The 45,149-nt window shown below is 35.6% G+C and carries 29 protein-coding genes and 2 pseudogenes (1 of these 31 only partly in view); 26 read left to right on the top strand and 5 right to left on the bottom strand.

What is annotated here, in order from left to right; genetic code table 11:
- Positions 1-104: 104 nt before the first annotated feature.
- The 11 genes and pseudogenes from RB160_RS15685 to RB160_RS15635 all read left to right on the top strand — a co-directional run bounded on the left by RB160_RS15685 (position 105) and on the right by RB160_RS15635 (position 12,517).
- Positions 105-1,455: pseudogene (locus tag RB160_RS15685) on the top strand (IS1182 family transposase).
- Between the two features lie 650 nt (positions 1,456-2,105).
- Positions 2,106-2,366 (top strand): annotated as a pseudogene (locus tag RB160_RS15680) (DUF2277 domain-containing protein).
- 358 nt (positions 2,367-2,724) lie between these two features.
- The gene (locus tag RB160_RS15675) at positions 2,725-3,225 is read left to right on the top strand and encodes a MerR family transcriptional regulator (RefSeq protein WP_316571364.1); all 501 of its coding nucleotides are present in this window, start codon (positions 2,725-2,727) and stop codon (positions 3,223-3,225) included.
- Positions 3,226-3,240: 15 nt separating this feature from the next.
- Positions 3,241-3,699 carry an SRPBCC family protein gene (locus RB160_RS15670; RefSeq protein ID WP_316571363.1) on the top strand — a complete coding sequence of 153 codons (459 nt, stop codon included), beginning with the start codon at positions 3,241-3,243 and terminating at the stop codon, positions 3,697-3,699.
- Positions 3,699-5,294, top strand: coding sequence for an MFS transporter (locus RB160_RS15665; RefSeq protein ID WP_316571362.1), 1,596 nt, complete (start codon positions 3,699-3,701; stop codon positions 5,292-5,294). The genes RB160_RS15670 and RB160_RS15665 overlap by 1 nt, the downstream gene beginning before the upstream one ends.
- A gap of 1,410 nt (positions 5,295-6,704) precedes the next feature.
- Positions 6,705-7,517 (top strand): DnaJ domain-containing protein, encoded by an 813-nt coding sequence (locus RB160_RS15660; RefSeq protein ID WP_316571361.1) that lies wholly within the window; start codon positions 6,705-6,707, stop codon positions 7,515-7,517.
- A gap of 387 nt (positions 7,518-7,904) precedes the next feature.
- Positions 7,905-9,005 carry a DNA polymerase III subunit gamma/tau gene (locus tag RB160_RS15655; RefSeq protein ID WP_316571360.1) on the top strand — a complete coding sequence of 367 codons (1,101 nt, stop codon included), beginning with the start codon at positions 7,905-7,907 and terminating at the stop codon, positions 9,003-9,005.
- A 953-nt stretch (positions 9,006-9,958) separates the two neighbouring features.
- Positions 9,959-10,177, top strand: coding sequence for a hypothetical protein (locus RB160_RS15650; protein WP_316571359.1), 219 nt, complete (start codon positions 9,959-9,961; stop codon positions 10,175-10,177).
- 409 nt (positions 10,178-10,586) lie between these two features.
- Entirely contained in the window at positions 10,587-11,552 is a 966-nt protein-coding gene (locus tag RB160_RS15645) for a GIY-YIG nuclease family protein (RefSeq protein ID WP_316571358.1), read from the top strand.
- Between the two features lie 345 nt (positions 11,553-11,897).
- The gene (locus RB160_RS15640; protein ID WP_316571357.1) at positions 11,898-12,137 is read left to right on the top strand and encodes a helix-turn-helix domain-containing protein; all 240 of its coding nucleotides are present in this window, start codon (positions 11,898-11,900) and stop codon (positions 12,135-12,137) included.
- Positions 12,119-12,517 (top strand): hypothetical protein, encoded by a 399-nt coding sequence (locus RB160_RS15635; RefSeq protein ID WP_316571356.1) that lies wholly within the window; start codon positions 12,119-12,121, stop codon positions 12,515-12,517. The genes RB160_RS15640 and RB160_RS15635 overlap by 19 nt, the downstream gene beginning before the upstream one ends.
- Before the next feature lie 18 nt (positions 12,518-12,535).
- Here RB160_RS15635 and RB160_RS15630 read toward each other — a convergent pair whose 3' ends face one another.
- Together RB160_RS15630 and RB160_RS15625 are read right to left on the bottom strand one after the other, a co-directional pair.
- Entirely contained in the window at positions 12,536-12,826 is a 291-nt protein-coding gene (locus RB160_RS15630; RefSeq protein WP_316571355.1) for a helix-turn-helix domain-containing protein, read from the bottom strand.
- Between the two features lie 17 nt (positions 12,827-12,843).
- Positions 12,844-14,940, bottom strand: a complete 2,097-nt coding sequence (locus RB160_RS15625; RefSeq protein WP_316571354.1) for a hypothetical protein — start codon at positions 14,938-14,940, stop codon at positions 12,844-12,846.
- Between the two features lie 1,906 nt (positions 14,941-16,846).
- On the opposite strand from RB160_RS15625, the gene RB160_RS15620 reads away from it, so the two are divergent.
- The gene (locus RB160_RS15620; protein WP_316571353.1) at positions 16,847-17,065 is read left to right on the top strand and encodes a hypothetical protein; all 219 of its coding nucleotides are present in this window, start codon (positions 16,847-16,849) and stop codon (positions 17,063-17,065) included.
- Positions 17,066-17,272: 207 nt separating this feature from the next.
- Here the strand turns inward: RB160_RS15620 and RB160_RS15615 are convergent, their stop codons facing one another.
- Positions 17,273-18,358: an amidase domain-containing protein gene (locus tag RB160_RS15615; protein WP_316571352.1), complete on the bottom strand. Its 1,086-nt coding sequence runs from the start codon at positions 18,356-18,358 to the stop codon at positions 17,273-17,275.
- A 148-nt stretch (positions 18,359-18,506) separates the two neighbouring features.
- Here RB160_RS15615 and RB160_RS15610 point away from each other — a divergent pair, with 148 nt between their 5' ends.
- The 3 genes from RB160_RS15610 (at position 18,507) to RB160_RS15600 (ending at position 21,754) form a co-directional block, all read left to right on the top strand.
- Positions 18,507-18,890: a hypothetical protein gene (locus RB160_RS15610; protein ID WP_316571351.1), complete on the top strand. Its 384-nt coding sequence runs from the start codon at positions 18,507-18,509 to the stop codon at positions 18,888-18,890.
- 672 nt (positions 18,891-19,562) lie between these two features.
- Positions 19,563-20,750, top strand: coding sequence for a hypothetical protein (locus RB160_RS15605; RefSeq protein WP_316571350.1), 1,188 nt, complete (start codon positions 19,563-19,565; stop codon positions 20,748-20,750).
- 665 nt (positions 20,751-21,415) lie between these two features.
- Entirely contained in the window at positions 21,416-21,754 is a 339-nt protein-coding gene (locus RB160_RS15600; protein WP_316571349.1) for a hypothetical protein, read from the top strand.
- A 24-nt stretch (positions 21,755-21,778) separates the two neighbouring features.
- Here the strand turns inward: RB160_RS15600 and RB160_RS15595 are convergent, their stop codons facing one another.
- Positions 21,779-22,147, bottom strand: a complete 369-nt coding sequence (locus RB160_RS15595) for a hypothetical protein (RefSeq protein WP_316571348.1) — start codon at positions 22,145-22,147, stop codon at positions 21,779-21,781.
- 900 nt (positions 22,148-23,047) lie between these two features.
- Between RB160_RS15595 and RB160_RS15590 the strand changes: the two genes are divergently transcribed.
- The 8 genes from RB160_RS15590 (at position 23,048) to RB160_RS15555 (ending at position 36,123) form a co-directional block, all read left to right on the top strand.
- Entirely contained in the window at positions 23,048-23,389 is a 342-nt protein-coding gene (locus tag RB160_RS15590) for a YolD-like family protein (RefSeq protein ID WP_316571347.1), read from the top strand.
- A 62-nt stretch (positions 23,390-23,451) separates the two neighbouring features.
- Positions 23,452-23,898 carry a hypothetical protein gene (locus RB160_RS15585; RefSeq protein ID WP_316571346.1) on the top strand — a complete coding sequence of 149 codons (447 nt, stop codon included), beginning with the start codon at positions 23,452-23,454 and terminating at the stop codon, positions 23,896-23,898.
- Between the two features lie 203 nt (positions 23,899-24,101).
- Positions 24,102-24,959: a ComEC/Rec2 family competence protein gene (locus tag RB160_RS15580; RefSeq protein WP_316571345.1), complete on the top strand. Its 858-nt coding sequence runs from the start codon at positions 24,102-24,104 to the stop codon at positions 24,957-24,959.
- A gap of 4 nt (positions 24,960-24,963) precedes the next feature.
- Positions 24,964-25,176, top strand: coding sequence for a DUF3006 domain-containing protein (locus RB160_RS15575; protein ID WP_316571344.1), 213 nt, complete (start codon positions 24,964-24,966; stop codon positions 25,174-25,176).
- Between the two features lie 676 nt (positions 25,177-25,852).
- Positions 25,853-29,377, top strand: a complete 3,525-nt coding sequence (locus RB160_RS15570) for a helicase-related protein (RefSeq protein WP_316571343.1) — start codon at positions 25,853-25,855, stop codon at positions 29,375-29,377.
- Positions 29,377-32,082 (top strand): DUF1156 domain-containing protein, encoded by a 2,706-nt coding sequence (locus tag RB160_RS15565; protein WP_316571342.1) that lies wholly within the window; start codon positions 29,377-29,379, stop codon positions 32,080-32,082. The genes RB160_RS15570 and RB160_RS15565 overlap by 1 nt, the downstream gene beginning before the upstream one ends.
- A gap of 15 nt (positions 32,083-32,097) precedes the next feature.
- A complete protein-coding gene (locus RB160_RS15560; RefSeq protein WP_316571341.1) occupies positions 32,098-35,490 on the top strand; it encodes a DUF499 domain-containing protein in 3,393 nt (1,130 codons plus the stop codon).
- 267 nt (positions 35,491-35,757) lie between these two features.
- On the top strand, positions 35,758-36,123 hold the full coding sequence (locus tag RB160_RS15555) for a hypothetical protein (RefSeq protein WP_316571340.1): 366 nt from the start codon (positions 35,758-35,760) through the stop codon (positions 36,121-36,123).
- 76 nt (positions 36,124-36,199) lie between these two features.
- Here the strand turns inward: RB160_RS15555 and RB160_RS15550 are convergent, their stop codons facing one another.
- Positions 36,200-36,421 (bottom strand): hypothetical protein, encoded by a 222-nt coding sequence (locus tag RB160_RS15550; RefSeq protein WP_316571339.1) that lies wholly within the window; start codon positions 36,419-36,421, stop codon positions 36,200-36,202.
- A 1,673-nt stretch (positions 36,422-38,094) separates the two neighbouring features.
- Between RB160_RS15550 and RB160_RS15545 the strand changes: the two genes are divergently transcribed.
- The 3 genes from RB160_RS15545 to RB160_RS15535 all read left to right on the top strand — a co-directional run.
- Positions 38,095-41,238, top strand: coding sequence for an anti-phage protein (locus RB160_RS15545; RefSeq protein ID WP_316571338.1), 3,144 nt, complete (start codon positions 38,095-38,097; stop codon positions 41,236-41,238).
- 516 nt (positions 41,239-41,754) lie between these two features.
- Positions 41,755-44,592, top strand: a complete 2,838-nt coding sequence (locus tag RB160_RS15540; RefSeq protein WP_316571337.1) for an AAA family ATPase — start codon at positions 41,755-41,757, stop codon at positions 44,590-44,592.
- Positions 44,589-45,149, top strand: the beginning of a protein-coding gene (locus tag RB160_RS15535) for an HNH endonuclease family protein (protein WP_316571336.1). The gene runs 600 nt beyond the window's last position; the window shows 561 of its 1,161 coding nt (coding positions 1-561); the start codon lies at positions 44,589-44,591; its stop codon lies off the right edge, out of view. Before RB160_RS15540 ends, RB160_RS15535 begins: the two co-directional genes overlap by 4 nt.

Genomic DNA, 45,149 nt, shown 5'->3' with positions numbered 1-45,149 from the left:
CCAGGGTCTCGACTATCCCGCTACTCCCGCAGGAGTCGCCACCCTACGTTCCAATCAACTAAAATTTCCTTAATATAAGAACACTATGTATGAGGTGACCTGTCATGATGACTAAAAATCAAGCCAATGAACGTGAACAACTGGAAATGCTAACCATCGATCAATTGGTTCCTGAAAATCATTTAGTACGCAAATTGGAATCGGCCATTGATTTTTCATTCATCTATCCTATGGTAGAGCACTTGTATTCTGGAGTTGGTCGGCCCAGTATTGATCCAGTCGTTCTCTTTAAAATAACTTTTATACAATACATATTTGGCATACGTTCCATGCGCCAAACCATTAAAGAGATTGAGACCAACATGGCATACCGGTGGTTTTTTAGGGTTTGGTTTCTACACAGAAGTCCCGCACTTCTCTACCTTCGGTAAAAATTACGAGCGCCGCTTTTATGATTCCGATGTGTTTGAACGGATCTTCTATCGGATCTTGAAGGAGATTATGGATAGGGGGTTGTTGTCTCCTGAACATGTATTTGTGGATTCCACACATGTAAAAGCGAGTGCCAATAAACGCAAGTACGACAAAAAACTCGTTCGAAAGGAAACCCGCGCCTATGAAGAAAAGCTTCAATTGGAGCTTAATTTAGATCGGGAGAAACACGGGAAAAAGCCATTTCCTCCCGAGAAATTTGAAAAAGAGGAATGGAAGGAAATCAAGGAAAGTACGACAGACCCTGAAAGTGGCTATTATGTAAAGGATGAGCGAACGAAACAATTTGCCTATTCGTTTCATGCCGCCACGGATGAAAAAGGATTTGTGTTGGGGACCATCGTCACTCCGGGCAACATACATGACAGCCATATCTTACAGCCACTTGTCGAGAAGATAATTGAAAAGGTGAAGAAGCCACTTGCTGTCGCAGCCGATGCAGCCTATAAAACGCCCGCGATCACGAATTTTCTATTGGAAAATCAGATGTTGCCTGCCCTTCCTTACACCCGTCCAAAAACGAAAGATGGGTTCTTCCGAAAGCATGACTATGTTTATGATGAGTATTACAATTGCTATCTCTGCCCGCAAGGGCAGGAATTAAAGTACACGACAACAACGAAGGAAGGGTATCGCCAGTATAAGTCAAACCCAGCGATTTGTGCTTCCTGCCCATTCCTATCAAAGTGTACAGAAAGTAAAAACCATCAAAAGCTCATTCAGCGTCATATTTGGGAGCCGTACTTGGAAGAGGCAGAACATTTGCGACACACGGATGAGATAAAACAGATATACGCCAAACGGAAAGAAACGATTGAACGGGTCTTTGCAGACGCGAAAGAAAAGCATGGTATGCGGTGGACAACCTTACGAGGCCTTAAAAAATTGTCCATGCAGGCGATGCTTACTTTTGCTGCAATGAATTTGAAGAAACTGGCCAATTGGACATGGCAAGTTGCATAAGAATACTCGAAGAGTAAGATCCTGGGGATAATTATCCTCGCATAACCTTAAAAATTTCCACGAAAATGACAAAAGGCCGGGAGAGGGTGCCCTCTCCCGGCCTTTTGTCGACAATCTGAGAATATTATAGGTATAATATTCATTGCTGTTATAATTATCGCTTTTTATTTAGGAGTGTTATGCAGTATCCTATTTTTCCTTAGTCTTGTTTCCTTCTTGGAAATTAAAATTGTTAGTTGGACATCCGTATTAGTCTTTTCCTTTTGCATAATGATTTGGTCAGTTCCCTTCGAAATTATTAGTTTTTTAATGGATATTCGCATAAAAAACAAACCTATAAAGAAAGTGGTATGGTCGGCAACCATAATATTAAACTTTATAGCTTTTATTATTTTTGTTAGTTGGTTAAATTCACATTTACAAGGGATTTATTTATCTGATATTGGATTAATTTTCTATATCATCATAATAGCACTCCTAGTTTCAATTATTATCAAAGGTGGTAATCGTCTAAAAGATTCTGACCACAAGCAAAACATTTAATGTTACAGCTAACAAGTGCTTGAAAAAATAGGGATTAAGCACCTTATCTAAAATGCCTTATTGTACAATCGGGGTAGTTTAGTGAAAGTACAACCAACTAGTCCAACATCAGTACATTATTTAATTTCGACCCACCAGCTACCGAAGAAGAGATTCATGCAGCATCTCTTTAGTACGTCAGAAAGATAACGGGTTATAACAAGCCCTCAAAGGCGAATGAGGAAGCTTTTATTCGTGCAGTCAATGAGATTGCAATGGTTTCTAGAGAACTATTGAACATACTGGTAACGAGTACCGAGCCACGGAATCGTGAGGTCGAAGCTGAGCGTGCTCGTACTAGAGCAGCTAAAAGGTATGGAACAAATTAGAGGACTAAAGAATAGAAAAAAAGTGAAAGCTTTTTTGGATTTTTCATTATTCCACAATTGGCTTAAGTTGAATAAGGACAGGTTCATAGACAATGGAAACTCGCCAAAATATGGCGGGTTTTTGCTTTTTTATATGCCAATATCGATGTGCAGTCGAAAATAAATACTCAGCAGCTGTATGTGATAATCTTAAGAAAAATAAGGGTGTTCTATGGGGGATGGGACTCCGATAAGATTTAGGATCCCTTCTATACTTTTTATCTCTTTAAAATAAAATTTATATATTAACTTGACCATTACGTCACGTAATGGTTTATATTAAAGCCACCGGTAATTAATAGTCGCGCGAAATGAGGGGATGATCATTGCAGGTAAGAAATATTGGAAAGTTGGGGAACTTGCCAAATTAACAGGGTTAACCGTTCGAACATTGCGGTATTATGATCAAATAGGCTTGTATTCTCCATCTGGATATTCTAATACAGGATACAGGTTGTATAACGAATCTGACCTTACGCGTCTACAACAAATACTCGCATTAAAGGAACTAGGTTTATCACTCGATGAAGTTAAATCGATTATAGCTGATAACAATTACAATCCATTCGAAATTGTATCGCTTCAAATCGATCGACTTAGAGAACATATCAGAATTCAACAGAAGCTTTTAAAAGAATTACAAAATGTATCGAGTCTGATGGAAATGGAAGAGCCGTTGTCGGTTGAGAATTTCACAAAATTATTAAGCATGATGAAAAAGAGCCATGAAAAGTTTTTTACTGAACGACGATCAAGTATGGATCACCACTTCGACAAGCTTGGCGACTTTCTCGACAAGCATTCAATTGAACCAACCTAAAGGGAGGAATAAAGAATGAACAAACGCTTTGCAACACACGACACTTTTGTCATTGAAAAGACCTATAATGCTCTACCTGAACGAGTGTTCGCCGCCTGGGCCGATCCCTTAGCCAAGGCAAAGTGGTTTCCGAAGGCTGACGAATTCGACTTTCGAGTTGGCGGACGTGAGTACAATCAAGGTGGTCCCAAAGGGGGACCAGTCTTTACCTTTGATGCTTGCTTTCAGGAGATTGTTCCGGATCAGCGTATTGTCTATTCCTATACGATGGATCTTGATGAAACACGTATATCGGTATCCGTGACCACGGTAGAGTTCAAGCATGCAGAAGCTGGCACTCAGCTCATCTATACCGAGCAAGGAGTCTTCCTCGACGGCCATGATACGACAGCCCAGCGTGAACACGGCACCAATATCATGCTAGACAAACTGGGCGAGTATCTACAGAAAGAGTCAACAGTGGAGAAAAATTGATGACGAATACTATGACCGGGTCTAACCAGCAGGTGGGCATACGAGAGTGGATCGGGCTAGCGGTATTGGTTCTGGCATCCCTGCTTGTTGCAATTGATCTCTTCGTGTTGGTTTTGGCGCTACCATATTTGAGTGCAGACCTGGGTGCCAGTAGTGTTGAACAGTTGTGGATTATGGACATATACGTGTTCATGGTAGCCGGGTTTTTGATTACGATGGGAACTCTGGGGGATCGTATCGGTCGTCGTAAACTACTTTTAATCGGTGCGGCAACATTCGGAATTAGTTCACTGGTAGCCGCATTCTCCACAAGTCCTGAAATGTTGATTGGAGCCCGTGCTTTGCTAGGGGTTGCCGGAGCTACTCTGGCCCCCTCCACCTTGTCATTGATCAGTAACATGTTTGTCAATCCCAATCAACGTGGTGTAGCCATCAGTATTTGGATGGTCGGTGCCATGGTTGGAGCTGCCATCGGTCCATTAGTTGGTGGAGTAATGCTGGAAAATTTCTGGTGGGGATCAGTATTCTTACTGGGTATACCGGCGATGGTGCTGTTACTTCTACTTGGGCCGTTCCTATTACCAGAGTATCGTGACACTAATGCCGGCCGTATCGACCTAGCAAGTGTGTTCCTGTCTCTGGCTGCTATCCTTCCAATCATATATGGAATTAAAGAACTGTCAAAGGACGGCTTGCAAATGTTGAATATCGTAGCGATTATATTCGGCTTAATTGTTAGTGTGATATTCATACGACGACAGCGAGCACTGAATGATCCATTGTTGGACTTGCGCCTGTTTTCCAGCCGTGCGATAAGTACTGCTTTAGGAGGCCAGTTGTTCGTTCCCATGCTGATGGGTGTGATTATGTTGCTGGTCACTCAATATCTCCAGCTGGTTGAGGGACTGACACCATTGAGAACAGCCATCTGGATGCTGCCCACAGTAGCAGCACAAATTATTAGTTTCATGATGTCCCCACTCCTAGCACGTCGAATACGACCTGCTTACTTAATTGGGGCAGGATTAGCGGTCTCGGTGACGGGTCTCTTTTTACTTACCCAGGTTAATGAAGCCTCAGGGTTTGCAATATTAGTGACAGGTTATGCTCTTACCAACTTCGGGGGTGGACCAATAATGACCCTGTCTACTAATATGATAATTGGTTCAGCTCCACCTGAGAAAGCAGGATTAGCAGGTGGGATGTCTCAGACAAGCGCCGAATTTGGTTTCGCACTCGGACTTGCTGTACTGGGAAGCGTCGGAACAGCTGTGTACCGTAACCAGATTGCTGACTACATTCCAGTTGATACTCCACCTATGGCGGCCGGGGCTGCTCGTGACACCCTGGTAGGCGCTACGGAAGCAGCCCAAAAACTCTCTGATCCACTGGGTACGGAACTTCTCGCCATCGCTAGGGAAGCTTTCACCAGTGGGATGAATACAGTCGCGGCAGTAAGTGCAATCATGTTGATTGGTGTTGCAATTTTCACTGTGTCACAATTGCGGCATATTCCACCCAGTGGAGCAACTCAGCTGGAACAGGACGATAGGATTTCAGCAACCGTACCCAGAACCGAACATGAACTAAGCTAGTTATTACTTCGGTTTCGGCTTTCTTATGTGCACAAGGGGAGTTTCGCAAAATCCCTCATTAACGACTGCCTTAGCCGTCTTAAACTTGCTTCTGATTCCAAAAAGATTGGTGCATGGGACCAGAACCTTATGAGTCAATGGCATCCTCGCTATGTACCAGGAGTAAAGGGAGAATCCTTAAGTTTTCCCTAACGGTTCGGTTCAAAGGTGCAAAACTTAAAATAACACATTAATTGGAGGTCGAATTCGCGTAGGAATAAGATCTCCTTTTTTTTATTAATATATTAATGATTTTTATTGAATTAACAAGCCAATTAGCACCATAAATAACATCTAAATTAGCAAGAGCCTGCTAGACAAAAGACACATACTAAATACTGTGCTAAAAAAGGTTCTAAAAATAAGTCGGTTGCTGGAGTTAAACTCTGAGCGGCTACTGCGATCTCTTTTCTTTTTGTGCTAACGGTGCAGTTTAGTGCAAGAAGAATCAAATAGAAAAGCGATTTCAAAATGAGATATTTAATGTTCCAAAGGGGGCAATGCTTTGAATAAATTTCGCAAAACAATAGGGGTTTTATTTTTCATTATAAACTTCTGCTTTATATGGGTTTCTACTAAAATCGCTGAAATTATTGTTGCACTAAGTAGGCTTGACGAGAGTAAAGGGTACATTATAACCGAAGCTGAGGAATTTATGCTTTTTCTTGTTATCAGTATCCCAATGTTCTTGATACAATTTCTTTTCTTACTATTTATTTTAATTTATTTTAAAAAAAGGCTATACAAAAAATCATCAATCATACTGAACTTAGTAGCACATTTTCTTCTTTTTTTGTGGTTTGTCTTTAACGTATATCAATTCACAATAAATGGTTATTAAACTAACGGGTGCTTTAACACAAAAAGGAATAAAACTAAACAGCCAAATATATCACCATCCATGAAAAGGGTAAATACCATCGCTTAATCACCAAGAATGAATATTTACTGTTTTTGGGGGATACTAGTTTTTAACCCAGTCAATTCAACTTTTAATTGACCATTTTGTAGCTCATATTTTTTTTAACGAATTATATGGGTCTAATTTCCTTAGCCTATTTTTCATAATTGGAGAATTTAATTTTCATGGTAGTTAAAGGCGAAATGAGCAAATACTTATAGTTAAATAAACATTTAAACAAAAAGGTGAAAAATCACCCAAAATATGCTTCCCCCTATGATACTTTCACTTTTGTACAATTATAGCGTTTTATTCCAAATGATTGAATGATTTATTCAGCTAAATATCCCTGTTACCACAATAAATCCACGTCTCAAGAAGTAGGTCATTTTCCTTTTGGAATAAAATATGGAAACTATTTGAAATCTTATTTATACTTGTTTTATACAATCTTATCTTGGAGTGTTTATATGGAAAAAATTATTGATTACTATGATGTGTTAAGGGTTTCTTATTTAGCTACTGGTGATGAAATTAAAGAAGCTTATAGGACAAAAGTAAAAGAAACTCATCCGGATAGTAAAACAGGAGATACAGAACACTTTAAGTTAGTAAAAGAAGCTTATGTAATATTATCCAATGAAGAGAAAAGAAAAAGGTATAATGATTTTCTATTTAATTACTCCAAGATTAATAGCCCGGTTAATAATTATGAAACTGTAGAAGTGCCACCAAATAAAAAGACAGTGAGTGAAGAGAGGATTCCATCAAAACAAAAGCATTTGAAAAAATGGACATTCCTTTCTCTGGGACTTAATATAGCCATGTTGGTAATCTTACTGTGGGGGTATAACCAATACACGTACACCCAAAAAATAGCTGCAGAAATTCAAACAAAATTAGATAACTCTGAGAATACTCTGATCAAAAAAGAAGATGACTTAAAAGCAGTGAATTACGAAAAAGACTTGTTGCAATCGGATTATAATGAGTACAAAGAAAAAACGGAAAAAGCATTGGCAGCAGTTCAATCAGAAAGTGAAGAACCTATTGTGGAACAATCAAAAGAAGATGGATCTAGGAATAACCCAAATGGTGCGATTACACAAGGTTCCACTAAAGAACATGTGAAAAAAGTAATGGGTACGCCATCCAGCCTTAGTAAAATGCCTTTAGGTGGTGAGACTTGGTGGTATGGCGGGACAGCATTCATAAACTTTGATGCAAACGGTCTTGTAGAAGGATGGACCGATATTAATGGCAATGTGTTGAAAGTACAATAACTAATTAAAAAAATTTTTTCTTAATGACCTTGATATTATGTATATACAGGACCGAACCATCCAGGTCCGAATAGAGAGTGATTACTCAAGTAATGTTTGTTGTATATAAAAATGTTATTGGTTTTGTGGACCAAATTGCTATGCCGGCGATTTGGTCCTTTTGTTTTGTAAGACAATTCAAACGTTATTACTTTGAAGGAATTAGGACCCTTTTTGTTGAATTTCTTATTAAACAACGGGGCAGTGTTAGTTGAAGAAAATTTTTAACTTGTTTCACAATCGGGACATTAAATGGAGTAACAGGACTTCGTATTTTTTTAAATAAATACGATATATTGGTTATGTTGTATGAATCCAAAGCAAATTTCTGTCTAAGGTAGGGTGATTATGTCTGCAATATACACTGCTTATTACGATCTAATAGGAATGGCAGGATTAATAAATTTAAAAAACAATAAAAAGTTTTCAGCAATTCCAGTTTATCCTTTACTGAGAGATATATGTTTAATGATTTACCAAATCAATAAAGAAATTTTAGGGAATTCTATTGATTTGGACCCTAATATTAAGAAAATACGTCACCGTGTAAAGTTGTATGAAAAGAAAAATAACTTTAATGTGTATCAGCGAATAATAGATCAGCATATTAATCAATTTGGAAATGACATAGATAATATAGGGTTTTATTTAGATGGAGAGCAACTAGTTGGGAGTACAATATACAGCACTTACATATTTAAAGACACACAGTTTTTAACTGAAAACCCTAGAGAAAGCGGTACAAATGTATACAATTTTGCAAAACTAGTTGGAGAGACAATTGCAATAGTGCTGGAAAAACTGATAGAAAAATCAAATCACTCTTTACCTCTTCCAGATATCCCATTATTTATATACAGCGATGATAAACCTTATATAGAGAAGGATATTCATAGCAACCAATTTTTTACTAAAGAGCCAAATCAAAATGTCCTTTTAACAAGATTAGTAATTAGTCTTCAAGAAGCCTCGACTTGTGTTTGGCTCTATAATGGAATGCCCGGTGCTAATAGTCTCCAATTTGAGAATTATATATTGTTGAGGTTATTATCAATTAAAGCCGATGAAGTTATGGATAACTTGAAAAATATGCAAAGTTTTATATCGGATATTTTTAACCAAGTGGATAAAGAATGTAATTTTAGCTTTTCAAAGTTAGTAAGCGATTTTGACAGAGAGATAAAAGATGAATGCGTGGAATTAAGAAATATGATTCATTACGATGAGGACGGAACAAATTTTCTAGACTACGTTAACAATAAACTTAGAAATGATAGTAACTATATTAACCATATTAACTATGTGATTGTTAGACACTATATGGAGCCTTTGAGCAAATTAATTTCAAATTACTTGAATATAAATGATACCAGGAGTATGAAGGATTTCGAGAAGATAGTTAGAAGATTACTCTCACTAGCTAAGAGAAAAAATTTTAAAGAACCTTAATATTCTTATGTTGAACCTACCTTAACAAATTATGAGACTGAATTATCTCAAAACGAGCAAATAAAACCTCATTCATTTTATTCCATTAAAGGGAGCGATTGTGGAATAATCGTCCCTTTTCTTATTTAACTAACGGCTGCGTTGATCAAGGAAGGATTAGCGGCCTTTTTTATTGAATTCCTTATTTGACTAACGGGGCAGCATTCCTGTAATGAATGAAAATGGAGTTTGAACAAAAAAATACCCTCTTGGTAGAATGAGAGTGTCCTGAAGCTGGCCACCGAAAAGAACGAAACCCATATACCAGGAGGCTTTAAAATGAATTATAACCAAAATAAGAAGATTGCTCAAATCACTTCTCAAACACTGATTATAGGTGTAGACATTGCGAAACATTAATGAAAGGGAAGAGTGGTACCAAAAACAAAAACCAAGTGAAGAAGAAAAAACCTTATTAAAGAAAATCAATGATTTAAGGGTTCGAACCACCAAAAAAAACCTTTACATACTGAACCAGAGCCTTACTAGACATATCTAAAGAAATTATTTCAGATGATATTATGTCGTTTATCAAAAATTTGGATAATAAAAATGTCAGTATTAAGATAGAAGAACAATGCACTCTGCTACTGTGTAGCGGGTGCATTGTTCATATCTTTTGGGCAATAGATGTGTTAATAATTGTGAATCTTTTACTTTTCTCTTGAGAAGGGTTTATAATTCAGGTGTAAAGAATATATTAAAAAAGAGCCTTCGGCTGGCACCGAAGACTCTGTACAGCAAGCTGCTGATGAGCAGCAACCAAAATGAGCGATAGAAATGACCTACCTTAACATTTGGCGTGCAGGGTAGGTCATTTCTTTTTTTTAGAAGAAATACCAAGAGCGATTACTCAACGATTAAGGTTGCAAAATGACAATGTAAGGTTGAAGGTGCTCCTGAAGCAATAAATATTGGAAGAGAAACAGGTTACATTAACAGATAAAATGAAAGAAGTTTTTCGTAACATTCCGGTGTTAAGGAGTGAAGATATACTAAGAGTGTCCGGAAGATATGTAGCTTTTTTGGAAAGGTTAGTTTTAGAATTTGAAAAAAAATTTGCAGAAGAAGGTGATTCCGGTTTTACTGAAGGATTTTCTATGTCATTTACTAACCCGGATTTATTTAAATAAGAGAGTATTGCCGGTTTTGCGATTTATGGATGGCTAACGCACAAGAATGCAAGAATGCAAGAATGCAAGAATGAATTGCTGCCGCAATCCTTTTTTCTTATTTGGGAGGTTTGAGGAATAAGAAAAATTAGGGTTGGTGTAGCTAACCATATGACTGTTTCGGCTCTGACCACGGAAAGTGTCCACCAGAAGAGGAAATCTAGACGTACTATTATTAAAAATTATCTTTGAATTTTATTAAGATTATAGACAAACCCAGTACTCCTTCTAGTTTTCGGAAACAGGAATCTTGAGATCGGTTTAAGTCCTCTTGCTTTATAGTTTTATATAAAAAAATGAGATTTTAAATGAATAAAATTTATATAAATGGTAACAATGATAGCAAATAAAGGTGGGGGTGGTGGAGGATATGAATAAACAAACTGGGTTTGTATATTTTGCAGATGCTCGTGGAGTAGTTAAAATTGGAAGTACAACTTCCAAAGCTGAGGACCGAATTTTAGAATTATCTAAGGAGTATCCTGGAACTACATTTGAGTATTATCATAAAATATTTACAAACGACTGCAAAGGTTTAGAAAAAGTATTTCACAATTTATTTAAAAGTTATAATACCACTCGAGAATTATATAAATTATCCCTTAAGGAATTAGAAATGATCAAGGAGGGTAATTTTAATGATTTACTAAAGGTATTGGTAAATAATGAAGATGAAAGAAATAAATATCACAGGTACCTAAAGGAAAATATTCTTCCTCATTATGAGGAAAAAAAGTATATAAAAAAACCTCTCAGATTAAATATTGAGATTGAGTTTCATGAAATGCTCGAACAAATTGAAGATCAAACTAAAGGAAAAAAAGTTGACATTGCCAATGATATACTAAAAAGAGGACTGTTATTTTTGAAATTTTATACAAATTTACATAATGTTCAAAGAGCCCAGTCTTTAAAAATAGAAAAAATTTTGGAAGATCATGATAACTATTTAATAATACCTACCACAGATTCAAAACAAAAAAAATCACCTATAAAGGATACCGCCGGAAAAGATACAAATATAAATCAGTTTTTATTGGAATATGCGTACTCAAAAGCTGCATTAAGTGCAAACGATAAGGGAGATTTAATCAAAGTATTATTGCATATTATTAATCGTAAATGGGCCTCAGAAAGAAATTTACAAATGGAGCTGAAAATAAAGGATAGGAGGGGATTTAGAATAATAAACTTCCTTGAAATTCTTGATATTGTAGCTCCCTTAAATAGTCACGATTACAATGAAAGTAGAGGTGGAAGAAAGGTCAATATCACTCGAGCACAAGAACTTTTTCAGTTGTTAAATAAGGATAATATTTCTTTGAGTTATAATTGAATCAAATAATATAATTCACAAAAAGTGTGTTGCCCTAAAGTGCTCCAGCGCAAATCTTAACATTTAATCCCCGGTTCTTCTAATCATTACTAGAAAAATTTGTTTCATAATGATATATAAATCAAAGGACCCGCTTCTTTACTCACTTGAGTAAAGGAGCGGGTTGTTTTATGTCACTTGTACAATTAAGGAACTTTACTAGTGATATTAAAGATAAGATCAAGTTCTAATAGTAACCCAACATGCTCTGACAGGATTATATTAGTTTTCTTGATAATGTTTATATATAGTCAAATATGTGCAAAATGTATAATGTTGGGAATTCTAGAATAAGGGGGAAAGAATATGCTTATAAATAATAAGAATAATTTACACTCCATTTTTGATGTGCCTGATGATACAGTTTTAAGAATAGAAGATATTGCACAATTGACTTCAATGCATCCTGAGAGTGTTAGGCGATGGTGCCGGGAAGGAAAACTTTCATGTTACTGTTTTGGAAAAAAATACATAATAGTGGGTGAAGATTTTAAGAGATTTATGATACAATCAAGAGTTACTCCTCGATGGGCAAGGGAAACCTAATGGTAAAGGGACAGGAATATGTTGTTTTGGCTTTTTTTAAAGAAAAAAAAATTGATTATATTTATTATGAACAAGATAAATTGATTGCATTTCCTTGTCTTAACTGTCAACAAAAATTAAATATGTGTAGTATAACCACTTTTTTTAGCTGTGCATGTGGATATGAAGGTAACCTAATCTCCTTGATAAAAAGCTCTTTTCCAAAGGATATAAGGTTATACAATCCTAAAAAAGAGAAGAAAGAAATTAATAAAATGTTAAATAAGTTAAGCATAAAGAGTTTATCCGATTGCAATAAAAAAACAATAGATAAAGCAATTATAAAAATAAACAACCTTATTGAATATTACGAAAAAAATGGCTCTCCTAATAATAAATAAAAATAGGAGAGCCATAACCTATTTGATAAGATCTTTCCTCCACCACTGATATAAAAATTCTTTAAGGTCTGCCCCTAAAATTTTATATCGACCTGTAGGTGATACTACTTTAAGTTTACCTTGCCGGCACCATCTTCGAACTGTTTCTTCATTTACCTCCAAAACCTCTGCAATTTCAATAGGAGTAAGATAAATTTCGTCGTCAACCATATCAAACGCACGAGGTATCTTTCCAGTATATTCATTCCTATGAAGTTTGAATTCTCCCCACGTATTATTTTGGTAAAACAACATTGTGTTTGCATTCATTTATATCTAACTCCTTTCTAAATGGATGATAGAAACCCCTTTTCGTTGATAAGTTTATTTCTTTCACTAATCCATTCAGTTAAACTCAGTTCTTTCGGACGGCTACGAATTTCTTTTAGTCGTTCATCAATCCATTTAAGTCGTTCTTCATGTTTTGTGACTTCATTATTAGCTGATTGAACAACAATTGACTCTGATCTATTTAAATTCAATTTTTTGTAGCCATGTTTTATCTCCCATGCGTCTAACTTCTCTATATTCCAGGGAAAACTAATTGTTTTATCAAGTACTTGATAAAACTGATCCTCTGAAATAGAAGCAGTATAGTGTTTTTCTCCAATATCTTCTCCCTCTCGATGTCTCATCTGATAATCCGCAGCAACTTTTTGTACACGGTTGGTAATACCGAAAGATGAAAGATCTACATCAAAACCATCAATTAGGTTGTTCATACTTCTTCGGGAAGCTTTTAATTCGAAATCTCTTCTTTGGTCTAAGGACAAAAAGGACAATAATGGTTTGAGTTCCTTGATAAACGTAAATCTACCATCTATTTTGTAACTTCTCTCTGGGGATGTGTAATCTGGCCGAAATAAGTACCCTTGTCCTTTTGCATTTATTGGTCCTTGTTTTTTATAAACTCTACTTAGATAGAAATTAATTTGTTTAACAGTCTCAGGACAGATAGGGGTTTTGTAAATTTTATGTGAGGGGCTTTTCCCACCTTTAGATACTGAGGCGGGTATAGCCAAGATACCCCATCCACGTTCATTCAATTTTAAATAACCGTTACCATCCAGTAAAAAATGTTCTATACGGATGTGGGGGAGTTCCTCAGGTCTAACGCCTGTTTTACAACAAAACATCCAAACAGTGGCCTCTTTTAAAGGGTCTCTAGACCTAGGATTCCTTAAAACTAAGTCTTTGACTTCAATCATTTGCTCACGAGTAAGGAAACTCTTAACACGTTTATTTATATCATCCTCCCTAATCTCATAATCGCTGGTTGGGAATTGCTTTAAAAAGTTTTTAACTCGCAGGTTAAAAGATAAAAATAGTCGATAATTTTTCTCGTCCATAACAGCTTCTTCTTCTGCCTTCTGTAACAAATAGTAATAAAAAGATCTTATCGAATGACCGTAGTTGATTAACGTAGTATCCTTTCTATGCCTATTTATGAATAAGAAGTCATCTCTATTAATGGAGAAGATATCGAATTTATCTGGATTAAAATTAGTTGGATAATCCTCAGCGTAATTGCGATTATTTTCGATAATATCTTCTTGGATTCCGCATCGACCGCAAATAATTAAGCAAAAGATGGATGATAAATGTACCATAATCTTTTTCGTGCGTTTTTGTACATTTGCCAAAATTTTTCTTGATTTATAACCATTATATTCAATAATTCCACCATTTTTAATAAAGGAAATGTATTCCATAATAATGGCTTGTTGTTTTTTGCTTAATAGATGAAACGTCGAGTAATCTTCTTTTCTATAAGAGTATTTTGCACTCAAAGCTTTTAAACCGGGTATTGCTGCTAACACTTGTTCCTCATTAAATAGGGCAGTTCCATGAAGCTGTTCAGGTTGTGGCAACAATCCTTCAGAAGAATATTTCTTTAAGGTGTTAATAGATATCAACTTACTTTCTGAAATTTCTTTAAGTGTTTTATATTTGTTCTCAGTAATTGCTTCTTTCTTAATAAAATAATGTTCCGTTGCATCTTTGTGCCTTGGATCGGGTGGGGTAGTTTTAGGAATAGATATGATATCATCAGCCCATGTACCAGATTTAATGGAGTGAATGATTTCATTGTAGGACTTATTTAATAATTTGGCGGCTGTCCTTGCATGTACGTAACGAGGGTTAGAAGCATAGGAATTATATAATTCTTTTATCTCTTTATATTTTGATTGAAGTAATGGGATAGCATCAGGATGTACAAATAATTTAGACAGACCATTATTATCAAATTCTTTAATTAGATATGGTTGTACTTCTGAAAAACTTAACAAATGAGTTATATTTCTTGAACTTAAACCTGTTACCTGAGCAATTTCCATTCCATTTAATTTTGTCTTGTTAATTTGAAAATCATTAGTTTTCATAGTTTCACCTCATTATCAATTTTGACCTATTTTTGAATATTCATACGCTGGCACATAACACACAAATTACAACAGGATATGGCTCACTTTTCCGCAGTGACTGGGTTTATTCTGTTGTGTTTTGTGTGTATTCTGCATATGCATGAATCAAAAATAAAAAAAGCACGCAAGAATCTCTAAGAGATTTTTGCGTGCTTCGCATTTTATCTTAAATAAATTATAACCAATAGTTTTAATTATTTCAATTACTTTTCTATTTTAAATTAAACCACAAAAACGATAAAACTCCACCAAAAAGAGAACTATATTCGAAAAACCTGGGTTTATGGAGGAAGTTAAACGACATTACGATCAAATAATAAATCATCTAGACGAACTCAATTCACGTGGATTGATTTCTATTTGTAACGATTCATTTAATGAATTTCGCGTTGAGTTTAGATATTAAGAAGTTAGGGGATATTCGTTAACTAGCCCCTTGTATATATAGGTTTGGGAGAGCAAGTCAAGGATATCAGTGGGTTGATGGGGTGTTAAAACAACCTGGTATTGACAATTTTACAGTAGAGCGATTGGTGATAGCGAGTCATTTATTCCCTTTGGACAAGTAGATAAAGTATATATGATCCTTACTTGAGGTAGCTGAAAAAAAGAGAATTCCGTGATAATCCAAGTGGGTCAATGGCAAGCCGGAAATTGGTTGGAGTTAAATTTTTATTCTCTATTAATTCGATAAAAAAATCTTTATATTGAAATGAGTTGGGAGTATGCTTTGGGACCGGCTCACTGAGAAAAGAATGTATTGGAGATAACAGTTCCATTTACGATCTCTCCCGTTTTTTTTCAATATAATAAAAGGTAATACTATAATGCTGGAGAACGTGTAGCATTCCGAAGAATACCCAACGTTTTTTAGGAACAGCTTAGCCTTCAAGAAGCCCTTAAATTATTTAGAGTTATAATTAGCTGAAGTAAAGCCCGACTCCCTTAAGCTATTAGAAAATGAAGAAGGAAATAAATAATGCTTAAGCTCGCTTTTTGTATTAGTGATCAAAAATATCTATTGGCAGTACTATTTTTTTTATTCATTTCTGCAGGATTAGTTGGCATCATTAAGCTATCAAGGCAGTTATATTTAACAAAAAATAAAATTAATAGGCCAAAAAATTAGAATGGCAGGCAATTTAGAACCCTATGTAGATAATGAAAATAAAAAGAATGGCTATCCTTACAATTTAGGATGAAGAAATTCATATTACTTTTGAATTTGATAAATACAATAATAATTGGTTTAGGCATCAAAGCTGGATTACTATAATGTCCGACAAAAAGAAAAACACCCCACAGGGCTTGTTGACAATCTAAGAGGAAATTGAAAACCTGTGTAGAATTTTATACTATCCAGGTTTTTTTGTTGGGGGAATTTCTTATTGCTAGACGTACACTTTACCGCAGATAAATTGCTTAGACGAACAATTTACCGCAGTAAAAGAATCTGTATATGAAAACTAGATAAACGAATGGTCTCAGATTATAATGGAAATAAAAACAAGTGTTCCATTATGGAGGAAGTATATCGGAATGAAATCGGAAAAGGAGCGGGTGAAATTCCCTCCTTAAAGACGAAGGTATGGCGATATAACATGGGGCTATTTGCCTCGAGGTAAGATATTTCAAAAATATGCGACGGAAAAAAAACTTTTGGGAGGGAAGTTAGTGAAAGATCCATTTGCTAAATTCTATAGGGAAAAGATAACCGCATTGTCCAATCCATCTTTGACGCTTATGAACTGTTAATGGAAGGAAAGTCAGTAGAGGATGTTATGAAACAGACTGAATTAGAAGAAAAAACCGTACAAAGGGCTAAAAAACTTGTAGAGTCTATTAGAAAAGGAGCGGGATTGTAATGGAAGAAGGTACTGTATTAAGGGGAGATGCACCAAAGGGTAAAGACTTACTTACTCTTCAAGAGAAAGCCCATTATTACGAAATCAAGGCAAAACTCTATAAAAGTGATCTCGATAATTCCCTAAGTGGACACGAATACAAACGCCTCTATAAGAAAGCCTCTAAGATCCTGTTAGGTGCTGTAGACCGTGAACTTGCAAGTAGAGGGTTAGCCTAATATGTAAACCAATAGAGAAAAGGTAGACCTAAGTACTCACCTTCTAAAACAGGACAGCAAGTTACTGTCTGAACTGGAAGAAGATCAGCTAAGGGATAACAAAAGTATGGACAGGAGTAACTAGAAATATACAAATATAGTTCCTGTTATATTCTCTGATATAAAAAATACCGATCTAAGCGACCGGTATTTTTAACAATATAAAAATTAGTTTTGAGCTTTATCCATTTCATATCCAACAATCTTATAACCTCTGTTTACCCAAGTTCCAACCGTTGTCAGTTCTTCCATATCATCTGTATGCTGTGTTAACCACTTGCCTGAGGCAGAAGTGCTATCATTCCTTGTGATCATAGCATTATGGTCAATATCTGCATCAGTGTCGTAGTTAGCACTAACTACATCACCAGTACGAAGATCAGAGTACGATCCAGCTACTACAGCTCGATTCTTCCAATGTTTATAGAAGCTATTCGCTCCTCCCCAAGAATAAGAAGGCCCTGCATTACTGTAGTACCATGTTTGATCATAACCTAAATGTCTCATTCCGCCAGCCATCAAGGCCTGAGAAACAAAATTAGTGCAGTCCCACCAGCATGAATAACAATTACCATTCACTCTTGAGTAATAAGGGAACTGAGCGTTATTTCGAAGAATTTCTGTATTACTAGTCCATTTTCGGGCATAATCCCTTGCTGCAATTTGATCATAACCATTTGCGAATACTTCAGCAATAGAGAATGTCGGAACCTCTGAACCTGTTTCTTCTGTGTACTGATCGATTTCAATAGGAAGTAGCTCTTCTAGTTCCCTTTCCTCGTCAATAGTTAATTGCCGTTGGTTATTTTTCTCTTTTAGTTTATTAATCTTTTCATTTTTACCGTAATTCTCATACCTATCCATAAATTTAATAAACTTAACGATTTCTTTAATTTCTTTTTCACTAAGATTATCCAAAGCAGCTGTTCCTAACATCATTACTTTGTTTTGGTATTCACGATCATCTAAGTTTACTTTTAGATCGATACCATCTTTCTCTTTATAGTACTTATTAACAATTGCAATAGCGTCTTTATGTGCTCTCAACGCATTGTTTTTAGCAGATACTTTATCAGTACCCAATGTCGGATGGAGTTTGAACTCAATATTCTGTTTAGGACTTTTTGTAGGAGACTTCTCAGATGTTGCTTCTACAATTGTAACAGACTTCTCAGATGTTGCTCCTACAATTGTAGAAGCAATTGTTAAAAATACGGTGAGTGCACAAAGACTAATTTTGCTAAAAATCTTCATTATTCTACCTCCTTTTTATTATCATAAATTATAATATCATCCATATAAGTTAAATACTACCATTTTTATTAAAAATTTTGAAAATTAGGAATATTGACTCATTTTTTGTTCCTGGAATTTGGTATCTTTAAAAAAGGAGGCGATAGATATGGGACTGGATATGGGAATTTTCATTAATCGAAAGGCATTATTAGGGGTTTTAGCAATTATAGTTTTAATCTTTGCAGCATTATATCTTCTTCAACCAAAAGAACCGTTTCCTGTAAAATCAATAAGCCCGGGCGAGGCTATAGAGAAGCTGAAAAATTCTAAAGAAGATGTGGTTTTAATAACAACAGTAAACGATAAAAATTGGTATTTAACCTTAAAGGATAATATGAAGGGTCAAGAAAAATTCATTAATAAAATGGAAAGTCAAGGATGGAAGTTTGAGATGCAGGAAGGCTCAGGTTTCTTTTTCTCCAAAGGTAATGAGGAACTAATAGCTGGCTGTAAAATTTGGAATAGTGATTATTTAGTTTGCCATGACTAATTAAAGTAAATAATTTCAGCTCTTTAAAGCCGGGTTCCTTAAATGGAAATCGGCTTTTTTACGGACTTTTACTATTCAAAAATAGATAAAATCGCTTCTAAATCTTGTACTCCCTACCTAATTTCTTGAGGAACGGAAAAGTGGAAAAGTGACCATAAGGTAAGACGAAAAAAAGAGGAAGGAGGGAGCAAGGTAGATTATATAAACCCTCTCTTTTATAATAACGAAATAACAAAATTAAAGAGGCCAGCTGCAACAAAAAATGAAATCCAAAACGGACTCGTTCAGTAAGGTCTGACAAATGTCGCAATATCAAGTTCCCAATAGATACCTTGATGCAAATGCTGATGTCTTTGTGATTGGCTATCGAAAGAAACTCCGGGATTTCGGCTGGATATTAGCGGATACAGAAAGCAGGTATTGGGGGGATGATGGAGCCGGGGGTTCCAGCAAGTGAAAAGCCAGTTGTTTATCGAAGGAAAGTAATCAAGGATACAGACAAGGTTGCGTACATTGAACCAGTTCCAGTCCGATTGTACAAGTCTACTTGAGAAGCTGCTTGCTAAACTTGTACTATTCGATTGCAAATTGCTGATAATCTATACTGTACGAATGAGATTTAACTGCCGATACACATAAAGAGAATTGATGTAAGAGGAAAAGGAGTATGACATGAAAAAACATTGGAATATCTTGTTTTTAGTAGGAATCTTACTGGGAGGATTATTAACCGGCTGCGACAAAGGGATTATTACTATTAATTTAGCTAAGGATAGTAGCCAAGAGAAAATAGAAAAACCTTCAAAAAAAGCTCTTTCTGAGGAGTCAACGGATGAAGATAAGGAATCTCAAAAAATTGCAGAATCACCGGATGAAGATAATGAAATTCAAATAAGATTTGACGAGTCTACAGAAAAGGGAGTTACAGGGAATGATAATACTACTATTCCATCAAATATTGTTAACTCAATGAAAAAGATGCACCAGGTTCTGGAGAATTCAGCTTCTATATTAAATGAAATGGCGACGAAAGACCCTACAAATGTCTTTGATAACAAGGATATCACTACCTTACGGAACAACTTTTTGGACCAGTATACAACTAGCGGGGACGATTATAAAGCTTTATCTATTTATCGTTATTATGACAAAAAAGATGCCGGGAATAAGATTAAGGATGAAATCTATACATACGGGACTATCTTTCAGGAGGCTATGTATGAGGCTAATGTTTCTTTTTATCAAATGTTGTACATGAAAGGTGATACTACAGGGTTTAAAAAACAGAAAGCCGCTTTTGAACTGAGATTTAACAAGGCTAGTGAAATTTACAATAAGATACAGTCAATTACTACATCTGGACCTGCTTCAGATTACAGTAATATTCCGTTAACTGCTGAGCTTAGCCCTGTTTTGCTATTAGATTATTTATGGGTGACCCACCAAAAAATCTGGCGAATGCATGGTGAGTATTTTGAGGACACTAACTTTTCGAAACTGCCAATAGACGATGCTCTTGAACAGATTGATCCTATCATAGGTGATTCTAAAATTGCTATGGAATATTTAAAGACTTTCAGCAGACAATACGATATGGAAAGACAGGATGATTGGAACCTGGAAGAAGCAAATGGTGTAATGGATAGTTGGTATACGTCTGTAAACTACCATCTATATGCTATCCAGATTTACAGTAATAAAAATAAATTGGAAGATTACTATGGTGGCAAAAGTTATATTCCTACGGATGATATGATTAAATACAGTATTCAATACCAAATGCAAATGCTAAATTATAAACAATTTAATTGGCAGTATACACGAGCAAGAGATTTTCTTAGGTCGGATAATAATAATTAGACCAAAGGAGGTAAGAAAAAGCATCTTTAATAAATTAAACTTTTTATTCTCAAGAGGAGACTTCTTGACCATCAAATTCCTATTATTCTCCCGAGGATCAGACTCTCAAAGATTTATTAGTGAAAATAATGCAAACAATATTGCCTGCATTGACCTTCCTAGAAAATGCACAAACCAAAGTCCTCTAGGTTGAAATACGGACCTGGTTAATGAGATTTAATATACTAAATAAAAATTGGAACGGTCATTGTTGCCTGCTAAGGCAGAATTTAATGTATATAACGGATCTGTTCTTTTCCGATCTTTAATTGAAAAAGACAAAGCAAAAATAGTCGTATTAAATGATAACACAATAGTTCTGGCTCTTTTATGGGGTTTTCTTATAATACTAAATCAATCACTTTGTATTTTTGTAATGAATATTAACTATGTGGAAGCACTACTAGCAATAGTTGAAGATTTTCCTCTTTTTCAACTATTGTTAGCGGTGCTTTTTATCTATTAAAAAATGATTGGTCACGTTTTAATCAGATTTCAATACCTATTACCGAAGTGATTTTTATGTTCTTTTGAAACATCATTCTCTAATTAGAATTTAATCTTTCCAAAGGGAGGGTATTCTTTTAATTATTATTGGAGAAGATGTGTTATTGGGAGGGATGGGTATGAAAGGAATTTATTTAATTAATCCAAAGATTTCACTAAATGGCCTTTCCATAGAAGAAAGCTTTGTATTACAGTTACATATAACCAGGGAAACCATTAGTAGACAAAAAATAAAAATAATCAAATTAAATCCTTACCAGCTGTATGAATACTATACAATTCCACATGCTCTTTTGTATGATTTAAAAGCTAAACAAGTACAATTTGACTGTCTCGTTTACCAATCACCAACAGTTGTGGAAGATTTTATGTGGTCATATCTTGAGAGATGGATACTCATTAGTAGTTATTTCAAAACTAAAATAATTTGTAGCGAAGAAAATAATATTTATTCTTAGGCCAAATATATATACTTGACATTGTTATTGTTTATTTACTTTATTTAAATACTCCTCTATAAGTTTATGAGGAATGATTTCGAGACTTTTCGAAACCCCAAGATTAAAAATAATTAAATTTAAAACTCGTTGTAACTCTTCGTCAGAATAAAGTAATCTTCCTGTTCTTGGCATCTCCCATTTTTCTGGCAGATAATATTGAACGATATCGTATACAAGTTGCTGAGACTCTAAACTTAATTCTAATTTAGGTGCTTTTTTTGTCCATTCCCAATTCTGACGATAAATTTCCCTAATTTGTTCTTCTGTATAAGGAAGGCTTTTAACGATCTCCTGTTCGTTTAATAATTTTTGGCGAAAGTATTCATCAAACTCAAGTTCTTTTTTGTTCATTTTGCTTCACCTCAGAGGGATTACTTCCTTGCAAAGTCATTTGCAAGTATATATTTCATTATTATCTTTTATCATCCTTTTTAATATCCGCGCGGTGTTACCTGTGGTTATCTAAGCGTTACCTTGACCAAGAACCCTTTTTTGAATCCATTGATAATTAAGGCTTAAATTACAGGAAGCCGTGTAAACAAATAATTCAAAATTTTATTGAACTAAAGTGTTTGATATTTTTAATGCCCCGAACGAAGATTTTTCTCCTTCGCTTTTCGTTTATAGATTTCTATTATCTCATCCATTCGGTTTAACATGTTTTCAATGTCCTTGTTTTTTATATTCTTTTTCTCGAGCACTCTTGATAGTATTGAATAACTAATCACATACATATCCCAGGGATAAAATGTAACAGACTTGCCCTCCTTACTAAATTGTATAGCTTATTGTTTTTCAGCTCATACTCCTTAAAAGCAAGATCAAGCACAGCCTTTTTATGTGCATGTTTTGTTTCATAGTGTTATGTAATCCAATTACCAATAAGCGTTATTATAGAAACACTCAGCCCTCCTAAAAATGCCAATATCGCAGTTTTCCTTTCCAAAAAAATCCCCCCTATTTTAATCGAATATTCGACAACAGAGGCGGTTTTCCTTCTTGCATATAAAAAGAGATTATGGCGAAAAGAGATACGAGATTATAATTCCTCTACCTTTCCCCGGCTACTTCTCGATTGACACATCACCTGTATTTGCATAAGAGCTAACGTTAATTCGGCCGGCAGATGTATTAATAAGAGTGTAGGACACACTTTATGAAGGGTCCTTCCAGCCAACAAGGCTTTTTTTATACATATTATAGAACATATGTTCTATAATATATAATATATTAGAAAGGCGGACTGATATTATGGGCATACGTGATCGTGGAATAATAAAGTGGCGTGCAGCAGCTTTTATGCCAGAGCAGCGCTCTTTGTTAAAGAAAGCATTGCTTGATGACAAAAAAGTTAAAAAACCAATACTTGATAAACTGCAATGGGAAGAAATCGAGCAAAATATCCTTTTAGCGATGGAATACGCAGACCCAGTAGTGATTAAAGTCTGGCAAGATGGAATCTTCATTGTGCACAAAGGGATGCTGCATCGGATGGATGATATAAACAAAGTGCTCTATCTGCAAACAGAAGTACGGCAAATGATCAAATTACCCTTCGATGAGATTGTTGAGGCTTTGAATCAAAATACATAACGTAACACAATATACAAGAATACAACTTTTTTTCTTTGATGGTTATTGTATGATGGGAATAGATGGGAAATTACATTCTATTGTTAAACCGCCAGGAAACTTCATCATTAAGGAACGTAAAAAATAATGGAGGAGCATTAGCTATGGCAAAAAACAAAGTCGAAAAGGCAAGGGAAGAAATTAAAAATCTACAGGAGTTCATTAAGCTTACAGAATCGTATCAGGCTGACACACCTGAAAGGTATATTATTAGGGAGTATGCCTACTATAGCAGCATTCCTATTGTAATTAAAAGTCTACGTGAAAAGGGTATTACCAAGGAAGGAAAGGAAATAGAAAGGAAGGATGTATTGGACGTAATAAAAGCTAAGCCTGTTGATGATTTACACCGTATAATCCAATCCTGGTACAAGCTGAAAGTGAAAGGAAATAAAGTCAAAGAGGAACCGAAGCCCCGTAGAAATCGAAAACTTGCAATGCTAAATTACCTAAAATCAATTAAACAATAACCCATAAAAGAATTGGAGAAAAACAAACGGTTATAAGAGAATGTAGCTGGCTTTTTTTCATAATAATAAACTTCATAGTGTTTGTAGCAAAGTAGTGAATTTCTAGCAAAATTCACTACTTTTTTTACCATTTAAAAATATACATGGTAATTTTATGGTATTTATGTTAAATAAATATATAGTAAAAGGAGGAAAATGATCAGATGAATAAAAAATTGGTAAAAGCTGTGGCAACGCTAGGATTTTCGTTTTCATTATTACTTGGGTCAACTCAAATTCATGCAGCTACTCCACAACCTTTAACTGTCCATTATATAGATGTTGGCCAAGGTGATTCAATATATATTAAAACTCCAGCCGGTGAAGATATTCTAATAGATGCAGGAAGGCAGGGAGATAAAGTAGTATCCTATCTAAATAAACTAAAAGTTGATGATATTGAAATCTTAATCTCAACACACCCAGATGCGGATCATACCGGTGGAATGGATGAAGTTTTAAAAGCTTTTAATGTCGAAAATGTTATTGCTCCAAAGGTATCTCATACGACACAGGTATATAAAGACTTTCTTACAGCCGTAAAAAACGAAAAATTAACGATAAAAACTGCTAAACTTGATGCGGTCATCCCGACTAAAGACAAAGTACTTAAAATGCGTCTTTTAGGGCCAGTCAAGGACTATAAGACAAGTGATCTAAACAACTGGAGCGCGGTTCTTCATATCAACTACAACAAGACAAATTTCCTTTTCACGGGGGATGCTGAAACTGCAGCGGAAAATGATATGCTTACCAAAAAGCTTATTACCAAAGTGGATGTTTTGAAGGTTGGTCACCACGGTGCCAAGGAATCAACAACTGCACCTTTCCTAAACGCTTCAAAGCCTATGTATTCTATAATCTCTGTTGGGGCAAACAACCAATACAAGCACCCAACTGCTGATGTTTTAAACCGACTAAAGGCTGCTAAGTCAACGGTATACCGAACAGATCAAAAGGGATCCATAGTGGTGACAAGCAATGGTTTAAAAATAGTAAGCATTAAAACAGAAAAGAAGTGATTGAATGAGAGGAATTATTGACAGATTTGAAGGTGAACTGGTGGTTATTGAAGTCGATGGTGATATGAGGGACTTTCCAAAAGAAATATTTCCAACAGAAGCCGAACCGGGTGATGTCGTGGAAATTGTAGATGGAAAAGTTACAATTTTAAATGCAGAGACCGATAAACTCAAAAAAGAAATTGAAGATCTTATGAGGGAAATATGGGAAGATTAAGCCTGCAGTATTGCAGGTTTTTAAATTTATTTAATACTTTGGTTAAAAAACAGATATGCAACCCTTCTCCGCCAAGAGCCTCACAATTTTAGACATTACCCTTTCCCTTTTAATTTAAAAAATAATCTATAAATTTTACCGATAATAATATTAATAATGGCTACAATTATAGAAGGGTTTACTAGGGATATGAAAATATTCGATGACTTAATTCTAATGAGTATAATAATACACAGCGGCTGCCACCTGCCTGAATAAAAGTGGTTTATTAAGTTTTTGTTCGACGACTCAAATAAGCCTTTGCATTGGATCTTTGTTTTGGCCGTAATTTCCGCAAGACTTTCTTATTGCTGAACATGGAAATATATTCGCCATGAGCGGCCTTGTTACGTAAAAAAGAATCGCCCTTAACTCCTCAATTACTTTGGGGAAGTCTTGATCCGGTGGGTGATTAAGTAAATTTGGTTAAGTACTTCAATCTACCATAGTAACTGGGACTTTTTTGTGCTTGAAATCATTATTTCAAAAACTAGGAAATAATAAATTTCTTGCTACTTTTAACTTATGATATGGTAAATACATACAGCAATGGTTTTCCTAGTATATAATTAAAAATATCCATATAGCGACAAAAGGTGATGAATTAATTCTTAATACTTTATGGGAGGAAAAAAGTATGGGAAAACTAGAAAGCATCACTCCTGGAACTTTAGTTAAAGGAATTATTGATGATACAGTTGTAACCATTTTAGATGTTAAGTGGTTTGGTAAAGACATAGTAGAAGTGTCTTATAAAGACTCTAATGGTAACACGGGAACGGAACTGTTATTTAGGAACAGAGAATCAGAAATTACTATCGTAAACAATGATCAAATATGGAGTCTAAGTGGCGATGGAACTTTGTTTAGATTAATATCAGAAGCTTACAGGATACGCTTAGCCTATTTATTTGATCCAATGCTTGCGGTACATACTTCTCTAGTTGAACCATTACCTCACCAAATTACTGCCGTGTATGAAAAAATGCTTCCTAGGCAGCCCCTTCGCTTTCTACTAGCAGATGACCCGGGTGCAGGAAAGACTATAATGGCGGGGCTTTTAATTCGAGAACTTTTTATTCGTGGAGATTTGACAAAGTGTATGGTTGTTTGTCCTGGCATATTAGCTGAGCAATGGCAAGAAGAGTTAATATCAAAATTTCATCTTCCTTTTAGATTAATTTCTCGTAACACTTTAAATGAATCTTTTAGTGGGAATCCATTTAAGGAATACCCATTTCTTATTAGTCGATTAGACTATTTAGCTCGTAATGAAGATGTAATTGAACTAGCAAAGCAAGTGGACTGGGATCTTATTATTTTTGATGAAGCACATAAAATGAGTGCCTCTTTTTTTGGAGGAGAAATGAAAGCTACTAAGAGGTATCGATTAGGCCAACAACTAGGTAACGTTACGAGAAATCTTCTATTAATGACAGCCACACCACATAATGGAAAAGAAGAGGATTTTCAGTTGTTTATGGCTCTCATTGATAGTGAACGTTTTGAAGGGAAATTTCGTAACGGAGTCCACCAAGCAGATACAAGCGATATAATGCGCCGTTTAGTTAAAGAGCAATTACTAAAGTTCGATAATACCCCTCTTTTTCCTGAAAGGATTGCCTACACAGTCACATATTTACTTTCTGAATTAGAAGAAGAATTATATGTTAAGGTAACTTCTTATGTCCGGGCAGAATGGAATCGTGCAAATGAACTTAATGAAAATGGGCGGAAAGGTACCGTAGGATTCGCGTTGACAATTTTACAGCGCAGATTAGCCTCATCTCCTGAAGCAATTTATCAATCGCTGTTAAGAAGACAAAAAAGATTGGAAAAACGTTTAAACGAAGAACGAAAGGTTAATAATTTTTATCTTAGTAGGCCTCTAATAGCTGACTTTAGTTTTACTGAAGAGCAATTAGATGAGTGGGATGAGTTTCCGAGTGAAGAATCTGAGTTAGCTGAACAGGAAATTGTAGACCAAGCTACTGCTTCTCGAACAGTTTCAGAATTGGAAGGAGAAATATCTACACTTAAAACTTTAGTAAGTCTTGCAAATAAAGTCCGACATAGTGGAGTTGATAAAAAGTGGGAGGAGCTTTCTTCCATACTCCGGGGAGAGTCATATACTAATGAAGGCGTTGGACTTTACGGTAAAAGTTTGGAACACAAGAAATTAGTCATATTTACTGAGCATCGGGACACCCTAAACTATCTAAGGGGAAAAATCACCAAACTACTTGGGAGACAGGACGCAGTAGTAACAATACACGGTGCTATGAGTCGGGAGGAGAAGAAGAAAGCTCAATTATCCTTTACCCAGGAAAAAGAAGTACAAGTTTTAATTGCAACTGACGCAGCCGGTGAAGGTATAAATCTTCAAAATGCCCACTTAATGGTAAATTACGACTTGCCGTGGAATCCCAATAGACTTGAACAAAGATTTGGAAGAATTCATAGAATTGGACAAACAGAAGTATGTCACTTATGGAATCTAGTTGCCGAAAAAACTAGAGAAGGAGACGTATTTACACGTCTTCTGTCAAAATTACAAGTGGAAAGGGAAGCATTGGGTGGATCTGTATTCGACGTACTTGGCAAGGTTTTTAGTGGTAAAAAATTAAAAGAATTATTAATGGAAGCTATTTTATATGGCGAGGATTCTGAGGTTCGTTCCCGTATGGAAAAAACCGTAGACACAGCCTTAGATCACGAACATTTAAAAAAACTTATTGAAGATAGAGCCCTTGCGACAGATACAATGGATTGGTCTAAAATTCAATCTATCCGAGAAGAGATGGAGAGAGCAGAAGCTAGAAGATTACAGCCCCACTTTGTCATGTCTTTTTTTAAAGAAACTTTGGATTTATTCGGTGGAATAATGCGTGAAAGAGAACCCGGTCGGTTTGAAATATTACGCGTGCCAAATAATATTGTACAACGTAAATCAAGAACTGGTTTAAATAACCAAATTTTATCCAAATATGAAAGGATATGTTTTGATAAAACAAAAATTCGCCATGTAGTGAAACCAATGGCAGAATTTATATGCCCAGGTCATCCACTTCTAGAGGCTATTGTTGATTTAATTTTGGAGAGATACCAGTATCTCCTTCGAGATGGAGCTATACTTGTAGATGAACAAGATGACTCTGATTGTTTACGTATGTTAGTTTACTTGCAAAATCAGATTGTCAATCAACAGAAAGATGATAAAGGAAATCGACAAGTAGTATCTCAAGAAATGCATTTTGTAGAAATTTCAGAGGATGGAATAACTAGAGATGCTGGCTATGCACCGTATTTGGATTATCGTCCTCTAAAAAATGAAGAAATTGAGAAAATCAATGTTCAAGATTTTAAGTCTTTTGTAACCCCTTCATTAAGAGAAAAAGCTCTAACGTTTGCAGTGGAAAGCATTGTGCCAACTCATTTAGCCACAATCAAAGAGCGAAAAGAAGAGTGGGTCAAAAAAACAATATCAGCGGTAAGAGAGAGGTTAATAAAAGAAATAAATTATTGGGATCAAAGATCGTTAGAACTCAGAGAAGCAGAAAAATCAGGGAAAGTAAATGCGAAATTAAATGCTGATAATGCACTAAGACGGGCAGATGAATTACAAAACAGACTTGAAAAGCGTCTTAAAGAGTTAGAACAAGAAAAAAGACTTTCAGCTCTTCCTCCTAATGTAATAGGAGGAGCGTTAATTCTTCCCATCGGTTTTATTAATAAGATGCTTGGTGTAAAATTATCTTTTGGGGATTCAGTCTCTGCAGAAAATCGTCAAAAAATTGAAAGAATTGCTATGGAGGCTGTTATTAAGAAAGAAATAGAATTAGGTAATGATCCTATAGATGTGTCAAGTAAAAAGGTTGGATATGATATAGAATCACGTATTCCCAATACAGGGAAAATACGTTTTATAGAAGTAAAGGGGAGACATAGTGAAGCGACAACAATCACCGTGACCCAAAATGAAGTAAAAACTTGCCTTAACAAGCCCGATGCTTATTTTTTGGCAATTGTCCATGTTGAAGAAAATAAAGCAAGAGAACCCCTGTATGTTAAGAATCCTTTTAAAAGAGAAGTGGATTTTGGAGTTACAAGTGTTAATTATGACATTAAAGCGTTATTGAAACTGGGAGAGAGGACTTATTAATGAAGAAGAAACTTATTGAAGTGGCATTACCTTTAGAAGAAATTAATAAATCAACCGCGGCTGAACGTAATATCCATACAGGTATGCCGGCCAACTTACATACCTGGTGGTCTAGGAAGCCTTTGGGTGCTGCAAGGGCTATACTTTTTGCCTCATTGGTAGATGACCCCTCTAATTATTTACCTGAAAATGAAGCTAATATAGAAAGATCTAGATTGTTTACGTTAATTGAAAAATTGTCTGACCCCAAAAATCTACATAATATGGAGGTTATCCAGGCAGCAAGAAATGAGATTAGGAAAAGTTCTAATGGAGATAACATTGTTTTTTATGACCCATTTAGTGGGGGAGGATCCCTTCCTCTGGAGGCCCAAAGACTTGGACTTAAAGCACATGCTTCAGATTTAAATCCTGTTTCAGTGCTTATTAGTAAGGCACTAATTGACATACCGCAGAAAGTTGTCAACAAGCAACCGGTAAATAAGTATACATCTACATTTAAAGACGAGGAATGGCGAGGATTAACAGGCTTTATTGAAGATATAAAAGCTTATGGGAAATGGATTGAAAATAAGGCGAAGGAAAAATTAAAACTACTATATCCTAATGGACCTAAAGGTGAAAAAATTGTATCGTGGATTTGGGCAAGAACCGTGAAATGCCCTAATCCTGCATGTGAGGCTACGATGCCTTTAGTGAACAAATTTTGGGTTTCCACACATAAAGGAAACGAAGCTTGGGTTGAACCAATTATTAACCAAGAAACGAGAATAGTGAGTTTTGAAATTAGAACAGGTAACGGTAATCCACCCTCTGGTACAGTGAACAAAAAAGGAGCTCAGTGTATTGTCTGTAAAGGTCATGTACCTTTTGAATATATTAGGTCTGAGGGTAGGGAAGGTAGGATGGGCACGCAACTTATGTGCTATGTTGTGGAAGGACCAAAAGGTAGGGTGTATTTGTCCCCTGACGAGATGCAAATACAAACTGCTGGAAGTGCAAAAACAAACTGGGAACCTGAAACTGAATTACCTTCTCAAGCATTAGGTTTCCGTGTCCAAAATTATGGGATAACCAAACATCGAGATTTATTTACAGCACGTCAATTAGTCTCTTTAACAACTTTTTCAGATCTTGTACGAGAAGTTAGAGAAAAAATATTAATAGATTCATCAGGAGATATTGAATACACCGATGCTATAACTGTTTTCTTATCACTTAGCTTAAATCGATTAGCTCAAACTAATAATACACTTATACGTTGGTTAGTGAGAAAAACTGGTACTTCTAAGGGAACTCCGGCTTTTGATAGACAAATAGTCTCAATGGTTTGGGAGTTTTCAGAAGGAAATGTTTTTGGAGAATCTGTAGGAAGTTGGTCTACTGCCTTAAATAATCCAATAACTGCGCTTAAATCTATACCTTGGGAAAATTGTATTGCAGGTGAGGTATGGCAGTGTGATGCAGCAAGTAATTATAAGATTGAAAAACCGGTAATCTCAACTGATCCTCCTTATTATGATAATATTGGTTACTCTGACTTATCTGATTTCTATTATATTTGGTTTAGAAAGACTTTGAAAAATATTTATCCTGAACTTTTCAATACTATTTTAGTACCGAAGAAAGATGAGTTGGTAGCTGGTTCGCATTTGTTTGGAGGCGATAAGAATGCAGCAAGCAAAAACTTTCTTGAGAGATTAAAAAGTGCTTTTCAACAAATGTGTAATAAATCTCATCAAGACTACCCTGTAACCATCTATTATGCTTTTAAACAATCGGACGAAGTTTATGAGGAAGACGAAAGTAGAACTGCTATTTCAACAGGCTGGCAAACTATGCTTGAGGCATTAATTGATGCAGGCTTTATGGTTACAGCTACTTGGCCATTAAGAACAGAACAAACTAAGCGTCTTAGGGCTCTTGGGTCTAATGCTTTAGCTTCATCAATCGTTTTTGCTTGTCGGAAAAGAGCGGAGGAAGCAGCTATAGCCACCAGGAGAGAGTTTATTATTGCATTAAAACGAGAACTAAACGTGTCTATAAAAAACCTACAAATGGTTCACACTGCACCGGTTGATTTGGCACAAGCAGCAATTGGGCCTGGAATTTCTGTGTTCTCTCAATATAAGGCTGTATTAGAGTCAAACGGCAAGCCAATGACAGTGCAAACTGCTCTTGCGTTAATAAATCAAGCTTCGGATGAAATCATCAATCTAGAGGAATCTGAATTTGATAGTCAAACAAGATGGGCAATTACATGGTACGAAGACAATGGTTACAGTGAATCGTTATTTGGAGATGCTGAAGCTTTAACAAAAGCAAAAAACACTAGTATTGGTAAATTAGAAAGACAGGGTATCATTTCAGCCAAAGCAGGAAAGGTACGACTATTAACTAGGGAAGAAATATATAATCTGGATATCCTCAAAATGGAAAATTCCATATGGCTAGTAGTGCAACGGCTTGCAGTAATCCTTTCGCGAGATGGTGAAAATGGAGCAGCTAAGGAATTAGCAAAGTATATATCCTATTCAGATGTTGCAAGGGATTTAGTTTATTTGTTATTCCGGATTGCTGAACGAAAAGGCTGGACAGAGGATGCTCTTGCGTATAACAGCCTTATTGTTGCGTGGTCACAAATGTCTAATATCGCAGAGGATATGGCTGCATTTTTTGTTAATGAGCAGCAATCTATGTTTTGATAGGGGAAATTTATTATGGCAATGAGTAATTATGAAAAAGTGGGAAAAGGATTAGAATTGCTTAAAAAGGGCCTTCTACCTTTTGTTGAACAAAGTTTAAAAAAGAAATATGAAAAAAATTGGATTCGTATTCTCAGTGATATTCCAGGGTTTATAGGAATAGATGAACGTAAAGTAGAAACTGAAGATGAAATATTGGGTAAATTAGATGTCCAAGTCTTATTAACGATTATGTGGAAATCATGGATGGATACATTTCATTCAGAATTGGGTTATTCAGGAAGAAGTTATGTAAGCGAATTAAAAGATATTGGAAGTCAGTGGGCACGTCAACAACCATTTTCAATTGATGACACTCATCGTGCTTTAGATACCATGGCAAGGCTGCTTCATTTAGTGTCATCTTCTGAAGCAATTGAAGTTGAGAGAATTTCCAAGGAAGTAATGAGAACGCGTTTTGAAACTGAAGCAAAACGAGAATTAAGGAAGACTGCCAGTGAAGTGACAAAGGTTGGTACAACATTAGGTCTTCCTCCTTGGAGAGAAGTAGTCACCCCACATCCAGACGTAGCGTCCGGTACCTACCAACAAGCAGAGTTTGCTGCCGATTTAGCCGAAGTTATAACGGGAACAGCTGATAAGGAATATCAAGATCCATTAGAATTTTTTCGTAGAACATATCTTACTGAAGGAATGCGCCATTTAATTATAAATGTCTTAAAGCGCTTAAATGGTAATGGAGGAAACCCGGTTGTTCAGCTACAAACCTCCTTTGGTGGCGGAAAAACTCATACAATGTTAGCTTTATATCACCTTATTAGTGGCAATGTACAACCATACGACGTGCCCGGTATAGATGAGGTATTACAAGAGGTGGAAATATCTAAACTCCCTAAGGCTAATAGGGCTGTTCTTGTAGGAACTCAGCTTAGTGTTGACAAGCCAAGGGTAAAACCTGATGGTACAAAAGTTAATACAATGTGGGGAGAAATGGCTTATCAGCTAGGAGGAATCGAAGGCTATAATATAGTATCAGAAGCAGATAAAAAGGGAGTTGCTCCTGGTTCAGATGATATTAAGGAAATATTTGATAGGTTTAGTCCTGCAATCGTATTGATTGACGAGTGGGTAGCCTTTGCACGGAATATTTATGGCAAATCGGATCTGCCTGCAGGTTCTTTTGATGCAAATATGACCTTTGCACAAACCTTAACTGAGGGAGTGAAACGCTCAGCTAACGGAATGGTAGTAGCTAGTATACCTGCTTCGAATATAGAAATAGGTGGAGAGGGCGGAGAGTATGCCCTAGAAAGATTACAACATACTTTTGGCAGATTAGAATCTGTATGGAAACCTGCTGGGCAAGATGAGAGTTATGAAATTGTAAGGAGACGATTATTCTCTTCTGAGATTAATCACGCGGCCCGCGATATTGTAGTTCGCTCATTCGTGGAAATGTATATGAATTATCCTAAGGATTATCCATCCGAGTGCCAAGAAGCAAGATACCGTGAACGCTTAATAAGTGCATATCCTGTCCATCCGGAATTATTTGAACGCCTATACTCTGATTGGTCTACTTTGGAGCGTTTCCAGAGGACTAGGGGTGTTTTAAGGCTTATGGCTAGCGTTATTCACGAACTATGGGAACGGGATGATAGGTCTTTATTAATAATGCCTGGAACAATCCCTTTAGATAGTGATGCTGTAAGGTACGAGATGACCCGTTATCTGCCAGAAGGGTGGGGGGCTGTTGTAGATGCCGATGTAGATGGAATAAGAGCCAGACCATTGTTATTGGATCGTGAAAACCCATCTTTTGGTCGTTATTCAGCGGCACGCCGTGTTGCAAGGACGATTTTTATTGGAAGTGCACCAACTGTCGTATCTCAAAAAAATAGAGGTCTAGAGGAGGCAAGAATACGACTTGGAGTTGTTCAACCAGGTGAATCTTCCGCAACATTTATGGATGCTCTGAGGCGACAAGTTGAACAGTTAACTTATCTTTTTGGGGATACTGTTCGTTATTGGTTCGACACTCGCCCCAGCGTTAATAGATTGGCTGCAGATCGTATTAGCAGGTTTTACGATTACGTTGACAATGAAATAGTAAGTCGATTAGGAATTATTATTAAGGAATGGGAACGTCAAAAGAAACGAAATCCCGATATTATACCAAGCTTTCAAGGCATTCACATTAATCCTGAATCACCAAGTGACGTAATAGATGACCAATCAATGAGATTGGTTATTCTGCCCCCTTCAACATTCCATCAGAATAGCAGTAATGGGGGATCCCCTGCAATTGAGAAATCTCTAGATATATTACTCAATAGGGGAAGTGGAGGTCGCCTATATCAAAATAGGTTAGTATTTCTAGCCTCTGATAAACGTAGATATGGTGAGTTGGCTGAATCAGTCCAAAATTATCTTTCGTGGAAATCCGTTAGTGCCGATCGGGAAACATTAAACTTAGACCTCTTTTCACTGCGCCAAATCGATAAACAATGCGAACATTGGAACGAAGCAATTAATCAAAGAATCGGAGAAACCTTTCAATATTTACTAATTCCGGAACAAGATAGTATTAATCCTGTTGCGATAGGGGTTATAAAGATAAGTTTAACTTATAACAATTTCATTAATCCAATTGTACGTAAGTTAGTAAATGAGGATCAACTTATAACAGAATGGGCACCTATCCTGTTAGAAAAAGTACTTAGCCAATGGTTTTGGAAAGAAGAGCGACCATATGTAAATATTAAAACATTATGGACCGATCTTACTAGGTACTGTTATTTGCCAAGATTAAGGGACGAAAGTGTTTTACTTGATACATTAAGACAAGGAATTGTTACAGAGGATTATTTTGCTATTGCTGATGGAATCGGGCCAGATGGTCGGTATATTAATTTACAGTTCGGGGTTATGGGCCTATTAGGCCGTGATATTTTAAACGGTTCAGCTGTCGTCATTAGTGCAAAAAGTGCTAGAGAACAAATAGAATTAGATAGAAGGAGATATAATGAGAATAAAACAAATTCTAGCGACGCGGGACAGGAAAGTAATAGGAACACCACAAGTAAAGATAAGAAAGATACATCAGAAAATAATAATGCAAGAATTGATAATAACGTAAAGGATAGTCAAGATAATAATCACGAAGAGACTACACCAATGCCTTCAAGGTTCTTTGGCTCCATTTTTTTAGATAATCAACGGGTTGCTCGGGATAGTTCTCGTGTAGCTGAAGAGGTAATACAACATTTAACCACACTATTAGGTTCAGAAGTTAAAGTAAAGTTGGAAATAGATGCCAAAGTACCTGGATCATTTACTGAGAGTGAAATAAGGACCATTCTTGAAAATTGTAGGACACTAGGATTCGATATTAATATATTTGAATAGTCTCTTTTTATTAGAGCCCTTCTGGCCAGAAGGGCTTTTTTCTAATTATATAAGAGAAATTTTTGGAAAACCTGAAAGAGTTACCCCTTTATCCATCAGAAGGACCGTTGGTGCAAGGATATGGATTGAAAATTTAATGTTTCAAAGGTAAATATATTTTACTATTTATGTTTATTTCATTTTAACAAACAAATTATGGAACCATTGGATGAGACTTGCGTATATCCAAAGACGGTGATTTTTCAAGGAGAAAGGAGGTAGAAGGACATGGATGACAAACAAGGTAAATTCGAAATAGGGGACAATGCGCTAAAAGGCGGGATTGCAGGCATTGTTGTAGTTGCTGGAACAACCATTGTATTAAAATACCTCGATGACAGAAAGCAAATCAAGCTCCACAAAGCTGGGAAACCTGTGGTTGCTGATAGTAACACCCACTTTATAATTGATCCAAAGAATTGGAAGTTCGGATTCAAAAGAAAAGCCAAGTTTGAAGTGAAAGAAGTCCCAGAAAAAATCATCATCAAGGAAGTCCCTGTTGTACCAGGATTCAAACAGACCAAGACAGTACAAGTGCGCCTGGACAAGAATGGCAAGGAAATACCAGGATCACAGGAAGACATCGTTGGCTAAACATATACCCGCAATTAAAAAAACCAGTAGGGTGCAAGTTGCCCTCCTGGTTTTCTTCTTAACGGGTGTGGCGTTGTTAGCGGTACGATTCAGGCAAAGATTCCAAGTCATTGCATTCAGTAAGGGCAATGTCTGTCATGTTCTTCACGCCCTCATTTTGATAGGACACCATGCAATCAAGTGCAAACTGAATGATTGTATCGTCTACATGAGGAGCCTTTTTCCTTTTTGCGACTTCGAAAGCTTTCACCACAATGCCTTCAATTTCGCCTCTGTATCTTTTAGTTTCATCTGCCAAACGCTCTGAACACTTTTTTCCGTTCATCACGTTTCGGTGGAAGGAACGGCATTTTCTTATCAAACCATCCTGCCCGTTTCAAGGATCCATCGAACTTGTTCGGATAGTTGGTTGCCCCGATTTAAATGATTTTTGCCGAAGGGACGGGTCTGACAAAAATGTTAGGGAAAGCTACGGAATAAATCATTTAATTTTTACCTAGATCCTTATCTCTATACTATGTAACCCCGTTTCAAACCCTTCCCATTCATAATAAACATTTCCGAATTTGAGGGAAGAAAACCAAGCCAAAACAGCCTCAATCTCATAAGCACCAGACCGAAGGTCAACGGGTTTACTCCCTGCAGACCTTCGGTCTTTTTGCTTGGAAAAAACGGCAGATAGGCGGGAATAAAAGCCCGAATATCAAGGGATTAAGGCATTAAACGATGTTCCTATTTAAACTTCCTTCTTGATTCTATTTTGCACAATAAGGGAAAGAAGCAACAGAAAAATCTTGCTTATACTGAATTTGGCCCTGTCAAAATGATGGTTTTAGCTATATTACTATCAATGGGAAGCAATGGGAAGGAGCCTGAAGTTTTGGTTGGATTTACTAAACAAAAGGCTATTTATTCACAAGGGGAAATACAATATTTCAAACTTACTCTGGCAAAATAAGGTGAGTTAGGTGATAAAATTGATACCGTTGTTTACGTTGAAGATTTGTTTGGAAAAACGGGTTTATGGGACATATCTTTCCATCTTGAGAATTTACAGGCAGAACCTACAAATCCAAAGGCGAAATAATAGCGCTGACTTCTCGAGCAAAGCATGTGTATTAACTGTCAATAATGTTTTTCGGACCTGTATTGTTAAGCAAGAAAACAGCTTCCTTGTTTACTTGCCAGCATTATCATACCTATATTAGTAAAAATCCGGTGCCGAGTTAGGTGCCAATCTTCAAAAATTTAATGATACTACAAAACACTCTAAATCACAGAAACCTTATTCTATAGCACTTTTGAGGACGTTATGGTACTAGAAATTACATACTGTCTAGAACTTAAAAAATTATCCATGCAGGCGATGCTTACTTTTGCTCCAATGAATTTGAAGAAACTGGCCAATTGGACATGGCAAGTTGCATAAGAATACTCGAAGAGTAAGATCCTGGGGATAATTATCTTCGGATTAACCCTAAAAATTTCCACAAAAATGACAAAAGGCCGGGAGAGGGTGCCCTCTCCCGGCCTTTTGTCGACAATCTGAAGCCTGCAGTATTGCAGGTTTTTTTATTTATTTTAAACTTTGCTGAGAAAAAAAGATTTGCAGCTCTTTCCTCGCCTAAAACTTAAGGGTGCCTTTCTTTAATGTGCAGAGGGGTATTTTTCCTTATTGAAACAAACAGTTATTTTATGAAGCACGCGGCAATGCGCGTTTTTTTGCTATCCTCCACCAATATATATGAAGCATTACTTTGAGGAATGGAAAAATGATTGGCAAATTTTAAAAGGCTCTGCATTTCGAATTTCAATATGAACTATACACATAGTATAGGTTAATTGAAAAAATTGTATTAATTAAATTTGTGGAAGAGACAAAAAAGTGGTAAAAATGATATTTTTTTCAATTTTTTTCTGAAAAGCATGTATAATTAGAATTAAATAAACCGACAGGAGATAAGGAAAAACATGCTTGCCATTATTCATTTATCAGACATTCACTTTTCCCAGAAGTATGATAACAGTTTATTTGATAAAAAAGCAGCGTTTTTTAAGTCTTTCATAGCACAGGCGAGGGCAGCAGATAATGTCATTGTATGTGTATCAGGTGATACAGCTAACTTTGGAAATGAGTATGAATATAATTCACTTGCTTTTCCTTTTTTTATGGAATTAAAGGCAGAAGTAGAAAAAGAAATACCAAAGGGAAAAATCGATTTCCTATTTATTCCGGGTAACCATGACTGTGATTTTAGTGATGAGGATGCGATGTTAGTCAGAGATGATTTAATTGATGTATTGACACAAAATCCCGATAGGGTAAGTAATTCTAGTTATGTCAGGAATGTCATTACTCAAGATTATTATTTAGAATTCCGTGATCTTTTCCACCGTGATTGGGATTATTGTTCTTTGGTGGAAACCAATGATTTAATTCAAAAAGTAAAAGTTGAAGTAGATGGAAAGACTGTCATGTTTTCTCTTTATAACTCTTCCTGGATTTCCACCCGTAATGAAAAACCGGGACAGATGTTATTTCCAAGCAGCTATATAAAAGAAGGTAATAAAATAATTGGTGATGTAAATATTTCAGTAATCCATCATCCCACGCACTGGCTTGAACCAAATAATAAAAGGGAAATAGAAGTTTTACTTAGAGATTCATCTGATATTATTTTATCAGGACATGAACATGTGCCCACCGTTTCAACATTATCAACATCTCAAAGGAGACAGCTACATTATATAGAAGGAAATGCATTACAGGAACTAAGTGATCCTAGTATTAGCGGCTATAATGTCATAATTCTAGATTTGGAACAAGAAGCATTTCAAGTTAAACGAATCTATTGGGACCATACATATTACAGGGAGGATGAACTAGAGGAAAAATGGACCTCATTTATTCAAGGTTTATCTGTTAAAGCAAATGATCCTTCTTCACTTATTGTTAATTCTCCATTTGATGAGGTTTTACGGGATGTGGGGATACCTATTACACATCCGCGTATTAAAAACTTAGGTTTAGAGAATATATATGTATTTCCACATGTTGAGGAAGTTATTTATAAAGAAGAATCAGAAGTGTTGATGAGTCCAGAAGACTTACCAACATTATTAGAGATAGAAAATGAAGCACATTTATTATTTACCGGAGATAAGGATTCAGGAAAAACTGCATTGGCTAAAATGATTTTCTTGTATTATCAACGTGAAAATTTTTATCCCCTTTATATTGATGGAACTGCCATAACTCCTTCAACTTCTAGGAATATCAATCTTTTGATTAAGAAGAACGTCAGTAGGGTGTATGAGGAGGGAAAAGAAGACCTATACCTTCAACTATCCAGCCAGGAGAGAATCCTGATTATTGATGACTGGCATAAAACGCTCCTCAATAGTACATCAAAATCAAGGTTTTTGTCTGAAGTTAGTCAGTATTTTAAACAGGTAGTTTTTCTGGCTGAAATTAACGATTCTCTTTCTAATACTATAGATCTTCATGCAAAAGAAGGGGAATATAGATTTAGGCATTTTAAATTAATGGAGTTTGGTTACGGAAAAAGAGATGAGTTTATTGAAAAATGGGTGAGTCTTGGTCAGGAGGATACATTAGAAGATTATGAATTGATCAGGGAAACAGAGAGGATTAAAAGGATTTTACGCCCAGTTTTAATGCAGAGCTTTGTTCCGAAATATCCTTTGTATTTATTGATAATTTTAAACACGATTGAGAGTGGAACACCTCATAATCTTGATAAGAGCTCGAACGGTTATTATTTTGAAATTTTAATTAAAGATTCCCTTGCTTCTATTCAAATAGAAAACAATGAAACAGATAAAATCTATCAGTATCTAACAGATTTGGCATTTGAGTTATTCCAAACACCAAGTAACTCAATCGATTTAGGACAATGGAGAGATTTTCATCGGAAACACCTCGATTATTACGATATGAATGATGACCAAATCGTGTTTAAGGATATTAAGGACAAGCTTGAAAAGGAAAAAGTAATTAGGAACAAACAATCAAGTTATGAGTTTTACTATCCTTATGTATACTACTTCTTTACTGCACAATATTTTGCTAGAAATATTAATCGCACAGAAGTAAAGGGTTACATAAGTACCTTGTGCAACAATCTTCATATTGTCGAAAATGCAAACATCATCATGTTTTTAACTCATTTATCAAAGGATGAGTTCATTAAGGATGAGGTATTAAAAGCAGCACAAGGAATCTTTGGGGAAACTGCTCCGTTACAATTGGATGGCGATGTTAGTATAATAAATGAATTATGTGATGAGATATCTCCTTTCGTGCTTCAGGACATTAATGTTCGTGAACATAGGAAAAAAATGAACGAACAACTAGATGAAATGGAAAGAGAAGACAAAAAAAGCAATCATTTTAATACAATGATTGAACAGCTTAGTGCAACAGAGAGTACCGAGGAAGAAGCAGCAGAAGTGGCTAGGGTAATGCAGCAAATTAACATGACGAATAAGGGATTCAAAATGCTCGACATAATAGGTCAAATCCTTAGGAACTATTATGGCTCTATGAGCGGAATTGACAAAATGAAAATGTGTGAGGAACATTATCAATTAGGACTGCGGATTAGTCATAATTATATTACTGAACTAAGTAATAACAATGAAAATTTAATCCATTATATTTCGTCCTTTATTGTTGAGAAAGGGTATGAAAATCCCGAACGTGCTGAAAAAGTAGCAAAACGTGTCCTGTATTCAGTTGGTGGTTTTATTGTTTATAACATTTTAGGGAAGATTGGAATTTCCATAGGAACGCCTGATTTGGATCGAACATTCACAAGGGTTCAAGAGCATTTTCCGTATAACTCAGTCGAACTAATTAATATCTTTATTAAGATTGAGTATTATGAACAGTTTCCTTATCAGGAGCTTAGGAGTTTTTATGAAAGAAATAAAAATAACAATTTGGCAAAACAAATTTTGCAGAACATGGTCAAAAGGTATCTGTACATGTTTGACACAAGTCGAAGTGATAAGCAAAAGATTTGTGATGCGGTTGGAATTACAATTGACCCAAAAATGAGAATACAGTTACAAAAGGCATCATCTAGATGATCTATTGCGACTTCACCTAGTGGAGTTGCTTTTTTAGTGTGCCAGGCATGTTCATTAACTAGGCGGTGAAAGTCCGTTATGAACGTTAGTCTATGCGCCATTAGCCGAAGGCAAGGGTGCCTGTGGCGACACGGAATCTGAAGTAAGACTTAGGTTATTAGATAATGACTATTACGTTTTCGGTGCACGTGAAGTCCTAGTATTAGAAGGGGGAGGAGGGCTCCATCAAGTTTTCCTACAGAGATTGAATATGTGAAGCATTAAGATATTCTAATGATGAATCGATATTACTGTCTTATACTATTTTTAATTTATGTAGGGTTCATTTTTTATTTTGGCCAGAGAATAGGTCTAGCCCGTACGGGATCAGCCGGACACACCTGACTTTTATCATGAGTCAGTAATATGGTAATTTTAAATTTCACTTTCTTTGTGAAGAAACATACTTAACGTAACGGGCAGGTTATATTGTTGTGAAATTTGAAGTTGAAAATTATTGTGGGGGTAGGGAAGCCAGTGAGCAATAAGGAGTTTGATCTAGGAGAACTAAAAAAGAGCATTAATGAATTTATTAAGGAAATTACTGATTATACTAAGGATGAGGACGAAGCTTCATCTGGTGAAATTGTAAATAAATACAGTGATATAATGAATAGATTGGATAGGCCCAATATCGGGCTATTAAAGGAATCTTATTGTGAATTAATGGATACATTTATAGAAGTGTTAGGTAAAAAGCAAGAACTTTTATCAGCCTATAGTACATATATTAATAAATATTTTGATCAAATTACCAGTGATAATGAAACCATAAATTACTTCCTTGGGTTCAAAACTTTCCATATTTTACCGATTTATTGGAAGGTTGATGAGAATAAGTATAAGGACAATTTAGAGTTAAAAAAACAGCTAGACATTCTAAAGCGATGCCTCTCTGATGAATCAAAAAATCGTTTATTTTATATGTTTCAGAATTACTATGAACACCATGAATTTAATAATTTCAGTGACTATTCTGAATGTATCAAAGACACTGTAATAATAGTGTACCTGTCTGATCTAAAATATTCCAAAGCTATGATTGAGAGTCTAGTGATGTCTATTGGTTATGCAGGGACACCTGGGAGTATAGGTTATGATTTTAATGGGATTAGAACGATTAAGAATGTTTTTGGGATAGTAGAAGACTTAGAATTTATTGAAATAATTTTGTCTCGATTAGCGAGCAAGCTTACATATCGCAGAGAACTCACTGCGGAACAGATAAACGCTATAATTAGCGCTGCAAATATCAAATTTGGGTTAAAGAAGAAATATAAATTCATCTATATCACTGCTCAAATAATAGACAGCTTTCTCAAAAGAGCAGTTTACAAATTGTTACCAAAAAATTTGGAAATCGACAACGACGATGATCTGGAGTTTATGAGCGATGTAAATCTACCGAAGTTACTTTCTCTTAATAACGATGAGTATTCATTTGAAGTAAATGGATATGAAGAAGGGCTCGAAGAGAAAAATGTATACTTCATTCAAAAGAATAAGCCAGATCATAATAAAAAATTGTTTTCAATTAGGGAAATCAACGAACGGCAATTCGAGATTCGATGGGAGAAAGACGTTAAGACATTTAGTTATAATAATCTAAATGATTTAGGTAAATTTTTTCAAGATAACCTTAAAAGAGAGTTTGAAGATCTTGGGGTAGGGGGAGAAGGTGAAATCAAGCTCATCTACTTCTGGTTTGAGAAACATAATTTATTAGAGGATATGGCTTTGAAGTTTAGTGATAAATACAAAGTAGTATTTCATAATATGCAATGCAAAATCACCCCAAACCCTAACGAACTGGACTCAGTGCTTTACGATGAAAAACATGATAAGGTCAAGATGATTAATGCAATAGTAGGAAAGAATGGTGCCGGAAAAACAACGTTGCTTGATGCATTCAAATATTATTTTAATAATCAGAGTGACGAGAATATATTCGGTAAATTCTTTATCCTTTATGAGGATGGCGATCGGTTAATTCTTAGACATAATTTTAATCAAAACGAGGTTTCCTTTATAGCGGAAATTGATAGTAAGAGGTTTAAAGTGATGCCATTGGACAAGAAGAATTCAGGCATTTTGTCTAATACAAGAATATTAAGCTATACAAGTTTTGTAGAATTATCATCCTTCGTAGGGAATGAGCATGACAGAGAATTCGAAGGAAATCATAAAGATTTGTCAACTTATAACGACTTTAGAATTCTTGAAAGAATTAAAGATGTGATAGATAGAGAAGGGGTAAAAAGGCAACTGGTTATTGAAGATAGTTACAAAAAGTTGACTTTGCTTAGTGAAGCTGAAGCATTAAATACTAATTTTACAGAAGAAATTCCAATACCTTATGAAATATTGTTGACTATTGAGCTTTATAAACAAACAGGCTCTGAAAAAATACATGCCGATGAGATTCAAAGGTGTTTAAGTAGTAAGTTTACTGGCAGGTTTACTGAAAAAAGAATAGTTGATGGAAAAAATTCAGAGATTAGGTGTGATCTGATATACAAAATAAAAATCGCAGGAACAGGAGATTTCTCATTTTTATATGATTTTGTGAAGGAAGAGCCGAATAGCTATAAAAGGATATGTACATTAGACTTTCTAGGTCTTTCTTCAGGTCAATCTGCAAAACTGACGTTGTTTTCCAGGCTGTTCTTTGAAAGTGATCATGAAAAGGTAAGAGAAATACGGGAAGCTCTAGCACGAGCTCGCTCATATGTAAAATACTTTAATAAAAAGGATATATCATCTGCTTACCTTAATCCCAACCAGAATGAGAACCTTATGATTTTATTGGATGAGGGGGATATGTACTTTCATCCGGAATGGCAAAAAAGTTTCATCAGTGATCTCAAGAGTCTATTAAATTACGCATTTGAGGGTCACGAAATAGTCAAGACAATTCACTTGCTGATTACATCCAATTCGCCTTTTATCATGTCAGATATTCCATTAGAGCACACCATAGTATTAGGTAAAGAGTATAGCTTAGAGCAGACATACGCTCAAAACATACACGATATCCTAAAATCATCTTTCTTTATGTATAGTGGAACGCTAGGAGAAGTAGCCCAAAAGCATATTAAGGAATTGATTAGTCGATTACAGAAGGAAGATAGCACAGAAGTAGATAGGCACTATATTAAGAGATCTATAAACATGATAGGTGAGCCCATGATTCGATATAAGTTAGAATCGATGTACAAAAAGAAGTTTGCCAATCAGATACAAACGGAAGAAAGAATAAAACAGCTGGAGGAAGAACTAGAAAGGCTAAAAAAGAAAGAGGATTACCAAAGATGATAGGACTAAAAAGCCATCAAATCATGACTGCTAAGGCATACCATGTTAGAGAGATTAAAAAAGAAGTACTACATCAGCTTCGAAAATACAAAGAGATTTTTGAATTTCTGCTAAGATATCAAGCTGATAACACGCAAACTTATGATGCAAGTCATAGCAATAAGGTAAGAGCTATCTTGAGTATTAGTGACCCAAATGTGAAAGATAGGCAAGGTATTGATAGTACACTTCGATGCATTAAACCCCAATATCGGAACAGGGCTAGTGAATTATTAGATATGCTTAAACAAATTGAGGCAGACGTTGATAAGATCTTAGAAGCTGATCGAGAAACCTTGATTACACTAATACAAAAACATATTTATCCGATTCAGGGTGTTACTAATAAGGACCTCGCAAAAATATTTGAAAAAATATTCAATTACGATTCTTTTTCGACAAAAGGCCATTCAAAGTATAATGCATATACTCTTACTAAAAATTTAAGAATCATTTCATGCCCATATTGTAATAGAATGTATACACTAACTGTAATCTGCCAATTTAAGAAAAATGGA

Source organism: Neobacillus sp. YIM B06451, from assembly GCF_032667185.1.
In the GTDB taxonomy this organism is placed as follows: domain Bacteria; phylum Bacillota; class Bacilli; order Bacillales; family Cytobacillaceae; genus Bacillus_D.
The sequence above is the reverse complement of the archived record's forward strand: the minus strand, read 5'-3'. Positions and strand labels throughout refer to the sequence as shown.

What these genes read in the sequence shown, in the direction of transcription:
- RB160_RS15660 (WP_316571361.1), top strand. Translation starts at nt 6,705, where the DNA reads ATGGAAAAAATTATTGATTACTATGATGTGTTAAGGGTTTCTTATTTA.
- RB160_RS15595 (WP_316571348.1), bottom strand. Translation starts at nt 22,147, where the DNA reads ATGAACAAAAAAGAACTTGAGTTTGATGAATACTTTCGCCAAAAATTA.
- RB160_RS15555 (WP_316571340.1), top strand. Translation starts at nt 35,758, where the DNA reads ATGGATGACAAACAAGGTAAATTCGAAATAGGGGACAATGCGCTAAAA.
- RB160_RS15665 (WP_316571362.1), top strand. Translation starts at nt 3,699, where the DNA reads ATGACGAATACTATGACCGGGTCTAACCAGCAGGTGGGCATACGAGAG.
- RB160_RS15560 (WP_316571341.1), top strand. Translation starts at nt 32,098, where the DNA reads ATGGCAATGAGTAATTATGAAAAAGTGGGAAAAGGATTAGAATTGCTT.
- RB160_RS15610 (WP_316571351.1), top strand. Translation starts at nt 18,507, where the DNA reads ATGGGACTGGATATGGGAATTTTCATTAATCGAAAGGCATTATTAGGG.
- RB160_RS15635 (WP_316571356.1), top strand. Translation starts at nt 12,119, where the DNA reads ATGGGCAAGGGAAACCTAATGGTAAAGGGACAGGAATATGTTGTTTTG.
- RB160_RS15600 (WP_316571349.1), top strand. Translation starts at nt 21,416, where the DNA reads ATGAAAGGAATTTATTTAATTAATCCAAAGATTTCACTAAATGGCCTT.
- RB160_RS15640 (WP_316571357.1), top strand. Translation starts at nt 11,898, where the DNA reads ATGCTTATAAATAATAAGAATAATTTACACTCCATTTTTGATGTGCCT.
- RB160_RS15630 (WP_316571355.1), bottom strand. Translation starts at nt 12,826, where the DNA reads ATGAATGCAAACACAATGTTGTTTTACCAAAATAATACGTGGGGAGAA.
- RB160_RS15580 (WP_316571345.1), top strand. Translation starts at nt 24,102, where the DNA reads ATGAATAAAAAATTGGTAAAAGCTGTGGCAACGCTAGGATTTTCGTTT.
- RB160_RS15605 (WP_316571350.1), top strand. Translation starts at nt 19,563, where the DNA reads ATGAAAAAACATTGGAATATCTTGTTTTTAGTAGGAATCTTACTGGGA.
- RB160_RS15565 (WP_316571342.1), top strand. Translation starts at nt 29,377, where the DNA reads ATGAAGAAGAAACTTATTGAAGTGGCATTACCTTTAGAAGAAATTAAT.
- RB160_RS15585 (WP_316571346.1), top strand. Translation starts at nt 23,452, where the DNA reads ATGGGAAATTACATTCTATTGTTAAACCGCCAGGAAACTTCATCATTA.
- RB160_RS15620 (WP_316571353.1), top strand. Translation starts at nt 16,847, where the DNA reads ATGGAAGAAGGTACTGTATTAAGGGGAGATGCACCAAAGGGTAAAGAC.
- RB160_RS15625 (WP_316571354.1), bottom strand. Translation starts at nt 14,940, where the DNA reads ATGAAAACTAATGATTTTCAAATTAACAAGACAAAATTAAATGGAATG.
- RB160_RS15590 (WP_316571347.1), top strand. Translation starts at nt 23,048, where the DNA reads ATGGGCATACGTGATCGTGGAATAATAAAGTGGCGTGCAGCAGCTTTT.
- RB160_RS15615 (WP_316571352.1), bottom strand. Translation starts at nt 18,358, where the DNA reads ATGAAGATTTTTAGCAAAATTAGTCTTTGTGCACTCACCGTATTTTTA.
- RB160_RS15575 (WP_316571344.1), top strand. Translation starts at nt 24,964, where the DNA reads ATGAGAGGAATTATTGACAGATTTGAAGGTGAACTGGTGGTTATTGAA.
- RB160_RS15645 (WP_316571358.1), top strand. Translation starts at nt 10,587, where the DNA reads ATGAATAAACAAACTGGGTTTGTATATTTTGCAGATGCTCGTGGAGTA.
- RB160_RS15670 (WP_316571363.1), top strand. Translation starts at nt 3,241, where the DNA reads ATGAACAAACGCTTTGCAACACACGACACTTTTGTCATTGAAAAGACC.
- RB160_RS15675 (WP_316571364.1), top strand. Translation starts at nt 2,725, where the DNA reads ATGATCATTGCAGGTAAGAAATATTGGAAAGTTGGGGAACTTGCCAAA.
- RB160_RS15545 (WP_316571338.1), top strand. Translation starts at nt 38,095, where the DNA reads ATGCTTGCCATTATTCATTTATCAGACATTCACTTTTCCCAGAAGTAT.
- RB160_RS15655 (WP_316571360.1), top strand. Translation starts at nt 7,905, where the DNA reads ATGTCTGCAATATACACTGCTTATTACGATCTAATAGGAATGGCAGGA.
- RB160_RS15570 (WP_316571343.1), top strand. Translation starts at nt 25,853, where the DNA reads ATGGGAAAACTAGAAAGCATCACTCCTGGAACTTTAGTTAAAGGAATT.